Below are 57,671 nucleotides of genomic sequence, written 5' to 3' on the forward strand. Positions count from 1 at the left end.
GCAAATAATCTCTTGAGCATTCAGCTGGAAGAACAATTGGCTGAAAATCAAAGACTTCAAACACGAGTGGACGAGCTGGAAGCTCTGCTTGATGAACAAACTAAACCAGCAGAAAAAGGAGAATAGACATGGCAATCAATGGTTATAATTTATCAACAAGACCGTACTTAAGAATTTCTGGGTCCAATGTTGAGACGGTGGTAGAAATTCAACTATCAGAAGGCAACCGCTACAGCACTAACTCACGATCATTCCCCGGAGACCGTACAAATGAATCAGAAGATGTCTTGATTCAAGCAGTGCTGGATGTTCTCAAGTCTGAATTGGACCCAAGCTCTGCGATTGTGCAGGCGCAGAATAAGCTTGAACAAGCTGAGCAGAAGATTGCGCAAAACGAGAGTGAACAGAACAAGCTTGCAGCTCTTATTAAGAAGACTGAAGAGAATTCGAAGGTGAATCAGAAGGTCATTCATGTTCTTGTCTTGAACTCTGTCATGAGCAAGAATATTGAGTACGGCACGACTTATAAAAAATTAGTTGAGTTGATTCCACTAGCTGAAGTTGGTAAGACCTACTTACCACACGACCTGATTACCATTGAAGATCCTGAGCACGTTGAAGTAAATGGTGAAGGCAAGCGCATCTTGGTTCAGCTTAATAAGGAATTTACCTACAACGGTGAGCCTGTCAGCGCATTTGTGACAAATGGCTCCCTGGAGCAAAACGGAACTGGTGTTGCTTGGAAATTTGAAGGGAAAGAGTAGAGGTGTGTATGCAAGATTTAGTATTACAAGATTTATTCGAGCACCTTAAAAATCTATCGTATAGTCCGTACATTCATTTCTTTTTTTGGTTAATGGTTTTGGATATCATCACTGGCTATATCAAAGCATTTAAAACAAAGCGATTTGATAGCAAAATTGGCACAATGGGATTGATTCGTCATTTCATTGTGTTCGCTGTTATCTTACTTGTCGCGATGTACTCTCGTTCTCTTGGCGTACGTAGCTTCGGTATAGCGTGGACAATGTTCTTCTCGTTCAATTATCTATTCTCAGTAATCGAGAATTGGGAGATGATTGGGTTAGCATTTCCAGAGTTTTTGAAACCATACATCAACCAAATTAAGAAAGATAATGCTAGAAAACTTGGTCAATTACTAGTTAATGTTGACCAGAAAGATAAAATCGAAATCGAAGTTAAGGAGAAAGACGATGCAACAAATTAACGAAATCATCATCAATGCAGCAATTAGCATTCTTGTCATTTTGACTGGTATTGCAGTCAAAACTGTTAAAGAATACCTCGTTCAAAAAGGAGGAGAAAAGACAATCAAGATTGTTGAAATCCTTGCTAAAAATGCAGTCAATGCAGTTGAGCAGGTATCTGCTGAAACTGGCTACAAGGGCGAGGAGAAGCTGGAGCAAGCACGAACTAAAATCCGTTCAGAACTCAACAAGTACAATATCAGCATGACTGACCGCGACCTTGATACATTCGTTGAGTCAGCAGTGAAGCAGATGAATGATGCGTGGAGAGGGGAATAGTAATGGATATTGATACAAGTAGGTACAGAGAAGGGCTTCCTCAGATTGGTTATGCCCCTTATCGTCAAATTCACGCTCATTCTACTGGAAATAAAAACTCAACTGCCCAAAATGAAGCAGACTACCATATGCGCCGACCTGTCAAATCTGGCTTCTTCTCACATGTTGTCGGCAATGGGCGAGTGATGCAGGTAGGACCAGTAAATAATGGTGCCTACGATGTGGGCGGTGGCTGGAATTATGAAACGTATGCAGCAGTCGAACTGATCGAAAGTCATTCTACCAAAGAAGAGTTTATGGAAGATTACCGTCTGTACATCGAATTGTTACGAAATCTAGCAGATGAAGCAGGTCTTCCTAAAACGTTGGATTCGGACGCATTGGAAGGTATTAAGTCGCATGAATACTGTACCAACAATCAACCTAACAATTATAGTGACCACGTTGATCCATATCCTTATTTAGCAAGCTGGGGCATCAGTCGTAGTCAGTTCAAGCATGATATTGAAAACGGTCTTGATGTAGAAGCAGGTTGGAAACAAAATACAACAGGCTACTGGTACGTTCGAGAAGATGGCTCTTATCCGAAAGAACGATTTGAAAAAATCAACGGTACGTGGTATTACTTTGACGGTTCTGGTTATATGCTCTCGGATAAGTGGAAGAAGCATTCAGACGGCAAATGGTACTATTTAGACCCTTCAGGAGCCATGGCCACTGGCTGGAAGAAAATCGATGGTAAATGGTATTACTTCGATACAGAAGGAGCCATGAAGACTGGCTGGGTTAAATATAAGGGCGTATGGTACTATCTCGATGCCAAAGATGGGGACATGGTGTCCAATGCTTTCGTCCAATCAGCAGACGGCAAAGGTTGGTATTACCTTAAATCAGACGGAACAATGGCAGATAAGCCAGAGTTTACTGTTGAGCCTAACGGGCTCGTTACTACAAAATAAATTTAAAAACAGAAAGAATAAAAAATTATTACACTAACCGCAGGCAGTAGCTTGCGGTTTTTTTGTTTGGCCTGAAAAGGTTGGATTTAAAATCCAAGCTATTTCTCTGAAAGTAGAAAAAACAGTGATTTTTCACTGCTTTTTTATTTTTTCTACGAATATATAAGTAGGAGGAATAAAAATGAAGATTTTAAATATTGAACTAGCAAATGTAGAACAGACAGATTCAGGCTTTGAGCATTGGGTTGATGTGACTTATAGTGTACCGATTTTGAAAAACAAATACACGGTCAGATTGTTGCTGCTCTTTGATTTTGAAATTGAAGATGACAAAGTGATTGAATATCTGGTCACTGATTGGAAGTACCGTGAGCTAGTCCTGCATTCTGTGAGGATGTATGAGATGGAAAAGAGCAAGAGTTTTAGTATCCTTGATTGAAATGCTAGTTGTATTGCTCATCATTAGCGTCCTACTCTTACTGTTTGTGCCAAACCTAACTAAGCAAAAGGATGCAGTGAATGATAAGGGGAAAGCAGCAGTCGTCAAGGTGGTAGAAAGCCAAGCTGAACTCTATACTCTAGATAAAAATGAGGATGCTAGTCTAAGTAAACTAGAGGCAGATGGACGCATCACTGCTGAGCAAGCAAAAGCCTATAAGGAATACCATGCAAAACAAAAGACAAGTCAAACAGTTGCGGATTAGGGCTTTTACCATGCTAGAAAGTTTATTAGTCTTAGGAATAGCTAGTATGTTAGCCTTGGGCTTGTCAAGTTCAGTTCAATCAACTTTTGCAGCTGTGGAAGAACAGATTTTCTTTATGGAGTTTGAGGAACTTTATCGAGAAACCCAGAAGCGAAGTCTGGCTAGTCAGCAGAAGATCAACTTGATTTTGGAAGAGAGAAGTATTGGAAATGGCTATCAGAAATTAGCCATTCCAAAAGGAATTCAATTGCAGTCTAATCAATCAATTTCCTTTGACAAGGCTGGAGGAAATTCGTCTCTTGCAAGTGTGAGATTTCAAACAAGGAAAGAAGTAGTTCGCTACCAACTATATCTAGGAAATGGAAAGATTAAACGTATTCAAGAAGCAAAAAATTAAGGCGGTTATTTTACTGGAGGCAGTGATTTCACTAGCTATTTTTGCCAGTATTGCAACCCTCTTGCTGGGGCAGATTCAAGAAAGTAGACGACAGGAAGCAAGACTCTTAGAACAGGAAGAAGTTTTGCGAGTGGCTCGTATGGCTTTGCAGACTGGACAAAAGCAGTTGACGGTCAATGGGCTTACAGTTCATGTTGTATCGAATGAGCGAGGTTTGGAGGTGTATCATGGAACTGAAAAATTACTGGCGATTCAAGATAAGTAGAGTCAGAGCTTTTACACTTTTAGAATCCCTGGTTGCTCTTATTGTGATTAGTGGGAGTTTGCTCCTCTTTCAAGCTATGAGCCAACTATTGGTTTCAGAAGTTCGCTACCAGCAGAAAAGTGAGCAAAAAGAATGGCTCTTATTTGTGGATCAGCTGGAAGCAGAGCTGAATCGAGCCCAATTTGAAAAAGTAGAGAATGATAGACTTTACCTCAAACAGGATGGGAACCCCATTTCCATGGGGAAATCAAAGTCAAATGATTTTCGAAAAACAGATGCCAGTGGACGTGGCTACCAGCCGATGGTTTACGGTCTGAAATCAGCTCATATTTACCAAAACGGGCAAAATGTCCATTTTAATTTTCAGTTTGAAAAGGGACTAGAGAGGGAGTTCATCTATCGTGTGGAAAAAGAAAAAAGTTAGAGCTGGAGTTCTCCTTTACGCGATTACTATTGCTGGAATTTTTAGTCTCTTGTTACAGTTTTATCTGAATCGACAAGTGGCTCATCATCAGGATTATGCACTGAATAAAGAAAAACTTCTTGCATTTGCAATGGCTAAGAGGACCTATGAAAAAGCTAGTTCTGAGAGTGGTCAGCAGTCATTTGATGCAGGAAAGGCAACTTATCGTAATGACCAAAAAGGATTTACAGCGATTGTTGACACCGGAAAAAAACAGTTTGATTTTCACTTTTCTCCTTTGAAAAAGACTGACGACAAGACGAAGAAAACAGAAAAAAAGTCAAAAGAAGAAAGCGAGAAGAAAAAAGAAGAACAGGTAAAAAATGAGACCACCGAGACATCTGAAGTTGCATCATCTAAGAATGACAAGACATAGATTATCAGATTTGTAGAATCTAGTTTAAGTGGTGATGTTGGACTCAGTGGGTTAGGACGAGGTTTTTGTCTGAAATCATGCTATAATAGATACATATGGAGGACGGAATATGTCAAGTGTAAAATTGTATCTAGTACGTCATGGGAAAACAATGTTTAATACAATCGGTCGTGCTCAAGGTTGGAGTGATACTCCCCTAACAGCTGAGGGAGAACGAGGTATTCATGAATTGGGGATTGGTTTGCGGGAATCAGGTTTAACCTTTGAACGTGCTTATTCAAGCGATTCTGGGCGGACCATTCAGACAATGGGAATTATCCTTGAAGAACTTGGTTTGACTGGGCAAATTCCTTATCGCATGGATAAGCGAATTCGTGAATGGTGCTTTGGTAGTTTTGATGGTGCTTATGATGGAGACCTTTTTATGGGTATCATCCCTCGAATCTTTAATGTAGATCATGTGCATCGTTTGTCCTATGCAGAGTTAGCTGAAGGTTTGGTAGAAGTGGACACAGCAGGTTGGGCTGAAGGTTGGGAAAAACTAAGTGGTCGTATCTGGGAAGGTTTTGAAGCCATTGCCAAGGAAATGGAAGCTAATGGGGGAGGGAATGCTCTCGTAGTCAGCCATGGAATGACTATTGGAACCATTGTTTATTTAATCAACGGCATGCATCCGCATGGCCTTGATAATGGAAGTGTAACGATTCTCGAGTACCAAGATGGTCAGTTCTCGGTCAAAATTGTTGGCGACCGTAGCTACCGTGAAATTGGACGAGTTAAGCTAGACGAGCAAGCTAGTTCAGAACAATAAAATTCAGCACTAAATTTAGAAGAATTTTTAAAGGATTGATAGAATGCTAATGTCGTGCTTGCACAAGCTTCTGAGAGCTGAGTGCTTTGACAATAGCATTCTTTTTTGTTAGAATAGCATCAACATGAAAGCATAAGAAGGGACTGACAGAGTTGTCGTTCCCTTTTGTCTATCTTAGAAGGGGGAAATATGCTGTTTCAGAAAATAAAAGCCTATAAATGGCAGGCTCTAGCTTCCTTAATTATGACAGGTCTAATGGTAACGAGTTCACTCTTGCAACCACGTTATTTGCAGAAAGTTTTAGAGGCACTGCTAACAGGTGATAATGAAGCTATTTATCATATTGGTTTTTGGTTAATCCTTGTTGCCTTGATTGGTTTGATTGCAGGTGGCATCAATGTTGTGTTAGCCGCCTACATTGCTCAAGGAGTCTCGTCAGACTTACGGGAAGATGCCTTTCGTAAGATTCAAACTTTTTCATACGCCAATATTGAGGAATTTAACGCAGGGAACCTTGTTGTTCGTATGACCAATGACATCAACCAGATTCAAAACGTAGTCATGATGACCTTCCAAATTCTCTTTCGACTACCACTTTTGTTTATCGGTTCCTTTATTCTAGCAGTTGTCACCCTACCTTCTCTATGGTGGGTGCTAGTTCTCATGGTCGTTCTGATTGTTGTCATAATGGGTTTTATGATGGGAGTGGTGGGACCACGCTTTGCAAAATTCCAGACCTTATTGGAGCGTATCAATGCCATTGCTAAAGAAAATTTGCGTGGTGTGCGCGTGGTTAAGTCTTTTGTCCGAGAAAAAGATCAGTTTGATAAATTTACGCAGGTGTCAGATGAATTATTGGGAGAAAACCTTTATATCGGTTATGCCTTTTCTGTTATGCAACCTGCAATGATGTTGATTTCTTACGGGGCTGTTTTTCTCTCAATCTGGCTTGTAGCAGGTATGGCAGAGTCAGATCCATCAGTCGTTGGTTCCATTGCTTCCTTCGTGAATTATCTGAGTCAGATTATCTTTACTATCGTTATGGTCGGATTTTTGGGGAATTCAGTTACTCGTGCCATGATTTCCCTTCGTCGTATTCGTGAAATCCTGGATACAGAACCGGCTATGACTTTCAAGGATGTGGAAGATGAAGAATTGGAAGGAAGTCTCAGTTTTGAAAATGTAACCTTCACCTATCCAAATGATGAAGAACCTATCCTAAAAGATGTATCTTTCGATATTGCAGCTGGTGAGATGGTTGGGGTTGTCGGAGCAACTGGTGCAGGTAAATCAACCTTGGCTCAGTTGATTCCACGACTGTTTGATCCTCAGCAAGGTTCGATCAAAATTGGTGGAAAGGACATTCGTACAGTTAGTGAAGGGACACTTCGCAAGACAGTCTCTATCGTTCTACAAAGAGCCATTCTCTTTAGTGGAACCATCGCAGATAATCTCAGACAAGGAAAGGGAGATGCGACAGTTTCAGAAATGGAACGCGCAGCTCGTATCGCCCAGGCAAGTGAATTTATTAGTCGTATGGACTTGGCCTTTGAAAGTCCGGTTGAGGAACGTGGGACTAACTTTTCCGGTGGACAAAAACAGAGAATGTCTATTGCGCGTGGGATTGTCAGCAATCCTAAGATATTGATTTTCGATGATTCAACCTCCGCCCTTGATGCCAAATCAGAACGTTTGGTCCAAGAAGCCCTCAACAAGGATTTGAAGGGAACGACTACGATTATCATCGCACAAAAGATTAGCTCTGTTGTTCATGCTGATAAAATTTTAGTGCTTGATCAAGGTCGCTTGATTGGTCAAGGTAAGAATGCTGACTTGGTTGCAACAAACCCAGTTTATCGAGAAATTTACGAAACGCAAAAAGGAAAGGAGGAGTAGGATGAAAACATTTCGATTTTTTTGGAACTATTTTAAAGTTTATAAGATATCCTTTGTCGTTGTTATCACTATGATTATCATTGCAACGGTAGCACAAGCCCTCTTTCCAGTTTTTGCAGGTCAAACAGTAACGGAACTAGCTAATTTGGTTATAGCCTATCAAAATGGAAATTCAGATATGGTTTGGCAAAGTCTATACGGACTCCTTATAAATCTTGCCTATGTTTTGATTGCGCTCGTGATATCGAGTCTCATCTATATGGTCTTGATGAGCCGTATTATTGCCGAATCGACAAATGAGATGCGTAAGGGCCTTTTTGGCAAGCTTTCTCGCCTGACAGTTTCCTTCTTTGATCGTCATCAAGATGGGGATATTCTGTCTCGCTTTACCAGTGATTTGGATAATATTCTCCAAGCTTTTAACGAAAGTCTAGTGTCTGTTATGACCAACATTGCTCTTTATATTGGTTTGTTGATTGTCATGTTCGCAAAAAATGTGACCTTGGCTTTGATTACGATTGCTAGCACTCCGATAGCTGTCATCATGTTGATTGTCATTTTAAAATTGGCAAGAAAATACACCAACCTCCAACAAAAGGAAGTTGGGAAGCTCAATGCTTATATGGATGAGAGTATTTCGGGTCAGAAAGCCGTTATTGTTCAAGGCATTCAAGAAGATGTAATCGCTGGTTTTGTCGAGCAAAACGAGCGTGTTCGAAAAGCCACTTTCAAGGGAAGAATGTTCTCAGGAATTCTTTTCCCTGTTATGAACGGAATGAGTTTGGTCAATACAGCAGTCGTTATTTTTGTAGGTTCAGCTGTATTACTGAATGATAAGAACATCGAGACAGCAACAGCACTTGGTTTGATTGTCATGTTTACTCAGTTTTCGCAACAGTATTACCAACCCATTATCCAATTGGCAGCGAGCTGGGGAAGTTTGCAACTGGCCTTTACAGGTGCAGAACGTATCCAAGAAATGTTTGATGCAGAAGAAGAAATTCGTCCTCAAGATGCTCCAGTCGTTAACGAATTAAAAGAAGGTGTGGAGATTCGTAACGTGGACTTCTCCTACCTGCCAGGAAAACCCATTTTGAAAGATGTTAGCATTTCAGCTCAAAAAGGGAAAATGATTGCGGTTGTTGGTCCAACAGGGTCAGGAAAAACGACCATCATGAACTTAATCAATCGTTTTTATGATGTGGATGCAGGTAGTATCAGCTTTGATGGCAGAGATATCCGAGAATTTGATTTGGATAGTTTGCGAAGCAAGGTGGGAATTGTTCTACAGGATTCTGTTTTGTTTAGCGGAACTATTCGTGACAATATTCGCTTTGGTGTCCCTGATGCTAGTCAAGAGATGGTAGAAGCAGCTGCTAAGGCTACACACATCCATGAATATATCGAAAGTCTACCAGATAAGTACGATACTCTGATTAATGATGACCAGAGCGTCTTCTCAACCGGTCAGAAGCAGTTGATTTCCATCGCTCGAACCTTAATGACGGATCCCCAGGTCTTAATCTTGGATGAGGCAACATCAAACGTTGATACTGTAACAGAGAGCAAGATTCAAAATGCTATGGAGGCAATTGTGGCAGGAAGAACGAGCTTTGTGATTGCCCATCGCTTGAAAACTATTCTCAATGCCGATCAGATTATTGTCCTTAAGGATGGTGAGGTTATCGAACAAGGAAATCATCACGAATTACTCAAGCTTGGAGGCTTTTACTCCGAACTGTACCATAATCAATTTGTCTTTGAATAAGCAAAAAAGTTGTCCTAATTTTGGGCAACTTTTTCTGATAAAAAAATTTTATCACGGACTTAAAAAATACATATTAGACAGGAGTGGGTAAGGGTGATAAGATAAGATTATCAATGGAGAACGAAAGGAAGTCAGTAATGGTAAGAACAGTTGTTGGAGTAGCGGCAAACCTATGTCCTGTAGACGCAGAAGGAAAAAACATCCACTCATCTGTATCCTGTAAATTTGCTGAAAGTATTCGTCAGGTTGGCGGACTTCCTTTGGTCATTCCGGTTGGTGATGAGACACTTGTCCATGACTATGTAGAAATGATTGATAAGCTCATCTTGACTGGGGGACAAAATGTTCATCCTCAGTTTTATGGTGAGGAAAAAACAATTGATAGCGACGACTATAACCTAGCTCGCGACGAGTTTGAGCTAGCTCTTCTACAAGAAGCCTTGCGTCAGAACAAACCAATCTTAGCCATTTGCCGTGGCGTTCAGCTTGTCAACGTTGCTTTTGGTGGGACACTCAATCAGGATATTGAAGGTCATTGGCAAGGTCTACCTTTTGGGACTTCACATTCTATTGAGACAGTGGATGGCAGTGTAGTGTCTAAATTATTTGGTAAAGAAAGTCAGGTTAACTCAGTACATCGTCAGAGTATTAAAGACTTGGCACCCAATTTCCGCGTGACGGCTGTGGATCCACGTGATCAAACTGTTGAAGCAATCGAATCTATTGATGAGCACCGTATTATTGGTCTCCAGTGGCATCCAGAATTCTTGGTCAATGAAGAAGATGGCAACTTAGAATTATTTGAGTATTTATTGAATGAATTATAACGACTGGAAACCTAGTCGTTTTTTTGTCTTATTTCGTTCAAATTTTAATATTGTAACATTTTTTACGCAAATGTTTAAATTATGATAAAATTTGGAAAAATTCAGTATAAAAACTTGAAAAAATCTAAGGTAAGGGTTATGATAGAAGAGAAGAAATTTTGGAGGAATACTATGTCACATATTAAATTTGATTATTCAAAAGTATTAGATAAATTTGTAGCACCACATGAACTAGATTATATGCAGCCTCAAGTGACTGCTGCAGATTCTGCTCTGCGAAATGGTACAGGTCCTGGGGCAGAAATGACTGGCTGGTTGAACTTGCCTGAAGAATATGACAAAGATGAATTTGCTCGTATTCAAAAGGCTGCTGCTAAAATCCAATCTGATAGTGAGGTATTGATCGTAATCGGTATTGGTGGTTCCTATTTAGGAGCTCGTGCAGCTATTGATTTCTTGAATAATTCTTTTGTAAATCTACAAAGCAAGGAAGAACGCAAGGCACCTCAAATCCTCTATGCTGGAAATTCTATTTCTTCAAGCTATTTGGCTGATTTGGTAGACTATGTATCAGACAAAGATTTCTCTGTCAACGTTATTTCTAAGTCAGGAACGACTACAGAGCCTGCTATTGCTTTCCGTGTCTTCAAAGAACTCTTGGTTAAGAAGTATGGTCAGGAAGAAGCAAATAAACGGATTTATGCAACTACAGACCGCGCTAAAGGTGCAGTTAAGGTTGAAGCAGATGCTAATGGCTGGGATACTTTTGTAGTGCCTGATAGTGTAGGTGGTCGTTTTACAGTATTGACAGCAGTGGGACTCTTGCCAATCGCAGCTGCAGGGGCTGATATCAGCAAGTTAATGGAAGGAGCAAATGCTGCTCGCAAGGCTTATGCTTCTGATAAGTTGGCTGAAAATGAAGCATATCAATATGCAGTTGTACGCAATATCTTGTACCGTAAAGGTTATCTGACAGAAGTTCTAGCTAACTATGAACCATCTCTACAATACTTCTCTGAGTGGTGGAAGCAACTGGCTGGTGAGTCAGAAGGGAAAGACCAAAAAGGGATTTACCCAACTTCAGCCAACTTCTCAACAGACTTGCACTCTCTGGGACAATTTATCCAGGAAGGTACCCGTATCCTCTTTGAAACAGTTGTACGTGTAGATAAACCTCGCAAAAATGTGCTGATTCCTGAATTGGCAGAAGACTTGGACGGTCTTGGCTACTTGCAAGGAAAAGATGTTGACTTTGTCAATAAAAAAGCTACAGATGGAGTGCTGTTAGCACACACTGATGGTGGAGTTCCAAATATGTTTGTGACACTGCCTGAGCAAGATGAGTTCACTTTGGGCTACACTATTTACTTCTTTGAGTTGGCTATTGCTCTTTCTGGCTACCTGAATGGTATCAATCCATTTGACCAGCCTGGAGTTGAGGCTTATAAGAAAAACATGTTTGCCCTTCTTGGAAAACCAGGCTTTGAAGAGCTGGGTGCTGAGCTGAATGCACGCCTTTGATTCTTATATGCCTTGAGTTCATTTAGAGTATAAAAAGAGATCCACAAGTTCATTTCTTGTGGATTTTTTAGTACAAGCCTCATAATTAGTTTATTATTTTTTTGAACAGTATAAAAAAGAGTGTCTTAATTCTTTTATGAAAGCGCTGTATAATTGCCTTGTAAATAAAATTTGAGAGGTATCAAAATGAATGATTGGTTAAACATAAAAGGCAAAACAGTTCTTGTGACTGGCGCGTCATCTGGGATCGGTAAGGCAATCGTTGAAGAATTGCTGGAATTAGGTGTCAATGTAGCGAATTTCGATCTTAGCGACAACGATTTGCGTCATCCAAATCTATTATTTGTAAAAGTTGATGTAACTTCTCGCTCTGAAGTAGAAGAGGGTGTTGCCAAAATAGTTGAAAGATTTGGCAATATTGATGCAGTGGTCAATAATGCAGGGATTAATATCCCTAGATTATTAATCGATGCAGAAAATCCTAAAGGTCCTTACGAATTGGACGATGAGACGTTCGAAAAAGTAACGATGATTAATCAAAAAGGTTTGTATCTGGTTAGTCAGGCAGTGGGACGTATTTTAGTGAAAAATGGAAAAGGTGTAATTGTGAACATGGCTTCAGAAGCAGGCTTGGAAGGTTCTGAAGGACAAAGTGCCTATGCTGCCACAAAAGCAGCAGTCTATAGTTACACTCGTTCATGGGCAAAAGAGCTGGGTAAGCATGGTGTACGTGTGGTTGGAATTGCTCCAGGAATTATGGAAGCTACGGGACTTCGAACTCTTTCTTATGAGGAAGCTCTTGCTTATACCCGTGGAAAGACGGTAGAAGATATTCGAGCTGGTTATGCTTCAACTTCAACAACTCCTTTGGGACGAAGTGGTAAACTACGGGAAGTAGCTGACCTTGTAGCATTCTATATTTCAGACCGTTCTAGCTATATAACTGGAGTCACTACAAATATTGCCGGGGGGAAAACTCGCGGTTAAAAAAATGAAGGTGAGGAAGAGAGTTGACCATAGTAAATCGATGGTATAACATTTTAGAAAAAATGGTCTCACAGCCAACTTATTCCTTGGTAGATATGCGCTCAGAGCTGGATATTAGTATGCAAACCTTGCAAAAGAGTATCCAACAATTAAATGATGTTTTGGCTCCGAGTATCCAGATTATCTCACAAGATGATAAGTTAATGTTAGAGGTGTATGACTATACTGAGTTGGAAAGGATTTTATCTGGTAGTTTAAAACGGGAGAGTGACTTCAATTCTTCCAGTAAAAGAATTGCCTATTTACTAAAACGTTTAATTAAGTCAACCTCCCCTCTTCTTATTGACGACTTGGCTGAGGAGGCAGGTGTTAGTAGAAGTACCCTTAATAAGGATTTAAAACAAGTAAAATCTTTGGCAGAGAGTTACTCTATCACTATTTCAGGAAAGCCCAACCGTGGGCTGGAGGTCTTGGGGTCCGAGCTGAATTTGCGCTTGCTCTATATTCACCAAGTGGCCCCTTACTTTGAAGGAAAGACACTCACCGAGGCAACATCTTCTTTTCTGGAGACGCTACTCCAGGAGTATAAAATCCCGAAAGAAACAAAGGAACTCCTTCGAAAGACAATTTCAATTATGGTGGAGCGTATTTATGCATCTAGGGTGTTGAGTTGCCCTATTCCTTACTATAGGAATGATTTAACAGAGACACCTTTGGTTGAAAAATTAATCTATCATATTGAGATGACTTATAAGATTTCCCTCAGTCAGTTTGAAATAGACTTTTTGTGTTTTCCGTTTAATATCCGTTTTATTGACACTTTAAGCAAGCCGTCTTATCAATCTGAACAGCTTGCAAACATTTTTCAAGGGATTGTCAAGAAAGTCAAAGAAACAATGTTGGTTAACTTTGATGATGAAGAATTATTTGAAGAAATCAAGTCTCATCTAGGCCCCTTAATCAATCGACTGATTTTCCATGTGCAAGCTAATGATATATTCCATGGCGAGGTTCAAACTCAATATCCTTTTGCTTTTGAAATGGCGAAAATTGCTGGAGAAGAACTGTCTGCAATTTTTGGTTCTGAATTGGAATTATCTGAAATCGGATATCTGGCTTTGTATTTTGAAATGATTTTAAGAAAGCAAAACTCTGTTGTAAATGGTTCTCGCAAGCAGATAGCAGTAGTTTGCACAACAGGAAGAGGAACTGCTGCGATGATTATTCAGCAACTCAGACGAATCCTTGGAAATGATGTAGACATTACTCAGTATTCTGAAGAGGATTTTAATCTGGATTTGAATCAGGACTATTTCGCGATTTTTACGACAGTTCCTCTAAAATATAAAGATTCTAAATCTCCAGTCATTCAAGTTAATCATCTTTTTGATGATCAATGGCTGCGGGAAGAATGGCAGAGGGCCAATGCTTTTCATCAAAAAAATCTAGAAACAGTCAGCTTACGTTTTCTTCGGTTGAGTCCCCAAAAAACCTATCAGCAATACTTGCTAAATATGGTTGCAGAGTTAGAGAAACTTCAGATGATTGATGAAGGTTTTAGAAATCGGATAATTGATAGGGAGAAAAAACAATCAACCATTTTTGGTGGAGGAATTGCCTTCCCCCATACAATTAACCAGGGTTATGCAAAGACTATTTTAATGTTTGGAAAGCTAGAAGAGCCTTATCAAAAAGGAGATGATTGGATTGAATTTATCTTTCTAGTCGCCATTCCCTCAGAAATTGAAAGCAAAATGGAGAGTGAATTGCTGGAATTGTATGACGACATTTTTCGAATTGCAGGAGAGCCTTCTCTAAAAGAAGCTTTGAGGGCTGTAGAAACAGAGACAGAGTTTCTATCATTTTCTAAGAGCAAAGGAGTATTTTAATGAATTCGCTAATAATTTTCGCTGTATTTGTCATGGCAGCTTATATATTTCAAATGTTCCTCGGCTGGCAGCAACTCAAAGACTTCAATAAGACCTATACGATGCTCCGAAGACTGGGGCGCGTAGCGATTGGCAGGAAGTCCGGAAGAATCAAATCCGGTACGATTGTCATGTTCGCGGTTGATGAAAACGGTCGGGTTCTTAAAGCTAGCAAAATGCAAGGAGTCACAATCTTAGCACGTTTTCAAAATATGGACGATTATGTTGGAGAAGACATCCATTATTTTGACAAGTATAATCCTCTTGTGAGAAAAGAAAATAAGTTGATGCAATCAGCCATAGAAGATGCTAGAAAAGTCTATCTTTGGCATGAGGCAGGTATTGAGAAAGAGACAAGTTCATCTGATTCTTTTCTGGGATTCGGCTTTTATGCGAATTACTTACAATTATCTATTAAACAGTTATTTAAAAAAAATAAGAAAGGGAGTTCCTTATGAATCACATTACAAATTTTGCAGAGAGTTTTATGAAACTCTTCCAATTAGGTGGAGAAACCTTTATTAGCTGGATGACAAATATTGTACCTCTTGTCTTGATGCTATTGATTGCAATGAATACCCTTATCGCTTTCTTGGGAGAAGAGAAGGTCAATTCCTTGGCTAAGATTTCTGCCAAAAATCCTGTTAGCCGGTATATGATTTTACCTTTCATTTCAGCTTTTATGCTGGGAAATCCGATGGCAATCAGTATGGGACGTTTCTTACCAGAATATTATAAACCTAGTTTTGTAGCAGCTCAGATGCAGTTTTGCCATACTTCAAATGGTGTATTTCCACATATCAATCCTGGGGAATTATTTGTATGGATGGGAATTGCGACAGGAATTCAAACTTTAGGTTTAAGTCAAATGGACTTAGCCATTCGTTACATGCTTGTTGGGCTTGTCATGAACTTTGTAGGTGGTTGGGTAACCGATTTTACAACTGCTTATGTAGCAAAACAGCAAGGTGTTACCTTGAGTAAAACATTTGATTTATAGAAAGAGTGAAATTATGTCATATAAGAGTATAAAAGTTGTTAAAGGAAATGGCGGTTTCGGAGGACCTTTGGTCATTACACCTAGTGAAGCTAAGCATAAATTCATCTATATTACTGGCGGCGGAGAAAAGCCAGATATTGTAGATAAAATTGCTGATTTGACCGGTATGGAAGCTGTTAATGGGTTTAAAACTTCTATCCCAGATGAGGAAATTGCTTTAGCAATCGTGGATTGTGGCGGTACTCTTCGCTGTGGTATTTATCCTAAAAAGGGAATCCCTACAATAAATATTGTCGCTACAGGGAAAAGTGGGCCTCTAGCTCAATATATAACCGAGGAAATCTATGTGTCAGCAGTTGGCCTTAATCAAATTTCTGCTGCTAATGAAGACGAAAAAGCGACAACTGTGGTAACTGAAAAGCCAACTTACGATACTAGTAAAAAAATTACAGAGCAAAAAGCTGAAACAAGTATTGTAGCACGAATTGGGATGGGGGCTGGTAAGGTCGTTGCAACTTTCAACCAGGCTGCTCGTGAAGCCATCCAAACAATGCTCAATACAATAATTCCTTTCATGGCCTTTGTTTCCTTGCTGATTGGGGTTATTCAAGGATCTGGTGTTGGAAATTGGCTGGCAAAATTAATGGTTCCCCTAGCGGGGAACATCTGGGGACTCGTTTTAATTGGCTTTATCTGTTCCTTACCATTCCTATCTCCTTTGTTAGGTCCCGGAGCTGTTATTAGTCAGATTATTGGAACTTTAATTGGAGTCGAAATCGGAAAAGGGACTATTCCGCCCCAAATGGCTCTGCCAGCTTTATTTGCTATCAACACTCAAAACGGTTGTGATTTCATTCCTGTAGCACTCGGCCTATCTGAAGCCAAGGCTGAAACAGTTGAGGTTGGTGTCCCTTCGGTACTTTATTCACGCTTTCTCAATGGTGTTCCGCGAGTGCTAGTTGCTTGGATAGCTAGTATTGGTCTTTATCAGTAGACCTTTGATAGATGCCTGAAAACAGAGAACTATTATGTTAAACTTATCTATAAGCCTAAGTTTATGACAAATTAGAGAAAGTATGAATAGAAATCAGATGAAGAAAATTTTTGAAACTAAAGTAATTCAAGTAGGGTCTGAAGCTCAGAATATGATTCAAGATGCCAATATGCTCATTTTATTTGGAGAAGAAGCACCAGAAGATTTATCAGAGTATTGTTTTAAGATTGATAACAAAAATCTGCTAGGTTCAATACTAGAAGGTGGCAAGCTGGTGGTAGATAATCAGGAATATTCGATTAGTTCCGTAGGAAATGTAGTAGAAAAAAATTTAACTGGACTGGGACATATCACGATTTCTTTTGATGGTTCAAAAGAGGGGAGCCTTCCTGGTACACTCCATGTTGTAGCAGAGCAAGCGGTAGTAATTGAGAAAGGTTCTACTATTCAGATTTTTGAAACTGCTTGACCATAATAAAATTTCAAATCAAGCAACTTAGAAAAATAAAAGTCTAAAAAATTGATTCAGAGCCTGGACAAAAAGTCCAGGCTTCTCGGTCTAAATTAGAAAAAATAGATGACGCAGTGGTTGATTGGCAAGTCAATCAAACTAGCCAGTCAGTGTAAGGGAATTTCCAGCAGATGCATCCACAAGGGGTGCTTGAACAGAAGGGAAAGACCAAAAAGGTATCTACCCAACTTCAGCTAACTTCTCAACAGACTTGCACTCATTGGGTCAATTTATCCAAGAAGGAACTCGTATCATGTTTGAAACAGTTGTCCGCGTTGACAAACCTCGTAAGAACGTGATCATCCCTACTTTGGAAGAAGATCTTGATGGACTTGGTTACCTTCAAGGAAAAGACGTTGACTTTGTAAACAAAAAAGCTACTGATGGTGTTCTTCTTGCCCACACAGATGGTGACGTGCCAAACATGTACGTGACTCTTCCTGAGCAAGATGCCTTCACTCTTGGTTACACGATCTACTTCTTCGAATTGGCAATTGCCCTTTCAGGTTACTTGAATGCCATCAACCCATTTGACCAACCAGGTGTTGAAGCCTACAAACGTAACATGTTTGCCCTTCTTGGTAAACCAGGATTTGAAGAATTGAGCAAAGAACTCAACGCTCGTCTATAATAGAATAAAAAAGAGTGGTTTTCCACTCTTTTTACTTTTTCTCGAAAAGAGAAATTGGACTCTGGCAAGACTTGTGATATAATATAGAGAGCAAAAAGGCAGACGCCTAGAGACTTTATAGGAGAAGATATGTCAAAAGATATTCGTGTGCGTTATGCACCAAGTCCAACAGGACTATTACACATCGGTAATGCCCGTACAGCATTGTTTAACTATTTGTATGCACGCCACCATGGTGGAACTTTTATTATCCGTATCGAAGATACTGACCGCAAACGTCATGTCGAAGACGGAGAACGTTCACAGCTTGAAAACCTTCGTTGGTTAGGCATGGACTGGGATGAAAGTCCAGAAACTCATGAAAACTACCGCCAGTCTGAGCGTTTGGACTTGTATCAAAAATATATCGACCAACTCTTAGCTGAAGGAAAAGCCTACAAATCTTACGTTACAGAAGAAGAGTTGGGAGCAGAACGTGAACGCCAAGAAGCAGCAGGTGAAACACCTCGCTACATCAACGAATACCTTGGTATGAGCGAAGAAGAAAAAGCAGCTTATATCGCAGAACGTGAAGCGGCAGGCATCATCCCAACGGTTCGTTTGGCTGTCAATGAGTCTGGTATTTACAAGTGGCATGACATGGTCAAAGGTGATATCGAATTTGAAGGTGGCAATATCGGTGGGGACTGGGTTATCCAAAAGAAAGATGGTTACCCAACTTACAATTTTGCCGTTGTCATTGATGACCACGACATGCAAATTTCTCACGTTATCCGTGGAGATGACCACATTGCCAATACACCAAAACAGCTCATGGTCTATGAAGCGCTTGGATGGGAAGCACCTGAGTTTGGTCACATGACCTTGATTATCAACTCTGAAACTGGTAAGAAGTTATCTAAACGTGATACTAACACCCTTCAATTTATCGAAGATTACCGCAAGAAAGGCTACCTTCCAGAAGCAGTCTTTAACTTCATCGCCCTTCTTGGCTGGAACCCTGGCGGGGAAGACGAAATCTTCTCTCGTCAAGAACTCATCAAGCTCTTTGATGAAAACCGTCTCAGCAAGTCTCCAGCAGCCTTCGATCAGAAGAAAATGGACTGGATGAGCAATGAGTACATTAAGAATGCGGATCTTGAGACTATCTTTGAAATGGCCAAACCATTCCTCGAAGCAGCGGGACGTTTGACAGACAAGGCTGAGAAATTGGTGGAGCTCTACAAACCACAAATGAAGTCAGTGGACGAAATTGTTCCATTGACAGACCTTTTCTTCTCAGACTTCCCAGAATTGACCGAAGCTGAGCGAGAAGTCATGGCTGGTGAAACCGTTCCGACTGTACTTGAGGCTTTCAAAGCGAAACTCGAAGCCATGTCAGACGATGAGTTTGTGGTAGAAAATATCTTCCCACAAATTAAAGCAGTTCAAAAGGAAACTGGTATCAAGGGGAAAAATCTCTTCATGCCAATCCGTATCGCTGTTTCAGGTGAGATGCATGGGCCAGAATTACCAGAAACCATCTACTTGCTTGGTCGCGAAAAATCAATCCAACATATCGAAAAAATGTTGGCAGAGATTGCAAAATAAGCTAAGTTCCGACTACTTTTGGCTATAGTAATTGTAGGACTTAGTTCAGAGAGAATCACAAGGTTCTCTCTTTTTTATTGTCAAAGTAGAATCATATTCAATTAAATGTTTAGGTGGCGCTTTAAAAAGAGTTATTTTTATATGTACTTATTTGAAAATGCAAAAGTTTTAGTGTATAATACTAAGTGACAGGGCAGGGAAAGAAGTCAGTGATATGGTAAAATTCTTTACAAACAGACTCGAATTAGCCCAGACATCGTCTATGTTGTTTGTTGAGTCGACTTATTTTTTCTTTGCGCTTTGCTGGACACAGGAAGAAATTCATGAGTTCATGCAACTATCATCCATAACGATGCCTTCGTTTTCGATTCGAAGTTTATGTGCGAGACTTTAGATTTAGATGTATATCTTGCTAGAGGTGCATATTTTTCTCTTTCTTCTCCCAAAAATAGAAAGAAATCGACCTTGCTCTGTTTACCTTGCGTTAAGCAAGGTTTTTTTGTGGAATAGTACTGGGCGATTTACGATTTTTCTATCAAGTGGTATAATATTAACTATTCTGATGAATTGAGGAAATCAAATGAAAGAATTTAACAAATCAATCAAATTAGAGCATGTGGCTTACGACATCCGTGGTCCAGTCCTTGAGGAAGCCATGCGTATGCGAGCAAATGGGGAAAAAATCCTTCGCTTGAATACAGGAAACCCAGCTGAGTTTGGCTTTACAGCACCAGATGAGGTCATCCATGATTTGATTATGAATGCGCGTGATAGTGAAGGTTATTCGGACTCAAAAGGTATCTTTTCAGCCCGTAAAGCAATTATGCAATATTGCCAATTGAAAAAATTCCCTAATGTAGGCATCGATGATATCTACCTTGGAAATGGTGTGAGTGAGTTGATTGTCATGTCCATGCAAGGTCTCTTGGACAATGGCGATGAAGTCTTGGTTCCAATGCCTGACTATCCTCTCTGGACAGCTGCAGTTAGCTTGGCTGGAGGAAATGCCGTTCACTACGTCTGTGATGAAGAAGCTGAATGGTATCCAGACCTAGATGACATTAAGTCTAAGATTAGTTCAAATACTAAGGCTATCGTTTTAATCAATCCAAATAATCCAACGGGAGCCCTCTATCCTAAAGAACTCTTACTAGATATCATTGAGATTGCTCGTCAAAATGACTTGATTATCTTTGCGGATGAAATTTACGACCGTATGGTTATGGACGGCAATGTCCACACACCAGTAGCAAGTCTAGCACCAGACCTTTTCTGTGTCAGCATGAATGGTCTGTCTAAATCTCACCGTATCGCTGGTTTCCGTGTAGGTTGGATGGTCTTGTCTGGGCCTAAACATCATGTAAAGGGCTATATTGAAGGTCTCAACATGCTTTCAAACATGCGCCTTTGTTCCAACGTCTTGGCTCAACAGGTTGTTCAAACTTCACTCGGTGGTCACCAATCGGTGGACGAATTACTCTTGCCGGGTGGTCGTATCTATGAACAAAGAAACTTTATTTATAATGCCATTCAAGATATTCCAGGTTTGTCCGCGGTTAAACCTAAAGCGGGTCTTTATATCTTCCCTAAAATTGACCGCAATATGTACCGTATCGATGATGATGAGCAGTTTGTCCTTGATTTCTTGAAGCAAGAAAAGGTGCTTTTGGTTCATGGACGAGGATTTAACTGGAGAGAACCAGATCACTTCCGTATCGTTTATCTGCCACGTGTAGATGAGTTAGCCCAAATCCAAGAAAAGATGACCCGTTTCTTGAAACAGTATCGTAGATAAGGCTTTCATAGCAAAAAAGCTGGAAACATTTGTCAGAGCTATTGACAAATGCAAAAGAATCAGATAGAATAGTAAAGTATGTTTAGTAACTGATCACTTTATAGCCGGCTAAACGAATACAAAATCTATGAGGAGGTATTCATCGTGAAACGTACTTATCAACCAAGTAAACTACGTCGTGCGCGTAAACACGGATTCCGTAACCGTATGTCAACTAAAAACGGTCGTCGCGTCTTGGCAGCTCGTCGTCGTAAAGGACGCAAAGTTTTGGCTGCATAATCCAAACGAATTCAACAAAGAAGTCAGTAGGAACTCGAGTCTACTGGCTTTTCTGTTTATCTAAAAGAGAGAAACTTCTATGGCAATTGATGTAATCTGAAAACTGTAGAAGATGCATTGGAAAGACGATCAATAGAAAAAGCTCAAAATCAGGAGGTGATTTCTCTGATTTTGAGCTTTTCTTTATTCTTTCAAATGATAAGAGTAGCTGGCAACGACGACATCTTCGTGCCATCTGAGAGCATATTTTAATTTGAGACTCATTTGATTGTGGAGGATATTTTGCCAAGGTTTGTTAGGGATAAATTGGGGTACTAGAACTGTGACTGTGTAGTTCTTTTTCTTGGCTTCTTGAGAGATTTTTCGAACATATCGAACTGTAGGTGTGATGATATCGCGATAGCTGGTAGTAATGTTTTTTAAAGTGATATTTGGAAAGTAGCCAGCAAATTCTTGGAGGATTTCTTGGTCTTTTTCTTCGGTTTCCTTGGTGGAAATGTGCATGGCCAAAACTTCATCTCCAATACTTTGAGCATAGTTAATAGCTCCGACGCTTACTCGAGTAACATTTCCCACTAAGACAAGGACGACATTGCCATCGTAGGTTTTCTTTTGAATTCCTTCATAGAGTCGAAGCTGTTTAGCTACCTTTTGGTAATGACTGTGGATGGACAAAAAGAGGAAGGTTAGGACCAGGATGATTGGGAAGAAGGGCCAAATATCTCCAAGTCTAAAGAAGAGTAGGATAAGAACGATAGCATAACAAATGATAGCGCCAAGGATATTTGCGAAGGCAGATTTTAAGAAATGAGAGCCTTTTTCTTTTTTCCAGTGGCGAATCATTCCTGTTTGAGAAAGGGCAAAAGGAACAAAAACTCCGATAGTATAAAGAGGAATTAAGCGTTCCGTATTTCCGTTAAAAATGAGCAGAAGGATCATAGCACCGAAGGCCAAGGTCAAAATACCGTTTGAATAACCAAGGCGGTCTCCCTTTTCCATAAAGAGATGGGGCATGTACTTGTTCTTGGCCATATTGTAAGCTAACATCGGAAAGGCAGAAAAACCAGTATTTGCAGCAACGGCTAGGATTAGGGCTGTTGAGAATTGGAAGAGATAATAAACAATCTGACCGAGAGCTGAATTTCCTAGAATTCCTTTCGCCATTTGTGAAAGGATTGTTTCTCCGTGTTGAGGAGTAATTCCCATCCAGTAGTTTAAGAAGGTAATCCCTGCAAATAGAAATCCAAGGATCAGAGACATGATGGTTAGTGTCTGGGCAGCGTTCTTCTCTTTGGGAGTTTTGAAAAACGGAACAGCGTTTGAGATAGCTTCAACTCCAGTTAGTGAAGCCGAACCGCTGGTGAAGGCTCTTAAAATGAGAATAATTGAGAGACTTGGGACGGTTTGACCAATTGCAGAAGTTGCATGATAGCTGAGAGAACCTGTCAATAGTTGGAAGATACCAAACAATAAGAGGAAGACGGTACTAAAGATAAAGAGATAGACAGGGATCATCAGAGAACTGGCAGATTCCTTCAAGCCTCGCAGATTCAAAAGCATGAGCAAACATACTAGAAAAATGGAGATGTGGAGGTTGTAAGGGTGGAGAGCAGGGAGGGCAGCTGTGATCGCATCAGCACCTGCAGCTACGGATACGGCAACTGTTAGCATGTAGTCAACAAGCAGACTTCCCCCAGCAATCAAACCTAGCTCAGGGGAGAGGTTTTCTCGAGTAACCATATAGGCACCCCCACCTTGAGGGTAGGCGTGAATGATTTGCCGATAAGATATCGTCAGGCTAGCTAATAGTAAGAGGACAAAAATGCCGATAGGAAGACTCCACCAAATAGCGAGGGGAGAAAGACTAGCCAAGACAAGAACGACCTGCTCAGGTCCATAAGCGATAGAAGATAGAGCATCGCTTGAGAGCATTGCGAGTGCTTGTGTTTTTCCAAGAAGTCCTCCTTCACCTTCTGTTAAGGATTTAAGGGGACGACCGATAAAAGTATATTTTAGTTTTGTAAACATTCTCTTTCCTTTTCTAAAAAATTCAACAAGAGTTATTATACTGCTATGAAAAAAGGCCGTCAAGGGAAAATGATTGATTTCAAAATATTTTTTCCTATAAGAATGAGACTAGTTTTTTGGTATAATAGAAGGTAGAAAAAACGAGGGAATATAAATGATTTTTGATACGCATACCCACTTGAATGTGGAAGAATTTTCAGGAAGAGAAGCAGAAGAAATAGCCTTAGCAGCTGAAATGGGTGTGACTCGGATGAATATTGTTGGTTTTGACAAACCAACCATTGAACGTGCCTTGGAATTGGTGGAAGAATATGACCAACTTTATGCGACGATTGGTTGGCATCCAACGGAAGCAGGAACCTATACAACGGAAGTTGAGAATTACTTGCTAGAAAAACTAAAACATCCAAAAGTTGTTGCCTTGGGGGAGATTGGTTTGGACTATCACTGGATGACGGCACCTAAAGAAGTGCAGGAGCAAGTTTTCCGTCGTCAGATTCAGCTGTCTAAGGAACTGGACTTACCTTTTGTGGTTCACACACGTGATGCGCTCGAAGATACCTATGAAATTATTAAGAGTGAGGGAGTTGGTCCGCGTGGCGGCATCATGCATTCCTTCTCAGGTTCTTTGGATTGGGCTGAGAAGTTTGTGGAGCTTGGCATGACCATTTCCTTTTCTGGGGTCGTTACCTTCAAGAAGGCGACAGATATTCAGGAAGCAGCCAAAGAGTTACCTTTGGATAAGATTTTGGTAGAAACGGATGCGCCTTATTTAGCCCCAGTACCCAAGCGTGGTCGTGAAAACAAGACAGCTTACACGCGCTATGTAGTAGACTTTATTGCGGACTTGCGTGGCATGACGACAGAAGAATTGGCAACAGTGACAAGTGCCAATGCAGAACGAATCTTTGGATTGGAAAGTAAATCATGAAAGAGAAAATATCACAAGTCATCGTAGTCGAAGGGCGTGACGACACAGCCAATCTAAAATGCTACTTTGACGTGGAGACCTATGAGACTCGTGGATCAGCTATCAATGAGCGGGATCTTGAGCGTATCCAACGTCTACATGAACGTCATGGGGTGATTGTCTTTACAGATCCTGACTTTAATGGGGAACGCATCCGTCGGATGATTATGACCGCCATCCCAACAGTTCAACACGCTTTTCTCAAACGTGATGAAGCTGTTCCCAAGTCCAAGACCAAGGGACGTTCCCTAGGAATCGAACATGCCAGTTATGAAGACTTGAAAACAGCACTGGCTCAAGTAACAGAGCAATTTGAAGTAGAAAGTGACTTTGATATTAGCCGTAGTGACTTGATTCGCCTTGGTTTTCTAGCTGGAGCAGACAGCCGAAAACGCAGAGAATATCTAGGAGAGAATCTTCGTATCGGTTATTCCAATGGTAAACAACTTCTCAAGCGTTTAGAATTATTTGGAATCAGTCTAGCTGAAGTTGAAGATGCCATGAAATCGTATGAGAATTGAGAAACCGTCCCAAAATGTAGGGGGAATATGATACAATAGAAGTAATCATATACGGTTTAATCAGGCTTGATAGCAAGCATTAGAAAAGTGCTCCACGGGATTAGCCTTGTGTGGAGTTAATGAGGAAAAGTTATGGGAATCTTTGATTTTTTAAAAAAGACGGAAACTGCAGAGGCAACTGAAATAACTGAAGCACAGAATGAAAGAGAAGAATCTAAAAACAATGCATGTATTGGAGTTTTAGATTTGTTCCCAATGAAGGAAACGAACCAATTATTGATCGTTGGGAGTTTAGAAGGGACTCTCAAGGTTGGAGATCAGTTGCAGTTTTGCAATCCCGACCAAGGAATGGAAAGTCTTGGTACTGTAGAGGTTAAAAAACTTAGCAGTCAAAACAAAGATGCCGATAGTCTTACTGATGAAGTTCTCGCGCATCTAGTGGTTGATAGGCTTCCTTCTTTGGATAAATTGAAAAAAGGAAGTGTGCTCTTTAGTTCAGGTGTTGAGGAAGAACAAAAATTATCGAGCTACTCAGATGCTCTTTATCGTGCTTTTGTAGCCATCCAAGAGGGTCAGTTAACAAATGAAGACTATTTGGCAGCTAGCCTTGATGACAGCGTAGAGATTTTGCGTCTCTTTTTATGGAAATGCCGTCAAAATCAGGATACTGAAAGTGAAGAAAGCTATCAAGCCAACACTCGTAAGTTGGAAGGTCTAGCGGAAATCGTTAAAGACAAGCTCTTAGAAGCAGATGCAGTATATGCAGTTTATTCAGAAAAAACAGGCGAACCCTATCTTTTCTCAACGACATATGACAGAGGAGAAGAGGGCTATCTGTGTACAGATCCCATGATCATGCTTTTGACGCCATCTTGGTATCGCCAATTCAAGGAAACCATTGACAGCCGACCAAACTCAGTCGTAAAACTGATTGAAAATACGGAAGATAAAAAAGGGATTGAGAATTTCCTTGGGACAGCCTTTTACTTAAATGGTGCCCTAGGGGCAATCTTTAATTCCAAGGAAGTTAGTATCAGTGCCTCAGCCTTGGTTCAAAAACCAGATTATTCTAATTTGCCAGAAATACAAGTGCCTGTCATGAATCCTGACCTGGTAAGATGGATGCTCTTGATGGGGCAGATGGACCAACCGACTACAGAAGAGCAAGAACTAGTTTATGGACTTTACTACAAGTTCTTCTCTATGGCTATGCCTAAAGCAAAATTCTTGCTTCCATTAGATGCAGCATCAGGATTCCCAGAGGATAATTCAGAAGGAAATTCCTTTGTTTTGGAAAAAGATGCAAACTTTAATATTCCAACCAGAGAAGGAAAAGATGGACGAAATTCAATTCCAGTATTTACTGATTGGAAACGTCTGCGAATGGTCTTTGATGAAAAGTGGAATGGCATGATTGAAGAAGCAGGAGGCATGATTGAAGTTTTTGATTATGCCATTAATCCAACGGAATACTATGAAGCGGGTGCTTATGTTAGTCTAACAGCTTTTAAAGACATGCAAAAGCTTAGTGAGGAACTAGAAGACAGAGCTAACGGTTAAACAAAGAATGAAAATACGAGTTGATAGAGATTCTGTCTGTATGGGGGATGATGTCCTGTCTCATGAGATGGAATTTGATGTTCCTGAAGATATGACGGTGAAAGACTTTTTTGATTTTTTAGAAAAGGAACGTTATTTGCCGTTTATCCAAGGAAATAATGTGGCCTGGGAACTTCGAAATCGAAATGGGGAACAAGGTGTTTATTTCACTAAAACAGGAGAGATTATCCATCAAGATGAAGTATTAAAAGAAATGTTAGAAGGAATTACTGAGACTCCCTTATTTGTTTTGCTCTATCATTACACCCCGGAAGCATACTACATTAGTAAAGAGAATAAATGAGAATTGCAGATGATGACCTGACCAAGGTTAAACTGGTTATGTAGTGTTATCGCCCCTTGGTGCTTTTATGAAACATCTTTTTCAATGAAGTCTAGGTTTTCGATTGAGCATGAAAAATTGGAAACTTTATAGTTTTATCTACATCCTACTTGAACCACTAACCTTTTTCAAAGATTTTGAAAGGAAATGATATGGCAAATAGAAGTTATATTTACTTAAAAAACGGAGATGAAGCCCGTATTTTAACAGAGGGAATTTACACGATACCATATTTTTGGCAATTGTTTTGGGATGAAGAAGATTTAAAAGCTCCTATTGCTCTCTGGGAAACAGCAGAAAAACTCGAAGAAGATGAAGAACAGGCAGAAAGATTTTACCAAGAGCAAAATGTGGATATCCTACTTTCTATTGCAAAATTTCAGCAAAACGCCCTCCAAAATCGGTCTTTTTTAGAAGAGAATGTCCCGCAAGCTTTGCAACTCTATGATGCCTTTGTTCGTTATATTCTTGTAAACGTAAAAGATGGTGATGTGCTTGGATTTGATGTTTTGGATGTAGTTTTTATGGATCAAGTGTCTGTAGTCGCTGATAAACTGTTAAAAAATATCCGAGCTGTTCAGGAAAACCAGCCAAAAGATTTGGATTTTTCTCTAACGGATAAGAACTTAATAGGCCTTGCTATGGGCTTTCCTGATTATTATGCTTCAGAATTATTGCCAGAAGACAATATTCTAGATTCGGATGCCTATCAGGATGAACTGAAGAAAATGAATCCCCAAGAAGATAAGAAAGTGCTTGATATGACTGGATCTGATTCAAAAGGGAACAAGCCTCGTGTTCTTTTAGTGTTTTGTATTTTGTTGGCACTAGGAATGATGTGGGTTTTATATATTATTTTTAGCTAATAAATAGAAAAGAGAATAAATGAGAATTGCAGATTATAGCGTGACCAAGGCAGTGCTGGAGCGTCACGGTTTTACCTTTAAAAAGTCCTTTGGGCAAAATTTTTTGACGGATACCAATATCCTTCAAAAAATTGTGGATACGGCTGAAATTGATGATCAGGTCAATGTCATTGAGATTGGGCCAGGTATTGGTGCCTTGACTGAATTTTTGGCTGAGCGTGCAGCTGAAGTCATGGCCTTTGAGATTGACCACCGTTTGGTGCCAATCCTAGCAGATACCCTGCGTGATTTTGACAATGTGACCGTAGTCAATGAGGACATTCTAAAAGTTGATCTAGCGAAATATATCCAGAATTTCAAAAATCCTAATTTACCAATCAAGGTAGTAGCAAACTTGCCTTACTATATCACAACCCCTATTCTCATGCACTTAATCGAGAGTGGCATTCCTTTTAGTGAGTTTGTGGTTATGATGCAAAAAGAAGTGGCGGATCGTATCTCTGCTCAACCAAATACCAAGGCTTACGGTAGCTTGTCCATTGCAGTTCAGTATTACATGACAGCTAAGGTTGCCTTTATCGTGCCTCGTACGGTCTTTGTGCCAGCGCCCAACGTGGACTCAGCTATCCTGAAAATGGTGCGTCGTCCAGAACCGGCGGTTGCGGTCGAAGATGAGAACTTCTTCTTTAAGGTTTCCAAGGCTAGTTTCACTCATCGTCGCAAGACCTTGTGGAACAACTTGACTGGTTACTTTGGGAAAACTGAGGAAATCAAGGACAAGCTGACCAAGGCTTTGGACCAGGCAGGCTTGTCACCAAGTGTACGTGGTGAAGCTCTTGGCTTAGAAGAATTTGCTAGTCTAGCAGATGCGCTTAAAGGACAAGGACTCTAAGATGCAGGGACAAATCATTAAAGCATTGGCCGGCTTCTACTATGTGGAAAGTGATGGTCAAGTCTATCAGACACGCGCGCGTGGGAATTTTCGTAAAAAAGGCCATACACCCTATGTTGGAGATTGGGTAGAATTTTCTGCAGAGGAGAACTCAGAAGGCTATATATTGGAAATTCATGAACGAAAAAATAGTCTGGTTCGTCCACCCATTGTCAATATTGACCAAGCCGTTGTCATTATGTCCGTTAAAGAACCTGACTTTAATAGCAACTTGCTGGATCGCTTCTTGGTTCTTTTAGAGCACAAGGGCATTCATCCTATCGTCTATATTTCCAAGATGGACTTACTAGAGGATAGTGAAGAACTGGATTTTTACGAGAAAACCTATCGTGCTATTGGTTACGACTTTGTGACTAGTAAGGAAGAACTCTTGCCCTTGTTGACAGATAAAGTGACAGTCTTCATGGGACAGACAGGTGTTGGGAAGTCAACCCTCCTCAATAAAATCGCACCTGACCTCAATCTCGAAACAGGAGAAATCTCAGACAGTCTGGGTCGTGGTCGCCATACTACTAGAGCTGTTAGTTTTTACAATCTCAATGGTGGGAAAATCGCAGACACGCCAGGATTTTCATCACTGGATTATGAAGTGACAACAGCAGAAGACCTTAATCAGGCATTTCCAGAAATTGCTTCTATTAGCCGAGACTGCAAGTTCCGTACTTGTACTCATACCCATGAGCCATCTTGCGCAGTCAAACCAGCAGTAGAAGAGGGGATTATTGCAAACTTCCGTTTTGACAACTATTTGCAATTCCTCAGTGAGATTGAAAATCGTAGAGAAACCTATAAAAAAGTCAGCAAAAAAATACCAAAATAAGGAGAAACCTATGTCTCAATACAAGATTGCTCCGTCAATTCTGGCAGCAGATTATGCCAACTTTGAACGTGAAATTAAACGCCTAGAAGCAACTGGGGCAGAATACGCCCATATCGATATCATGGATGGTCACTTTGTACCTCAGATTAGCTTTGGTGCAGGTGTGGTCGAAAGCCTTCGCCCCCATAGCAAGATGGTTTTTGATTGCCACTTGATGGTCTCTAATCCTGAACACCATCTAGAAGATTTTGCGCGTGCAGGGGCAGATATCATCAGCATTCACGTAGAGGCAACACCTCATATCCATGGCGCTCTTCAAAAGATTCGTTCTCTAGGTGTCAAACCATCGGTTGTTATCAATCCTGGAACACCTGTTGAAGCGATTAAGCATGTCCTTCATCTAGTTGATCAAGTTTTGGTCATGACAGTTAATCCTGGATTTGGTGGACAAGCCTTTCTGCCAGAAACCATGGATAAGATTCGTGAGTTGGTGGCCCTTCGCGAGGAAAAAGGTTTGAACTTTGAAATTGAAGTCGATGGCGGAATTGATGATCAAACCATTGCTCAAGCCAAGGAAGCTGGTGCAACAGTTTTTGTAGCAGGGTCTTATGTCTTTAAGGGAGATGTCAATGAACGAGTGCAAGCTCTCAGAAATCAACTGGACTAAAGTTGCAGTTTTTGCAGGGGGAGACCGCGGTCACTACCGGACAGATTTTGACTGTTTTGTCGGTGTGGATCGAGGCTCACTCTGGGTACTGGAGGAAAAACTTCCTCTTGCTCTTGCAGTTGGGGATTTTGATTCTGTGACTGTAGAAGAACGTCAGTTGATTCAAGAACGTGCCCAGCACTTTGTCCAAGCTCAGCCAGAGAAGGATGATACCGATCTGGAACTAGCACTTTTAACGATTTTTGAAAAAAATCCTCAGGCTCAGGTGACCATTTTTGGTGCCCTAGGTGGTCGTATTGACCATATGCTGGCCAATGTCTTTCTACCCAGCAATCCCAAATTGGCACCCTATATGCGCCAAATAGAGATTGAGGATGGGCAAAACTTGATTAGCTATTGCCCAGAAGGGACCAGTCAACTTGAACCACGTTCGGACTATGATTATCTGGCCTTTATGCCGGTTCGGGATAGTCAGTTGACCATTATCGGTGCTAAGTATGAGTTGACAGAGAAAAATTTTTTCTTTAAGAAAGTTTATGCTTCTAACGAATATATAGATAGGGAAGTTTTGGTGACTTGCCCAGATGGCTATGTGGTCGTGCTGCATAGCAAAGACAGGAGGTAGGATGGAAAGTTTACTTGTTGTTTTATTAGTTGCTAATCTAGCCGGCCTCTTTCTTATTTGGCAAAGGCAGGACAAGCAGGAGAAATATCTGACCAAGAGTTTAGAAGACCAGGCAGATAACCTTTCAGACCAGTTAGATTATCGATTTGAACAAGCCAGACAGTCTAGTCAGCTGGACCAAAAAAATCTAGAAGTGGCTGTTAGCGACCGTTTGCAGGAGGTGCGAATTGAGTTGCACCAAGGCTTGACTCAACTTAGGCAGGAGATGAATGAGAATCTTCTCCAAACAAGAGATAAGACTGACCAACGCCTTCAGGCCTTGCAGGAATCGAATGAGCAACGCTTGGAACAGATGCGCCAAACGGTTGAGGAAAAGCTAGAAAAGACCTTGCAGACGCGTTTACAAGCCTCCTTTGAGACAGTTTCTAAGCAACTGGAATCTGTCAATCGTGGTCTAGGTGAAATGCAGACGGTCGCCCGTGATGTCGGTGCCCTTAATAAGGTCTTATCTGGTACAAAAACTCGAGGAATTCTAGGCGAATTACAACTGGGACAGATCATTGAAGATATCATGACACCTGCCCAGTATGAACGAGAATTTGCAACAGTTGAAAACTCTAGTGAACGTGTGGAATACGCCATCAAGTTACCTGGACAAGGTGACCAGGAATATGTCTATCTACCGATTGATTCTAAGTTTCCACTGGCAGATTATTACCGTCTGGAAGAAGCCTATGAAGCAGGTGACAAGGACGAGATTGAGCGCTGTCGTAAGTCTCTCCTAGCAAGCGTCAAGCGTTTTGCTAAGGATATTAAGAGTAAGTACCTGGCGCCACCTCGGACAACCAATTTTGGAGTCTTGTTTGTTCCGACAGAAGGACTCTATTCGGAAATTGTTCGAAATCCGATTTTCTTTGATGATTTGAGACGGGAGGAGCAAATTATCGTTGCAGGTCCAAGTACCTTGTCGGCTCTTCTTAACTCCCTATCGGTTGGTTTCAAGACTCTAAACATTCAAAAAAGTGCCGACCATATTAGTAAAACCCTAGCTAGTGTCAAAACCGAATTTGGCAAGTTTGGAGGTATTCTGGTCAAGGCACAAAAACATCTCCAACATGCCTCTGGCAATATTGATGATTTATTAAACCGTCGTACTACAGCTATCGAGCGAACGCTTCGTCACATTGAGTTATCAGAAGGTGAGCCTGCGCTTGATTTGCTCCAATTCCAAGAAGATGAGGAAGAATATGAAGATTAGTCACATGAAGAAAGATGAGCTTTTTGAAGGCTTTTACCTGATCAAGTCAGCTGACCTGAGACAGACACGTGCTGGGAAAAACTACCTAGCCTTCACCTTCCAAGATGATAGTGGAGAAATCGAAGGGAAGCTCTGGGATGCTCAACCCCACAATGTTGAAACCTTTACAGCAGGGAAAGTAGTCCACATGCAGGGACGCCGAGAAGTTTATAATAACACCCCTCAGGTTAATCAAATCACCCTTCGCTTACCTCAGGCTGGGGAACCCAATGACCCAGCGGACTTCAAGGTTAAATCTCCAGTAGATGCCAAAGAGATTCGTGAGTATATGGCGCAGATGATTTTTAAAATTGAAAATCCAATTTGGCAGCGAATTGTTCGGAATCTCTACACCAAATATGACAAGGAATTCTACTCCTATCCAGCTGCTAAGACCAACCATCATGCTTTTGAGACAGGTCTTGCTTACCATACTGCTACTATGGTTCGTTTGGCAGAAGCGATAGCAGATATTTACCCTCAGCTCAATAAGAGCTTGCTCTACGCGGGGATTATGTTGCACGACCTGGCCAAGGTTATTGAGTTGACAGGTCCCGACCAGACAGAGTACACAGTAAGAGGAAACCTTATTGGCCATATTGCTTTGATTGATAGTGAAATTACCAAAGCGGTAATGGATCTTGGCATTGATGATACTAGAGAAGAGGTTGTACTTCTTCGCCATGTCATTCTCAGTCACCATGGTCTCCTTGAGTATGGTAGTCCAGTTCGTCCTCGAGTGATGGAAGCAGAAATCATTCATATGATTGATAATTTGGATGCCAGCATGATGATGATGACAACAGCTCTGGCCCTTGTTGATGAGGGAGAAATGACCAATAAAGTCTTTGCTATGGACAATCGTTCCTTCTACAAGCCGAAATTAGACTAGAAACTAAAAAATGAACTTTATTTAGGCAATAAAGTTCGTTTTTTTGCTTTTGTGTGATATAATGAGAAAAAGACTAATACTCTTCTAAAATCAAATTCAAACCACGTCAGCTTTGCCTTGCCGTACTCAAGTACAGTCTGCGGCTCGCTTCCTAGTTTGCTCTTTGATTTTCATTGAGTATAAATAAAAAAGAATGGTAAAAATATAATGAAATTAAGAAGAAGTGATCGGATGGTTGTCATTTCCAATTACTTGATTAACAATCCATACAAATTAACCAGTCTCAACACTTTTGCGGAAAAGTATGAATCTGCTAAATCGTCTATTTCTGAAGACATCGTCATCATTAAACGGGCCTTCGAAGAAATTGAAATCGGGCATATTCAAACGGTGACAGGTGCTGGTGGTGGTGTTATTTTTACACCATCGATCTCTCCCCTTGAGTCTAAAATGATTATCGAAGAGCTTCGTGATAAACTTTCAGAGAGTGACCGCATTCTTCCAGGTGGCTACATTTATTTGTCTGACCTATTGAGCACTCCAGCTATTTTGAAAAATATCGGTCGCATTATTGCTAAGAGCTTTATAGATCAGAAGATTGATGCCGTTATGACTGTTGCGACCAAAGGGGTTCCGCTTGCGAATGCGGTAGCAAATGTCCTCAACGTACCATTTGTCATTGTCCGTCGCGACTTGAAAATCACTGAAGGTTCAACTGTTAGTGTCAACTATGTTTCAGGTTCTAGTGACCGTATCGAAAAGATGTTCCTTTCAAAACGTAGCCTCAAAGCAGGAAGCCGTGTCTTGATCGTCGATGACTTCTTGAAGGGTGGAGGAACCATTAACGGGATGATTAGCCTCTTGTCTGAGTTTGATTCAGAGTTGGCTGGAGTAGCCGTCTTTGCTGATAATGCACAGGAAGACCGTGAACAACAGTTCGACTACAAGTCACTCTTGAGAGTCACGAACATTGATGTGAAGAACCAACAAATTGCTGTTGAAGTTGGAAATATCTTCGATACAGAAAAATAAGAATTGACTTGAAATACAAAGGTTGGAACTTTCGTCCCAGCCTTTCTTTGATAATGAATATGAAGGAGTCCTATGAAAACACCATTTATTAAACGTGAAGCCTTAGAAAAGATTGTTGGGGAGTTTCCAACCCCTTTTCACCTCTACGATGAAAAAGGGATTCGCGAGAAAGCACGAGCAGTAAACAAAGCCTTTTCTTGGAATAAGGGCTTTAAAGAATACTTCGCAGTTAAGGCAACGCCAACTCCAGCCATCTTGAAAATCTTACAAGAAGAAGGATGTGGAGTGGATTGTTCCAGTTATGTTGAACTTTTGATGAGTCATAAACTGGGATTTACCGGTTCTGATATGATGTTCTCATCTAACAATACCCCAGATAGAGAATATACCTATGCTCGTGAATTAGGTGCGACGATTAATTTAGATGCCTTTGAAGATATCGAGCATTTGGAACGTGCAGCAGGTATTCCCGAAATCATCTCTTGCCGTTACAATCCTGGTGGAGTATTTGAACTAGGTACGGATATTATGGATAATCCTGGTGAAGCTAAGTTCGGGATGACTAAGGAACAGCTTTTTGAAGCCTTTGCCATCTTGAAAGAAAAGGGAGCTAAAACCTTTGGGATTCATTCCTTCCTAGCTTCCAATACAGTGACCCATCTCTACTATCCAGAATTAGCACGTCAGCTTTTTGAATTGGCAGTAGAAATCAAGGAAAAGTTAGGTATTTCACTGGACTTTATCAATCTTTCTGGAGGTATCGGAGTTAACTACCGCCCAGATCAAGAGCCTAATGATATCGCTTTGATTGGTGAGGGAGTTCGTCAGGTTTATGAAGAAGTCCTCACACCAGCAGGACTTGGTCAGGTTAAGATCTTTACAGAACTAGGGCGCTTTATGTTGGCACCTCATGGAATTTTAGTCACAAAAGTAACTCATAAAAAGAAAACCTACCGTACATATCTAGGAGTAGATGCCTCAGCTGTTAATCTTATGAGACCAGCTATGTATGGTGCTTATCACCACATTACTAATATGATGCATCCTGATGGTCAGACTGAAGTAGTTGATGTTGTAGGCTCTCTCTGTGAAAACAATGACAAGTTTGCAGTTAATCGTGAGCTACCTCAAACAGAAATTGGTGATTTGTTAGTCATTCATGATACAGGTGCGCATGGCTTCTCTATGGGTTACCAGTACAATGCCAAGCTTCGTTCGGCAGAAATTCTATATACAGAGGATGGTGGAGCACGCTTGATCCGCCGAGCAGAGCGACCAGAGGACTATTTTGCGACTCTCTATGGCTTTGATTTTGACAAGGATTAATAAATATTTTGAAAATCATGAAAGTTGAAAGTGAAAAACAGATTGTTTTCTAAAAAATAGGCAAAATCTGTGGTTTTTCTTTTCAGTCATGGTATAATAAAAACTATAAAACGTTTTCAAGGAAGGTAACGATATGTCTGAGGAAATAATTGACTATGGACAAGTGACAGGAATGGTGCATTCGACAGAGAGTTTTGGGGCGGTAGATGGCCCTGGGATTCGTTTTATTGTCTTTTTGCAAGGCTGTCAGATGCGTTGCCAATACTGCCATAACCCTGATACTTGGGCTATGGAAACCAATAAATCTCGTGTACGAACAGTAGATGATGTTCTAGAAGAAGCGCTTCGTTATCGTGGTTTCTGGGGAGACAAGGGAGGTATCACAGTCAGCGGAGGAGAAGCCCTCTTGCAGATTGATTTCTTGATTGCCCTCTTTACCAAGGCAAAAGAAAAGGGTATCCACTGTACCTTGGATACTTGTGCCCTTCCATTCCGTAACAAACCACGCTATCTAGAAAAGTTCAACAAGTTAATGGCCGTGACAGACTTGGTTCTTCTTGATATTAAAGAAATTAATGATGCTCAGCATAGGATTGTAACCAGTCAAAGTAATAAAACTATTCTAGCTTGCGCCCAGTATCTTTCAGATATCGGAAAACCAGTCTGGATTCGTCACGTTCTTGTACCTGGTTTGACAGACCGAGATGAAGATTTGATTGAACTTGGTAAGTTTGTAAAAACTCTCAAAAATGTTGATAAGTTTGAAATCTTGCCTTATCACACTATGGGTGAGTTCAAATGGCGTGAGCTTGGGATTCCGTATTCACTTGAAGGAGTTAAACCTCCAACAGCAGATCGTGTCAAGAATGCTAAAAAACTAATGGATACAGAAAGCTATCAAGATTACATGAAACGTGTACATGGATAAAAAAGAAGCCTGATGGGAACATCGGGCTTTTGTGATATAGAAAAGGCTCAGCATTTAAGCTAAGCCTTTTAGTTTTTATCTCGAATGTTGTTTTCCAGCATTGCGTTTTTTGCTTTTCTTCTTGTTAGAAGTTGTGATAGCTGTTGCTGGTTCAGGGGTTACATCTTTACGAGTGCTTGAAGTTTTGCTTGCTTTTGGTGGGTTCTTAGCAAATTCTTCGCGTACTTTTTTGCGAAGTTTTGGACGAATGATGTAGTTGACGATGAATTGTTGAAGAATCATCATGAAACCACCGACAACCCAGTAAAGTGTAACGCTGGCTGGTGAGAAGACAGAGAACACGACAATCATGAGAGGGCTCATATAGAGCATCTTCTTGATTTGTTCTCTTTGAGTTTCATCCTCAACTCCATGTAAAGAAAGGAGTGATTGAAGATAGTAAAGGATACCAGCAAAGGCAACCAAAATCATACTTGGTGAGCCTAGAGGAATTCCTAGGTAGCTTGCTTGGGCAACTCCTTCAGTATGTTGGGCAGCAAAGTAGATAGCAGAGAAGAAAGGCATTTGAATGAGGATAGGGAAACATCCCACGCCGCCAAACATGCTGATGCCGTGCTCTTTTTGAGCAGCAAAGAGAGCTTGTTGAGCTTCTAGTTTTTCTTCTTGAGTCGTTGCTTCTTTCAGACGAGTTTGATGTGGCTCAAGGACATCTTTGAGGGCGTTCATCTTCTCAGAGTGAAGGGTTGCCTTCCATGATTGGTAGATACCAAGTGGAAGGATAAGCAAGCGCACGATAATGGTTACGATGATAATACCAACACCGAAGCCGAGACCTTGATTATTAGCGAAGTATTTGATAGCTTCAGCCATAGGCGCTCCGATGGTATTCCAGATAAATCCGGTTGGCTGACCTGTTGCTTTGTCAACCTGAACGCAACCTGTTAAGACTAATAGCATAGCCACTCCCATGACTGAGAAGGCGATTCGTTTAATTGATTTCACTGTTTTTATTCCTTCTTTTAAAATTATACCTTTCTATTCTACTGTTTTTTTGGAAAATATACAATAGTTCTAGAGACCTAATTTGCGACTTTGAAGTCGGAATAGGAAGGAAAGTTGCTCAATTGGACGTCGAGATAGGTCACTTTTGAGAAAGGAGTTGGTCCTTTTCGGATCTCTTGGATAAATTTAGCCATGATGGCTGAAGATTCTGCTTGGGCAAGGATTTCAACGGTGCCGTCATCGTTGTTCCAGACCCGACCGGTGATTCCGCCTAGTTCGAGAGCAAGGGTATAAACACCCCAGCGAAAGCCAACACCTTGGACGCGTCCCTGTGCAATCATTTTGACCTTTTGCATACCAAACCTCCTTGATTGTGTTATAATATTTCTATGACTATTATAACCTCTAAAGCCAATTCTGTGGTGAAAAATGCCAAGAAATTGCATCAAAAAAAATATCGGAAAACCTCTTACTTGATTGAGGGATGGCATCTGTTTGAAGAAGCTATTCAGGCAGGTGCAAAGATTGAGAAAATTTTTGCTCTCGCAGAGTATGGTGAAAAATTAGTAGACTATCCTCAGACTGTCCTTGTGACAGAAGAAATCTTGCTCGATTTAGCAGATTCTCAAACGCCTCAGGGCATTGTTGCCATTGTTCAAAAGGAGGAGGAGCATTTACCAGATTTGAGTCGGGGGAAATATCTTTTCTTAGAAGATGTGCAGGATCCTGGAAATGTGGGGACCATGATTCGGACGGCAGATGCGGCAGGTTTTTCTGGAGTCATCGTTTCCAGCAAGTCAGCAGATATCTATAGCCTTAAAACGCTTCGCTCCATGCAAGGAAGTCATTTCCATTTGCCGATTTATCGCATGTCTGTTGAAATATTCGTTGAAGAGGCTAAAAAGAATCACCTGCCCATTTTAGCAACCACCTTGTCTCAAAATTCTAAAGATTATCGTGAACTGGCTCGGTTAGAAGATTTTACCTTAGTCATGGGAAATGAAGGTCAAGGGATTAGTCCATTCATGACAGACCAGGCAGACCAATTGGTTCACATCAGCATGAAAGGGCAGGCAGAAAGCCTCAATGTCGCCATTGCTGCAGGCATACTCATGTTTTATTTGAGTTAAATGATTTAATTTTTGTTATAATCAGTAAAAAGATTTCATAAGGAGAAAAAGATATGAATCAAACAATTATTCAAGAACGTTCCGGTTTGAATCAATTTTATGCAAAAGTCTATGCTTTTGTAGGAATTGGAATTGCCTTATCTGCACTTGTTTCAGCCTTGATGTTAACAACCTTCCAAGACCTTCTTGTTCAGTTGATGTTTAATGCCCGCATATGGCTAATCGTGACAGGAGTAGTTGAAGTTGCTATTGTAATTGCAGCCAGTAATATGGCTTATAAAAATAGCCCAGCAGCTCTTCCGATGTTTCTCATCTATTCAGTAGTGAACGGTTTTTCACTGAGTTTCATCGTATCGCTCTATCTACCAGGAACGGTTCTAACGGCTTTTATTTCCAGTGCAGCCCTTTTCTTTGTCATGGCAATTGTCGGAGTTGTGATTAAAAAGGACTTGAGTGGTATCGGGCGTGCTTTGATTGCAGCCTTGGTAGGTCTCATTTTAGCTATGATTGTCAATGTATTTTTAAACAGTGGTTTCTTCGACTACATTATCAGTATTGTCATGATTCTTGTATTTGCAGGTTTGATTGCTTGGGATAACCAAAAGATTCGCTATGTTTATGAAGAATCAAATGGTCAAGTCGCAACAGGTTGGGCAATTTCATTGGCACTTAGTCTCTACCTCGACTTTATTAACATTTTCCTTAGCTTCTTGCGTATTTTTGGAAGTGACGATTAATACTTTTAGAGCTCAAATGGGCTCTTTTTTTAAACTTTTACTTTTATTTTTACTGGTAAAAGGGTATAATCATCTTATTATTCGAAAGGAGAGATGTATGAAGAAAAGTTTTATCCATCAACAGGAAGAAATTTCCTTTGTAAAAAATACCTTTACCCAGTATTTGAAAGATAAATTAGAAGTTATAGAAGTGCAGGGACCAATCTTGAGTAAGGTTGGGGATGGGATGCAGGATAACCTTTCAGGGATTGAACATCCAGTTTCTGTTAAGGTTTTGCAAATCCCAGATGAAACCTATGAAGTGGTACATTCCCTTGCTAAGTGGAAACGCCATACCTTAGCACGTTTTGGTTTTGGTGAAGGAGAAGGCCTCTTTGTTCACATGAAGGCCCTTCGCCCAGACGAAGATTCCCTAGATGCGACTCACTCAGTCTATGTAGACCAGTGGGATTGGGAAAAAGTTATTCCAAACGGACAGCGCAATCTTGCCTATCTTAAAGAAACGGTAGAAAAGATATATAAGGCTATTCGTTTGACAGAGTTAGCAGTGGAAGCACGCTATGATATTGAGTCAATCTTGCCTAAGCAAATTACCTTTATCCATACTGAAGAGTTGGTTGAACGCTATCCAGACTTGACACCTAAAGAACGTGAAAATGCTATTTGTAAGGAATTCGGTGCGGTCTTCCTAATTGGTATCGGAGGAGAATTGTCAGATGGAAAACCTCATGACGGACGTGCACCAGACTATGATGACTGGACAACTGAGTCTGAAAATGGCTATCATGGCTTGAATGGGGACATCCTTGTTTGGAATGATAATTTGGGTGCAGCCTTTGAATTGTCTTCAATGGGCATTCGTGTCGATGAAGACACTCTCCGTCGCCAAGTAGCTATCACAGGAGACGAAGACCGTTTAACTTTAGAATGGCATAAGGCTCTCCTAAATGGGCTTTTCCCATTGACAATTGGTGGAGGAATTGGACAATCTCGTATGGCTATGTTCCTGCTTCGTAAGAAGCATATCGGTGAAGTCCAAACCAGTGTTTGGCCGCAAGAAGTGAGAGATACTTACGAAAATATTCTTTAATCAATCGAGCCGTAAGGTTCGATTTTCTTTTTTTGATAAGAATTTGGTATAATAGACGTTATGAAAATCGTATCAGGAATCTACGGTGGGCGTCCTTTAAAGACGCTGGACGGTAAAACGACAAGGCCAACATCAGACAAGGTTAGGGGCGCTATTTTCAATATGATTGGTCCCTACTTTGAAGGAGGACGTGTGCTAGATCTCTATGCTGGTAGTGGGGGGTTATCCATTGAAGCAGTTTCAAGAGGGATGTCTAGCGCTGTCCTAGTTGAGAAGGATCGCCGAGCCCAGAATATAGTCGCAGAAAATATCCGAATGACTAAGGAAACCTCTAAGTTTCAATTGTTGAAAATAGAGTCCAGTCGTGCATTGGAGCAGGTCGATGGTGTCTTTGATCTTGTTTTTTTGGACCCTCCCTATGCAAAAGAACAGATCGTGTCCGATATTGAAAAAATGGCAGAGAGAAATCTTTTTTCAGAGGATGTCATGGTGGTATGTGAGACCGATAAATCAGTAGAACTTCCAGAAGAAATTGCTTGTTTGGGTATCTGGAAGGAAAAAATATATGGGATTAGTAAGGTGACGGTTTATGTCAGATAAGATTGGGCTATTTACAGGTTCCTTTGATCCGATGACCAATGGACATTTGGATCTCATTGAGCGTGCAAGTAAGCTCTTTGATCAATTGTATGTAGGGATTTTTTATAATCCCCATAAAACGGGATTTTTACCGATAGAGAGCCGAAAGAAAACTGTTGAAAAAGCAGTAGCACATCTCAACAATGTCAAAGTCATAGCTTCTCACGATGAATTAGTCGTTGATGTTGCTAGAAGATTAGGTGCAGAGATCTTAGTGCGTGGTTTACGCAATGCTACAGATCTTCAGTATGAAGCTAGTTTTGATTTTTACAACCATAAATTAGCGGGAGAAATGGAGACAATCTATCTCCACAGTCGGCCGGAGCATGTTCACATCAGCTCTTCAGCTGTGAGAGAACTATTAAAATTTGGTCAAGATATCAGTGAGTATGTACCAAATGCTGTCCTAGAGGAGTTAAACAATGAAGAAAAAAACTAGATGGCCCTTATATCTCATTATTGGGCTCATTATCACTTTTATAGCTTTTACGGTGCCCCTGCCATATTATATCGAGGTGCCAGGAACTTCTGAAGATATTCGAAAGGTTTTACAAGTTAATAACCAACCTGACCAAGAGGAAGGTTCCTACCAATTTGTGACGGTTGGAGTTAAGCACGCCAGAATGGTTGACTTGTTTTATGCCTGGCTAACTCCTTTCACGGACATACATAGTGCCAAAGAGATGACGGGTGGTTCATCAGATGCGGAATTTATGCGAATCAACCAGTTTTACATGGAAACTTCGCAAAATATGGCCAAATATCAAGGTCTGAAGACGGCGGGTAAGGAAATTGAGCTCAAATATCTGGGTGTCTATGTTTTGACTGTAACAGATAACTCGACTTTCAAGGGAGTTCTTAATATTGCTGACACTGTAACCGCTGTGAATGACAAGACTTTTGAGAGCTCCAAGGAGATGGTTGACTACGTTAATTCTCAAACTCTAGGTGATCAGGTTAAGGTTACCTATGAGGAGGATGGAAAAGTCAAGACTGCCGAAGGAAAAATCATTACTCTGGAAAATGGGAAAAATGGTATCGGAATCGGCTTGATTGACCGCACAGAAGTATCTAGTGATGTGCCAATCAAGTTTTCAACTGCAGGCATTGGTGGTCCTAGTGCTGGGATGATGTTTAGTCTATCCATCTATACGCAAATTGCAGATCCCACTCTTCGAAATGGACGCATCATTGCTGGTACAGGAAGTATCGACAGAGATGGGAATGTTGGTGATATTGGTGGAATTGATAAAAAGGTTGTGGCCGCAGCTAAGAAAGGAGCAACTGTATTCTTTGCTCCTAACAATCCAGTAACTGAAGAAGCTAAAAAAGCAAATCCAAATGCCAAGAGTAACTATGACACAGCTCTAGAAGCAGCTCAAATGATTAAAACAGACATGAAAATCGTTCCAGTCAAAACGCTTCAAGATGCGATTGACTATTTGAAAAACAATCCCTAAACAGTAGGCGAATCCCTAAACTAGCTTAGAAAAAAAGAAGATGGTATAATAGGCAAATGATTCAATTGTTTTTTACCCTTAGTAGTCATATGTTTTTTGTCTACCTAGTCTTTCAGCTCTTGAAAGATTTGGTCAGATGGGATCAAATTTTGAAGGTGACAAAGGATAATGCGAAGAAGGTTCGACTCTTGGTAGTATTGTGTAGTATCGGTTTAGGATATCTGATTAGTTCCTTTTTCCTAAATCTCTACCAACTTTGGCAAGAAGCAGTTAGAACACTATTCTAAAATTGTAAGTGAAGGAAAATACTCTATGGAAAAAATTGTAGTTCAAGGTGGCGATAATCGTTTGGTTGGAAGTGTTACCATCGAGGGCGCAAAAAATGCAGTTTTGCCACTGCTTGCAGCAACTATTTTAGCAAGTGAAGGAAAAACAGTCTTAAAAAATGTTCCTATTTTATCTGATGTTTTTACCATGAATCAGGTGGTTCGTGGATTAAATGCGAAAGTAGACTTTGATCAAGAAGCACATATTGTTGAAGTTGATGCAACCGGTGATATCACAGAAGAAGCTCCCTATAAATATGTCAGCAAGATGCGTGCTTCTATTGTAGTATTGGGGCCAATCTTGGCTCGTGTAGGCCACGCAAAGGTTTCTATGCCAGGTGGCTGTACGATCGGTAGTCGTCCGATAGACCTCCACCTTAAAGGACTCGAAGCAATGGGGGCTGAGATCACCCAAACGGCAGGTTATATTGAAGCTAAGGCGGAACGCTTGCACGGTGCACATATCTACATGGACTTTCCAAGTGTAGGTGCTACTCAAAACTTGATGATGGCAGCAACTCTTGCTAACGGCGTAACTGTCATTGAAAATGCTGCGCGTGAACCTGAGATTGTCGACTTGGCTGTTCTCCTAAATAAAATGGGTGCCAAAGTCAAGGGGGCAGGAACAGAAACTATTACCATTACTGGTGTTGAACAACTACACGGTGCAACCCACAATGTTGTGCAAGACCGTATTGAAGCAGGGACCTTCATGGTAGCAGCTGCCATTACAGGTGGAGATGTCTTGATTCTGGATGCTATCTGGGAACACAATCGCCCCTTGATTGCTAAATTACAGGAAATGGGTGTTGAAGTCATCGATGAGGACGAAGGAATTCGTATTCGTTCTCAACGTGAAAAATTAAAGGCTGTTCATGTTAAGACACTTCCACATCCAGGATTTCCGACAGATATGCAAGCGCAGTTCACTGCTCTAATGACCGTTGCTCAAGGTGAGTCAATTATGGTAGAAACTGTATTTGAGAATCGTTTTCAACATTTAGAGGAAATGCGTCGTATGGGTTTGCACTCTGAAATCATCCGTGATACAGCCCGTATTATCGGCGGACAGCGACTCCAAGGTGCAGAAGTTCTATCGACAGACTTACGTGCCAGTGCAGCCTTGATTTTGACAGGCTTGGTAGCTGAAGGCGAAACAGTTGTAGGAAAGCTTGTCCATTTAGATAGAGGTTACTACCGTTTTCATGAAAAATTAGCCCAGTTAGGAGCTAAGATTGAACGGGTAAGTGTGGAAGCTGATGAAGATGAATAAACAATCCAAATATGTCTTACGTCGCTTTATCCTAGTAATTGTAGTATTACTACTAGGATTCTTAGCTCTTGCTATTGGTTTGATGATTGGCTATGGTATTCTAGGAAAAGGTCAAGATCCTTGGGCTATTTTAGCACCAGCAAAATGGCAAGAACTCATCGCAAAATTTACAGGAAAATAGGCTGGGAAACCAGTCTTTTTCTAGGAAGTGAAATGAAGGAGAAAGTATGAACAAAAAAACAAGGCAGGCTCTAATTGGCCTCTTGCTCTTTTTGCTCTTGTCAGCAGGAAGCTACTATATTAAACAAATGCAGTCTTCCAACACTGCACCACAAACACAAGTAAAACAAAAATCACAGTCGTCTGATACTCCAAGTCAAGAACTGGCTGAAAGTGTATTGACCGATTCAGTTAAAAAACAAATTAAGGGTACTCTAGAGTGGAATAGCGCAGGAGCCTTTATCGTCAATAACAATAAAACCAATCTAGACGCCAAGGTTTCAAGTAAACCCTATGCGGATAATAAAACAAAGACTGTAGGAGGAGAGACGGTTCCCACAGTAGCGAATGCAATCATGTCAAAAGCGACCAGACAGTACAAGGACCGTGAAGAAACTGGCAATGGTTCAACATCTTGGACGCCTGCGGGTTGGCATCAGGTTAAGAATCTAAAGGGAAGTTACAACCATGCGGTAGATAGAGGGCATTTGTTGGGCTATGCCTTAATCGGTGGTTTAGATGGCTTTGATGCTTCTACTAGCAATCCTAAAAACATTGCCGTACAGACAGCTTGGGCCAACCAAGCGCGTGCAGAAGATTCTACAGGCCAAAACTATTATGAAAGTCTGGTTCGAAAAGCTCTAGATCAAAACAAACGAGTGCGTTACCGTGTGACGTTGCTCTATGCGTCTGAGGAAGATTTGGTGCCGTCCGCATCGCAGATTGAAGCCAAGTCCTCTGATGGGGAGTTGGAGTTTAATGTCGTTATTCCAAATGTCCAAAAGGGAATTCAGTTAGATTACCGAACAGGTGAGGTCACAGTCACAAAAAAATAGCTAATTGATCAAGAGGTTGAGGAAAAATCCCAACCTCGTTTTTTATTAGTCATGAACTGTAGAAACGATTGCTTGTTTTTTTGCTCTTCTGATTTTAAAGAGCCTTTTTGAAGATTCACAAGGCTTGAACTAGAGCGTCGAGACTTGGATTGCAGCTCTCTATTCAGCGCCCCTTTATCATAGAAATTGAAAATTAATGTGTAAAAATTGGAAAATATGGTATAATGGTTTCAATTATACTTTTTAGGAGAAGGAAAATGGAAGACCCGAGCAGTCAGGATTTGTTACTGCAATTTGTTTTATTAGTTGTTTTGACCTTTTTAAATGCCTTTTTCTCTGCAACAGAAATGGCCATGGTTTCACTTAGTCGTTCACGTGTTGAGCAAAAAGCTGAAGAGGGAGATAAACGCTATATCCGTTTACTAAAGGTACTTGAAAACCCCAATCACTTTTTATCAACCATTCAAGTTGGTATCACCTTAATTACGATCTTGTCAGGGGCTAAACTAGCAGATTCACTTGGAGAGTTGATCGCCTCTTGGATGGGAAATAGCGAAACTGCCTATGCGGTAGCTAGCTTCTTATCACTAGCTTTCTTGACCTATATTTCTATTGTTTTTGGTGAGCTTTATCCTAAGCGAATTGCTCTAAATCTTAAGGATGCCTTAGCTATCAGAACAGTACCGTTTATTATTGCTCTTGGTAAGATTGTGAGTCCCTTCGTTTGGATGCTCTCAGCATCAACTAATCTCTTGAGTCAATTGACACCGATGACATTTGACGATGCAGATGAAAAAATGACTCGTGATGAGATTGAGTACATGTTGTCTAAGAGTGAAGAAACCTTGGATGCTGATGAAATTGAAATGTTACAAGGGATTTTCTCGCTAGACGAGCTCATGGCACGTGAAGTCATGGTTCCTCGAACAGACGCCTTCATGGTTGACATTCAAGATGATACTCAGACGATTATTGAAAGCATCTTAAAACAAAACTTTTCTCGTATTCCTGTCTATGATGATGACAAGGATAACGTGATTGGTTTGATTCATACCAAGAGTTTGCTAAAAGCAGGGTTTACCGATGGTTTTGACAATATCGTGTTGAGAAAGATATTACAGGAACCCCTCTTTGTACCTGAAACCATTTTTGTGGACGATTTGTTGAAAGAATTGAGAAATTCACAAAGACAGATGGCTATTCTTCTTGATGAATACGGAGGAATGGCAGGGCTAGTTACTCTTGAGGACTTGCTTGAGGAGATTGTCGGTGAAATTGATGATGAAACCGACCGTGCTGAAGTTTACGTGCATACCATTGCTGAGAACACTTATATTGTCCAAGGAACAATGACCCTAAATGACTTCAATGACTATTTCGATGTTGAACTTGAAAGTGATGATGTAGATACAATCGCTGGTTACTATTTGACCGGTGTGGGAACTATTCCAACATCAGAAAAACTTAGCTATGAGTTAGAAAGTAGCAATAAGCATATCACCCTAACTAATGATAAGGTCAAAAATGGACGTGTAACCAAGCTTAAGGTTCAAATTCAAGAACTTGAATCAGAAGAAGAAACAGAATAAAACAAAAGCTTTATCAGAGCAGAACTGATAAAGCTTTTCTAGTAGTTAAGTAGTTAAAAAGAAAAGACTCTTGTAGGAGTCTTTGATAATATAGAGGCGGTAGACGGATTTGAACCGACGATCAAGCTTTTGCAGAGCCGTGCCTTACCACTTGGCTATACCGCCTTAACTTTTATTATTATACCTTTTAAATTAAATCTCGTCAATAGTTTCTTTTCTGAAAATGTAAGTTTTCCTGCTTTCAAAAGGCATGCGACAAAATATTCTGAAAATTCGTTTACTTTTGAAAGGGAGTGTGGTATAATTAATAGTATCTCATTAATTTTATATAGAGGAGTTAACTAAACATGAAAAAAAGTCGGATTCTTGCGGTAGCAGGGGTTGCCCTACTCGCAACAGGCGTTCTCGCAGCTTGTGGTTCTTCAAAATCATCAAATGCTGAAGCACCAAAAGCCTATGGCTATACTTATACTGCTGACCCAGAAACATTGGACTACCTTATCTCTGGGAAACAAAGTACAAAAGTTGCTACTTCAAATGGTATCGATGGACTCTTTACAAATGATAAGTATGGTAACCTTACTCCTGCAGTCGCTGAAGACTGGTCAGTGTCTCAAGATGGATTAACATACACTTATAAGATTCGTAAAGGTGTAAAATGGCTCACATCTGATGGTGAAGAATATGCAGAAGTAACTGCAAATGACTTTGTTACAGGTTTGAAACACGCAGCCGACAATAAATCAGCCGCTCTTTACCTAGCACAAAATTCTGTTAAAGGATTGGCTGACTATGTATCAGGGAACAATACAGACTTCTCTGCTGTAGGTGTAAAAGCTGTTGATGATTACACTCTTCAATACACTTTGAACCAACCAGAACCATACTGGAACTCTAAATTGTCTTACGCAATCTTCTGGCCTTTGAACGCAGAGTTTGAAAAATCAAAAGGTAAAGACTTTGGTAAGGCGACAGATCCAACATCATTGCTTTACAATGGTCCATTCTTGCTTAAGGGATTGACAGCTAAGTCTTCTATCGAATTTGCAAAGAATGATCAGTATTGGGATAAGGACAATGTTCACATCGATACTGTAACACTTTCTTACTATGATGGTTCAGACCAAGAGTCACTTGAGCGTAACTTTACAAATGGTGCATACAGTTATGCCCGTCTCTTCCCTACTAGCTCAAACTATTCTAAGGTAGCAGAAACATATAAAGATAATATCTACTATACTCCACAAGGAGCTGGTATTGCTGGTTTGGGTGTTAATATTGACCGTCAAAGCTATAAGTACACATCAAAAACAACTGACGAAGAAAAAACATCTACTAAGAAAGCCCTTCTTAATAAAGATTTCCGTCAAGCTTTGAACTTTGCTTTTGATCGTACTGCTTATTCAGCTCAGCTAAATGGTAAGGATGGAGCAGCCCTTGCTGTCCGTAACCTCTTCGTAAAACCAGAATTTGTTTCAGCAGGTGAAAAAACATTTGGTGACTTGGTCACTGAGAAAGTTGTTTCTTATGGTGATGAGTGGAAAGATGTAAACTTTGCGGATGGCCAAGATGGTCTTTACAATGCTGATAAAGCTAAAGCAGAACTAGCTAAAGCTAAAAAAGACCTTGAAGCAGATGGTGTGAAATTCCCAATCCACTTGGATATTCCAGTTGACCAAACATCTAAAAACTATATCGCTCGTATCCAATCATTCAAACAATCTGTTGAAACCGCTTTGGGTACAGATAATGTAGTTATCGATATCCAACAAATCACTACGGATGAATTACACAATATCACGTACTACGCTGCTAGTGCGGCAGCAGAAGATTGGGACCTTTCAGGTGCTGTTGGATGGAATCCAGACTATGATGATCCATCGACTTACCTTGATATCTTGAAATCAACTAATAGTGAAACAACTAAGACCTACATGGGCTATGACAATCCATCAAACCCAGCGGTTGCTCAAGTTGGTTTGAAAGATTACGACAAATTAGTTGATGATGCAGCTAGTGAAACAAGTGACCTTAACAAACGTTATGAGAAATATGCAGCAGCTCAAGCTTGGTTGACAGATAGCTCACTCTTCCTTCCAGCTATGTCATCTTCAGGAGCAGCACCAGTTATTTCTCGTGTAGTACCATTCTCAGCCTCTTACACTCAATCTGGTGATAAAGGTTCAGATGTATACTTCAAGTACCTTAAATTGCAAGCTAACACTGTAACAACAAAAGAGTACAAGGAAGCTCGTGAAAAATGGCTCAAAGAAAAAGCTGAATCAAACGAAAAAGCTCAAAAAGAGTTAGCGAGTCATGTGAAATAAATAATGCTCATCAGAACTTTCTCTCCTAAAGGAGAAGGTTCTTTTGGGATTTTAAAGGAAATAATATGAAAAAATATGTTTTTATGCGTATCTTGCGGTCGTTGGTTTCTATTTTCTTAGTAACGACCTTGATTTACACAATCATCTATACGATGGTTCCACGGAAGTTGATCTTCAAACAAGATACTAACTACAATAAAATTGCGACAACGGCTGATAAACGAGATAACTATGAAAATACTGTCTTTGAGCGTATGGGTTATATCGAATATTACGATACGAAAGAGTTGCAGGAAAAAGCTAGTAGCATTGACTCTTCTGTTACAGTAGATGCAAATGATACAAATAAAGCAATCTATGAAAAATATATCCAACAACTTGGGAATGGTTGGACTCTAGGTGAGTTTACAGAGAGTGGACAATTCTACGCTACACGTGAAATTCCTATTTTTGAGCGTGTGTTCAAATTCTATGCAAACTTGCTTGATATCGACCATACAAACAAGATTCAAGACCCAGAAAATCCAAACTTAGAGCGTTATTTGCGTTTTGAAAATGATCCCGCTATCGGTTGGTCTCTGGTAGGTTCAGGTACTAAACACAAATACCTCTTGTACTTCAATAGTCAGTTCCCATTTGTTCACCAAAACTTTGTCAACTTGAACCTGGGAGATTCTTATCCAACTTATGCCAATACTCCTGTTCTTCAAGTTATTACACAAGGACAAGGACAAACGAAGACTTCTGAAGTTCAATTCCCAACTGGTAAGAAAACATCATCAGTTAACATTTACTCAAGAACTTATAAATCTCCGAGTCAAGCTGATGCTCGTGAAGTAGCCAACTACGGTAAAGATGATCCATATACGGCTACTGAAAGCAACTATCAGTACCCATCTATGATTGCAAGTTCTGCTATTACTGGTTTGATTGGTCTTGCGATTTCATATGCGATTGCGATTCCTCTTGGTTCAGCAATGGCTCGTTTCAAAAACACTTGGATCGATAGTTTCGCAACAGGGACTCTAACGTTCTTGTTGGCTCTTCCAACGATTGCCCTAGTTTATATTATTCGTTTGATTGGTTCTTCAATCGGCTTCCCAGACTCATTCCCAATCTTGGGTGCTGGTGATTGGCGTTCTTATGTCCTTCCTGCAGTGATTCTGGGCTTGCTAGGAGCACCTACTATGGCGATTTGGATTCGCCGTTATATGATTGACTTGCAATCACAAGATTTCGTTCGTTTTGCTCGTGCTAAAGGTTTGTCTGAGAAAGAGATTTCTGATAAGCACATCTTTAAAAATGCTATGGTACCACTCGTTTCTGGTATCCCAGGTTCTATCATTGGTGTTATTGGTGGAGCAACTCTTACTGAAACAGTCTTCGCCTTCCCAGGTATGGGTAAAATGTTGATCGACTCTGTAAAGGCTTCAAACAATAATATGGTAGTTGGTCTCGTCTTTATCTTCACTTGTGTTTCAATCTTCTCAAACCTTATTGGAGATATTTGGATGACCATTATTGACCCACGTATTAAATTGACAGAGAAAGGAGGCAAATAATGTCTACAATTAGTAATGAAAAATTTCAGTTTGTAAAACGTGATGATTATGCCTCTGAAGCAATTGATGCTCCTGCCTACTCATACTGGGGTTCTGTCTTTAGACAGTTTTTGAAGAAGAAATCAACAGTAATCATGCTAGGTATCTTGATTGCAATTGTTTTGATGAGTTTCATTTACCCAATGTTCTCTGATTTTGACTTTAATGATGTAAGTAAGGTAAATGATTTTAGCGCTCGTTACATTAAACCAAATGCTGAGCATTGGTTTGGTACAGATAGTAATGGTAAATCTCTCTTTGATGGTGTCTGGTTTGGAGCTCGTAACTCTATCTTGATTTCTGTCATTGCGACCTTTGTCAACCTTTTTATCGGTGTTGTCATTGGTGGAATTTGGGGGATCTCAAAATCAGTTGACCGTATCATGATGGAAGTCTACAACGTTATCAACAATATCCCATCACTATTGATCGTTATTGTTTTGACTTACTCTATCGGTGCAGGTTTCTGGAATTTGATCTTTGCCATGAGTGTAACCACTTGGATTGGTGTCGCCCATTCAATTCGTATCCAAATGTTACGTTACCGTGATTTAGAGTACAACCTTGCTTCACGTACCTTGGGAACACCAAGCTACAAAATTATTATAAAAAACATTATGCCACAATTGGTATCTGTTATTGTTACGAGTACGTCGCAAATGCTTCCAGCCTTTATCTCATATGAAGCTTTCCTATCATTCTTTGGACTTGGATTGCCGATTACAGTTCCTAGCTTGGGGCGTTTGATTTCAGATTATTCTCAGAACGTAACAACCAATGCATACCTCTTCTGGATTCCATTGACAACTTTGGTTTTGGTATCCTTGTCCCTTTTCGTAGTAGGTCAAAACCTAGCGGATGCTAGTGATCCACGTACACATAGATAGGAGTAGACATGATAAAAGGAAAAAATGTAATTTTGACTGCTCAAGATATTGTCGTGGAATTTGATGTTCGTGACAAGATTTTGACAGCTATTCGAGGTGTCTCCATCGATTTGATTGAGGGAGAGGTCCTCGCCTTAGTTGGGGAGTCAGGCTCAGGTAAATCGGTTTTGACAAAAACATTCACAGGAATGTTGGAAGAAAATGGTCGTATTGCACAAGGTAGTATTAATTACCGTGGACAAGATTTGACAACCTTATCTTCTCATAAAGAATGGGAAAGTATTCGTGGTGCGAAGATTGCAACTATCTTCCAAGATCCGATGACCAGTCTAGACCCAATCAAGACAATCGGAAGTCAAATCACAGAAGTTATTGTTAAACACCAAGGTAAGACTGCTCAAGAAGCTAAAGAGATGGCTATTGACTATATGAATAAAGTTGGTATTCCAGATTCTGAGAAACGTTTTGACGAGTATCCTTTCCAATATTCTGGGGGAATGCGTCAACGTATTGTTATTGCGATTGCTCTTGCCTGTCGTCCAGACATTCTTATCTGTGATGAGCCAACAACAGCTCTTGACGTGACCATTCAGGCACAGATTATTGATTTGTTGAAGTCACTTCAACACGAATACCACTTTACAACAATCTTTATCACCCACGACCTAGGTGTAGTAGCAAGTATCGCTGATAAAGTTGCGGTTATGTATGCTGGTGAAATCGTCGAGTATGGTACTGTTGAAGAAATCTTCTACGACCCACGTCATCCATATACATGGAGCCTCTTGTCGAGCTTGCCTCAACTTGCGGATGACAAAGGTGAATTGTACTCAATCCCTGGAACACCTCCATCGCTTTATACTGAATTGAAGGGAGACGCTTTTGCTCTTCGTTCAGATTATGCTATGAAGATTGACTTTGAGGAAAAAGCACCTCAGTTTGCAGTATCTGATACTCATTGGGCTAAGACATGGTTGCTTCATGAACAAGCTCCAAAAGTTGAAAAACCATCGGTGATTGCAGATTTACACGACAAGATTCGTGAAAAGATGGGCTTTACACATCTTGAGGACTAGGAGGAAGGAAATGTCTGAAAAATTAGTAGAAATTAAAGACTTAGAAATTTCCTTCGGTGAAGGAAGCAAAAAGTTTGTCGCTGTTAAAAATGCGAACTTCTTTATCAACAAAGGAGAAACTTTCTCACTTGTTGGAGAGTCTGGTAGTGGTAAGACAACAATTGGTCGTGCTATTATCGGTCTTAATGATACTAGCAAAGGTGATATCATCTTTGAAGGTAAAAAAATTAATGGTAAAAAATCACGTGAACAAGCTTCGGAATTAATCCGTCGTATCCAAATGATTTTCCAGGACCCTGCTGCAAGTTTGAATGAACGTGCAACAGTTGATTATATCATTTCTGAAGGTCTTTATAACTACCATTTATTTAAAGATGAAGAAGAAAGAAAAGAAAAAGTTCAAAATATCATTCGTGAAGTGGGACTTTTGGCTGAACACTTGACACGTTACCCACATGAGTTTTCAGGTGGACAACGTCAACGTATCGGGATTGCCCGTGCCTTGGTTATGCAACCTGACTTCGTTATTGCGGATGAGCCAATTTCAGCCTTGGACGTTTCAGTACGTGCCCAAGTTTTGAACTTGCTCAAGAAATTCCAAAAAGAATTAGGATTGACTTATCTCTTTATCGCCCACGATTTGTCAGTAGTTCGTTTCATCTCTGATCGTATCGCGGTAATTTATAAGGGTGTTATTGTTGAAGTGGCTGAAACTGAAGAATTATTTAACAATCCAGTTCATCCATATACGCAAGCACTTCTATCAGCTGTTCCTATTCCAGACCCAATCTTGGAACGTAAAAAAGTTTTGAAAGTCTATGATCCAGATCAACATGACTATGAAACTGATAAACCTTCTATGGTAGAAATTCGTCAAGGTCACTATGTTTGGGCAAACCAAGCTGAGTTGGAACGCTATAAAAAAGATTTGAAATAAGAAAGAGTTTTGTAATCTTGATAGAACAATTCTATTAAGATTATGAAGCTTTTTTATTTTTGTAAAAAACTAGTTTAAAGATAGACAACTAAATACCCGAGAACATGCTAATACTCAATGAAAATCAAAGAGCAAACTAGGAAGCTAGCCGCAGGTTGCTCAAAGCACGGCTTTGAGGTTGCAGATAAAGCTGACGTAGTTTGAATTTGATTTTCGAAGAGTATAAGATTAGTCTTCAATGACAATTGGATGAGAGATCAAAGGAGCTGTTTTCTTTGAAAGAGTATTGAATCTATACAGAATGGAATGAATAAAACTACTTTCAGATAAGCTTTTATGAATCTTCAAAATTAAAATCACTTTCTATTTAAAAATCCATCTTGCAAAGCCTACCTATATGTGCTAGAGTTATGGTAACGGTTACAAAATTAAGGAGGGTTTTATGAGAAATCCAGCATTAGTAGAAGAAATGAAAACATACCAAGGAAGGGATGAAGTTCCTCATGATTTTGATGCTTTTTGGGATGGGGAGATTGATAAGGTTTCGGTCTTGCCAGATTATCAACTAGAGGAACGTGATTTTCATATTCCAAATGTGAAGTGTTATGAGTTAAGCTTTAAAGGTACCCGTGATGGCCTTGTATATGCGCGTATAGTCTTACCAAAATCAGAAAAGAAAGTACCTGTCATTTTCCACTTCCATGGCTATATGGGACGTTGCTGGGATTGGACAGATATGCTAGCCTTTACAGTAGCTGGTTATGGTGTCGTATCGATGGATGTTCGTGGACAATCTGGATACTCACAAGATGGCCTGCGCTCACCTCTCGGAAATACAGTTAAGGGCCAAATCATTCGTGGTGCAGTAGAAGGAAAAGAGCAACTCTTCTATAAAGATGTCTATCTAGATATCTATCAGTTGATTGAAATTGTCGCTAGTTTCCCACAAGTGGATGAGGGGCAATTAGCAAGCTATGGAGCTTCTCAAGGAGGGGCACTAGCTCTAGTGGCTGCGGGGTTAAATCCACGTATCAAACGTACAGTTGCTATTTATCCATTCTTATCAGACTTTAGACGAGTGCTAGAGATTGGAAATACCAGCGAAGCCTATGATGAGCTCTTTCGTTACTTTAAGTTCCATGATCCATTCCATGAGACAGAAGAGCAGATTATGGAGACGCTCGCTTATATCGATGTAAAAAATCTTGCCCATCGCATTAAGGGGGAAGTTCGAATGATTACTGGGCTTGATGATGATGTCTGCTATCCAATCACCCAGTTTGCTATTTACAACCGTCTGACTTGTGAAAAGAGTTATCGTATCATGCCTGAATACGCTCATGAGGCCATGAATGTTCATGTCAATGATCAAGTTTACAATTGGTTGTGTGGTAGTGAGATCCCCTTTACATATCTTGGTCACTAAAAATTGAAAAAAAGCTCTGTAGTTTCGAATGAACTACAGGCTTTTCTTTATGTGACCCAGATAATGAGAAAGTAGTTTCAGGCAGTTTGAAACTTCTAAATATCTTTGAAAGTAGAATCTATTATAGATTATAAAGTCTAAAATTTAGAATATTTATTATATAATATGATTAAGATAAAATTTGAAAGGAGTATAGCTAGTTGCGAATCTTTTAACTTGGAATTTATAAAAGAGCAACAGCATTTCATTTACAAAGAATGGCAATTTCATTCAATAATACAGTTTCTTATTTGCAGCTAGTCTGAAAGGCTAAAAATTTTAAGCAAAAAAGAAAGCGCTTTATTTTTAAAAAAATAACGGAAGGGAACACATGAAACAGAGAGATTTTGATAGAAAACAGAGATATGGAATTCGGAAATTTGCAGTTGGAGCGGCTTCAGTAGTGATTGGAGCGGTTGTTTTTGGTGCTGCCCCTGCTTTGGCTCAAGAGGCTCCATCAACGAATGGTGAAACAGCGGGGCAATCTTTGCCAGAATTGCCTAAGGAAGTAGAGACAGGAAATCTGACGAATCTCGATAAGGAACTTGCAGACAAATTGGCAACGGCAACAGATAAGGGCACAGAAGTGAGCCGTGAAGAGTTGCAAGCAAACCCAGGGTCTGAAAAACCAACAGAAACAGAAGCATCAAACGAAACTCCAGCTACAGAGAGTGAAGACGAGGAAGTTGGAAACATTCCCCGTGACTTTTATGCAAGAGAGTTGGAAAATGCCAATACTGTTATAGAGAAAGAAGATGTTGAAACCAATCCTTCAAACGGTCAAAGAGTTGACATGAAGGAGGAGCTCGACAAGCTTAAAAAACTTCAAAATGCGACCATTCATATGGAGTTTAAGCCAGATGCATCTGCTCCACGTTTTTACAACCTCTTCTCAGTTTCTAGTGATACCAAAGTAAATGAGTATTTCACTATGGCCATCCTTGATAACACAGCTATCGTTGAAGGTCGTGATGCAAATGGAAACCAATTCTATGGTGATTATAAAACTGCTCCTTTGAAGATTAAGCCAGGTGAGTGGAACTCTGTAACCTTTACAGTTGAAAGACCAAATGCAGACCAACCAAAAGGTCAAGTTCGTGTCTATGTGAATGGTGTCTTGTCGCGTACAAGTCCTCAGTCTGGTCGTTTCATTCAAGATATGCCAGATGTCAACCATGTACAAATCGGTACAACAAAACGCACAGGCAAAAACTTCTGGGGTGCCAATCTTAAAGTCCGTAATCTAACGGTTTATGACCGTGCTCTTTCTCAAGAAGAAGTTAAAAAACGTAGCCAACTTTTTGAAAGAGGAGAGTTGGAGAAGAAACTTCCTGAAGGAGCAGAAGTTACTGATAAACTGGATGTTTTTGAAGGTGGTGAGAACCGCAAGCCAAATAAAGATGGTATCGCAAGCTACCGCATTCCAGCCTTGCTGAAAACTGATAAGGGAACCTTAATTGCTGGTGCAGATGAGAGACGCTTGCATCACTCTGACTGGGGCGACATCGGTATGGTTGTTCGTCGTAGTGATGATAAGGGCAAAACATGGGGAGATAGAATTGTCATCTCAAATCCTCGTGATAATGAGAATGCCAGAAGAGCTCATGCGGGATCACCAGTCAACATTGACATGGCCCTAGTCCAAGATCCGAAAACTAAGCGAATCTTCTCTATTTTTGATATGTTCGTAGAAGGTGAAGCTGTCAGAGATTTACCAGGAAAAGCACCACAAGCCTATGAGCAAATTGGTGACAAGGTTTACCAAGTTCTGTACAAAAAAGGTGAAGCAGGACGTTATACAATCCGTGAAAAAGGTGAAGTCTTTGACCCTGAAAATAGAAAGACAGAATACCGTGTTGTAGTTGATCCTAAGAAACCAGCCTATAGTGATAAGGGTGATTTGTATAAAGGTGAAGAACTGATTGGTAATGTCTACTTCGATTATAGCGACAAGAATATCTTTAGAGTTTCAAACACCAACTATCTCTGGATGTCTTATAGTGATGACGATGGTAAAACTTGGTCTGCACCAAAAGATATTACATACGGTATTCGTAAGGACTGGATGCACTTCTTAGGTACTGGACCTGGTACAGGTATTGCCTTGCATTCAGGACCTCATAAAGGGCGTCTGGTTATCCCAGCCTACACAACAAACAACGTATCCTACCTAAGTGGATCCCAGTCTTCACGCGTTATTTATTCAGATGATCATGGTGAAACTTGGCACGCTGGTGAAGCTGTCAATGATAACCGCCCAGTAGGCAACCAAACAATTCACTCTTCAACTATGAATAATCCAGGTGCTCAAAATACTGAGTCCACTGTTGTTCAGTTGAATAATGGAGACCTCAAACTCTTCATGCGTGGATTGACAGGAGATTTGCAGGTTGCAACAAGTAAAGATGGCGGAGCGACTTGGGAAAAAGATGTAAAACGCTATTCAGATGTCAAAGATGTCTACGTTCAAATGTCTGCCATTCATACGGTACAAGATGGTAAGGAATATATCATCCTCAGTAATGCAGGTGGGCCAGGACGTTACAATGGTCTGGTGCACTTAGCGCGTGTGGAAGCCAATGGAGACCTAACTTGGCTCAAGCACAATCCAATTCAAAGTGGCAAATTTGCCTATAACTCATTGCAAGATCTTGGAAATGGTGAATTTGGCTTGCTTTATGAGCATGCAACTGCCACTCAAAATGAATACACCTTGTCTTATAAGAAATTCAACTGGGATTTCTTAAGCAAGGATAGAATTGCTCCAACAAAAGCAACTGTAAAAAATGCTGTGGAGATGAGCAAAAATGTCATTGCTCTAGAATTTGATTCTGAAGTATTGGTGAATCAACCACCAGTTCTTAAATTGGCAAATGGTAATTTTGCGACTTTCTTGACGCAATACGATACAAAAACATTGCTTTTCGCAGTTAACAAGGAAGATATTGGTCAAGAAATTACC

The 57,671-nt window shown here is 40.4% G+C and carries 59 protein-coding genes, 1 tRNA gene and 1 pseudogene (1 of these 61 running past the window's edge); 57 read left to right on the top strand and 4 right to left on the bottom strand.

The genetic code is table 11. From position 1 onward, the window contains the following. The first annotated feature begins 128 nt into the window (after positions 1-128). The 25 genes and pseudogenes from ADH90_RS01815 (at position 129) to rpmH (ending at position 21,249) form a co-directional block, all read left to right on the top strand. Entirely contained in the window at positions 129-764 is a 636-nt protein-coding gene (locus ADH90_RS01815) for a hypothetical protein (protein ID WP_049529711.1), read from the top strand. 8 nt (positions 765-772) lie between these two features. Next, positions 773-1,228 carry a phage holin family protein gene (locus ADH90_RS01820; protein WP_049529712.1) on the top strand — a complete coding sequence of 152 codons (456 nt, stop codon included), beginning with the start codon at positions 773-775 and terminating at the stop codon, positions 1,226-1,228. Further along, positions 1,215-1,547 carry a phage holin gene (locus tag ADH90_RS01825; RefSeq protein ID WP_049529713.1) on the top strand — a complete coding sequence of 111 codons (333 nt, stop codon included), beginning with the start codon at positions 1,215-1,217 and terminating at the stop codon, positions 1,545-1,547. The genes ADH90_RS01820 and ADH90_RS01825 overlap by 14 nt, the downstream gene beginning before the upstream one ends. Positions 1,548-1,549: 2 nt before the next feature. Next, positions 1,550-2,506, top strand: coding sequence for a peptidoglycan recognition protein family protein (locus tag ADH90_RS01830; protein WP_049529714.1), 957 nt, complete (start codon positions 1,550-1,552; stop codon positions 2,504-2,506). A 181-nt stretch (positions 2,507-2,687) separates the two neighbouring features. Beyond that, positions 2,688-2,945: a DUF7720 family protein gene (locus ADH90_RS01835; RefSeq protein ID WP_049529715.1), complete on the top strand. Its 258-nt coding sequence runs from the start codon at positions 2,688-2,690 to the stop codon at positions 2,943-2,945. Beyond that, the gene (gene comGC / locus ADH90_RS01840; RefSeq protein WP_049529716.1) at positions 2,905-3,210 is read left to right on the top strand and encodes a competence type IV pilus major pilin ComGC; all 306 of its coding nucleotides are present in this window, start codon (positions 2,905-2,907) and stop codon (positions 3,208-3,210) included. Before ADH90_RS01835 ends, comGC begins: the two co-directional genes overlap by 41 nt. Next, positions 3,173-3,607, top strand: a complete 435-nt coding sequence (gene comGD / locus ADH90_RS01845) for a competence type IV pilus minor pilin ComGD (RefSeq protein ID WP_049529717.1) — start codon at positions 3,173-3,175, stop codon at positions 3,605-3,607. Before comGC ends, comGD begins: the two co-directional genes overlap by 38 nt. Then, positions 3,570-3,872, top strand: a complete 303-nt coding sequence (comGE, locus tag ADH90_RS01850; RefSeq protein WP_049529718.1) for a competence type IV pilus minor pilin ComGE — start codon at positions 3,570-3,572, stop codon at positions 3,870-3,872. Before comGD ends, comGE begins: the two co-directional genes overlap by 38 nt. Continuing rightward, complete coding sequence (gene comGF, locus ADH90_RS01855) at positions 3,835-4,296, top strand: competence type IV pilus minor pilin ComGF (protein WP_049529719.1); 462 nt, start codon at positions 3,835-3,837, stop codon at positions 4,294-4,296. The genes comGE and comGF overlap by 38 nt, the downstream gene beginning before the upstream one ends. Then, positions 4,274-4,711 carry a competence type IV pilus minor pilin ComGG gene (gene comGG / locus ADH90_RS01860; protein ID WP_049529720.1) on the top strand — a complete coding sequence of 146 codons (438 nt, stop codon included), beginning with the start codon at positions 4,274-4,276 and terminating at the stop codon, positions 4,709-4,711. The genes comGF and comGG overlap by 23 nt, the downstream gene beginning before the upstream one ends. 109 nt (positions 4,712-4,820) lie before the next feature. Further along, positions 4,821-5,522: a histidine phosphatase family protein gene (locus ADH90_RS01865; RefSeq protein ID WP_049529721.1), complete on the top strand. Its 702-nt coding sequence runs from the start codon at positions 4,821-4,823 to the stop codon at positions 5,520-5,522. 189 nt (positions 5,523-5,711) lie between these two features. After that, on the top strand, positions 5,712-7,418 hold the full coding sequence (locus tag ADH90_RS01870; protein ID WP_049529722.1) for an ABC transporter ATP-binding protein: 1,707 nt from the start codon (positions 5,712-5,714) through the stop codon (positions 7,416-7,418). A gap of 1 nt (position 7,419) precedes the next feature. Further along, the gene (locus ADH90_RS01875; protein ID WP_049529723.1) at positions 7,420-9,186 is read left to right on the top strand and encodes an ABC transporter ATP-binding protein; all 1,767 of its coding nucleotides are present in this window, start codon (positions 7,420-7,422) and stop codon (positions 9,184-9,186) included. Positions 9,187-9,323: 137 nt separating this feature from the next. Then, positions 9,324-10,013 (top strand): gamma-glutamyl-gamma-aminobutyrate hydrolase family protein, encoded by a 690-nt coding sequence (locus ADH90_RS01880; RefSeq protein WP_049529724.1) that lies wholly within the window; start codon positions 9,324-9,326, stop codon positions 10,011-10,013. Between the two features lie 171 nt (positions 10,014-10,184). After that, positions 10,185-11,534, top strand: coding sequence for a glucose-6-phosphate isomerase (locus tag ADH90_RS01885; RefSeq protein WP_008808173.1), 1,350 nt, complete (start codon positions 10,185-10,187; stop codon positions 11,532-11,534). Positions 11,535-11,720: 186 nt separating this feature from the next. Continuing rightward, entirely contained in the window at positions 11,721-12,521 is an 801-nt protein-coding gene (locus tag ADH90_RS01890; protein ID WP_001000837.1) for an SDR family oxidoreductase, read from the top strand. Positions 12,522-12,583: 62 nt separating this feature from the next. Continuing rightward, entirely contained in the window at positions 12,584-14,410 is a 1,827-nt protein-coding gene (locus ADH90_RS01895; protein WP_080981318.1) for a BglG family transcription antiterminator, read from the top strand. After that, positions 14,410-14,907, top strand: coding sequence for a transcriptional regulator GutM (locus ADH90_RS01900; RefSeq protein WP_001086645.1), 498 nt, complete (start codon positions 14,410-14,412; stop codon positions 14,905-14,907). The genes ADH90_RS01895 and ADH90_RS01900 overlap by 1 nt, the downstream gene beginning before the upstream one ends. After that, positions 14,904-15,449, top strand: coding sequence for a PTS glucitol/sorbitol transporter subunit IIC (gene srlA, locus ADH90_RS01905; RefSeq protein WP_001015684.1), 546 nt, complete (start codon positions 14,904-14,906; stop codon positions 15,447-15,449). The genes ADH90_RS01900 and srlA overlap by 4 nt, the downstream gene beginning before the upstream one ends. 13 nt (positions 15,450-15,462) lie before the next feature. Continuing rightward, the gene (gene srlE / locus ADH90_RS01910) at positions 15,463-16,443 is read left to right on the top strand and encodes a PTS glucitol/sorbitol transporter subunit IIB (RefSeq protein ID WP_000120696.1); all 981 of its coding nucleotides are present in this window, start codon (positions 15,463-15,465) and stop codon (positions 16,441-16,443) included. A 97-nt stretch (positions 16,444-16,540) separates the two neighbouring features. Continuing rightward, positions 16,541-16,912 (top strand): PTS glucitol/sorbitol transporter subunit IIA, encoded by a 372-nt coding sequence (locus tag ADH90_RS01915; RefSeq protein ID WP_049478985.1) that lies wholly within the window; start codon positions 16,541-16,543, stop codon positions 16,910-16,912. A 196-nt stretch (positions 16,913-17,108) separates the two neighbouring features. After that, positions 17,109-17,585, top strand: a pseudogene (gene pgi / locus ADH90_RS01920) (glucose-6-phosphate isomerase); the annotation flags it as partial. 129 nt (positions 17,586-17,714) lie between these two features. Next, positions 17,715-19,175 (top strand): glutamate--tRNA ligase, encoded by a 1,461-nt coding sequence (gene gltX, locus ADH90_RS01925; RefSeq protein WP_049529725.1) that lies wholly within the window; start codon positions 17,715-17,717, stop codon positions 19,173-19,175. A gap of 580 nt (positions 19,176-19,755) precedes the next feature. After that, positions 19,756-20,970 (top strand): pyridoxal phosphate-dependent aminotransferase, encoded by a 1,215-nt coding sequence (locus ADH90_RS01930; RefSeq protein WP_049529726.1) that lies wholly within the window; start codon positions 19,756-19,758, stop codon positions 20,968-20,970. A gap of 144 nt (positions 20,971-21,114) precedes the next feature. Then, positions 21,115-21,249: a 50S ribosomal protein L34 gene (gene rpmH / locus ADH90_RS01935; RefSeq protein ID WP_000831905.1), complete on the top strand. Its 135-nt coding sequence runs from the start codon at positions 21,115-21,117 to the stop codon at positions 21,247-21,249. A gap of 183 nt (positions 21,250-21,432) precedes the next feature. Here the strand turns inward: rpmH and ADH90_RS01940 are convergent, their stop codons facing one another. Further along, entirely contained in the window at positions 21,433-23,277 is a 1,845-nt protein-coding gene (locus ADH90_RS01940) for an APC family permease (protein ID WP_049529727.1), read from the bottom strand. Between the two features lie 154 nt (positions 23,278-23,431). Between ADH90_RS01940 and ADH90_RS01945 the strand changes: the two genes are divergently transcribed. From ADH90_RS01945 to pflA, 14 genes are all read left to right on the top strand, one after another. Further along, on the top strand, positions 23,432-24,208 hold the full coding sequence (locus tag ADH90_RS01945; protein ID WP_049529728.1) for a TatD family hydrolase: 777 nt from the start codon (positions 23,432-23,434) through the stop codon (positions 24,206-24,208). Next, positions 24,205-24,768, top strand: coding sequence for a ribonuclease M5 (rnmV, locus tag ADH90_RS01950; protein WP_049529729.1), 564 nt, complete (start codon positions 24,205-24,207; stop codon positions 24,766-24,768). The genes ADH90_RS01945 and rnmV overlap by 4 nt, the downstream gene beginning before the upstream one ends. Positions 24,769-24,900: 132 nt before the next feature. Next, positions 24,901-26,328: an SseB family protein gene (locus tag ADH90_RS01955; protein ID WP_049529730.1), complete on the top strand. Its 1,428-nt coding sequence runs from the start codon at positions 24,901-24,903 to the stop codon at positions 26,326-26,328. A gap of 7 nt (positions 26,329-26,335) precedes the next feature. Next, positions 26,336-26,671, top strand: a complete 336-nt coding sequence (locus tag ADH90_RS01960) for a hypothetical protein (protein WP_049529731.1) — start codon at positions 26,336-26,338, stop codon at positions 26,669-26,671. A 191-nt stretch (positions 26,672-26,862) separates the two neighbouring features. Beyond that, positions 26,863-27,576, top strand: a complete 714-nt coding sequence (locus ADH90_RS01965; protein WP_049529732.1) for a hypothetical protein — start codon at positions 26,863-26,865, stop codon at positions 27,574-27,576. Between the two features lie 19 nt (positions 27,577-27,595). Continuing rightward, positions 27,596-28,468, top strand: a complete 873-nt coding sequence (gene rsmA / locus ADH90_RS01970; RefSeq protein ID WP_049529733.1) for a 16S rRNA (adenine(1518)-N(6)/adenine(1519)-N(6))-dimethyltransferase RsmA — start codon at positions 27,596-27,598, stop codon at positions 28,466-28,468. Position 28,469: 1 nt separating this feature from the next. Then, the gene (gene rsgA / locus ADH90_RS01975; RefSeq protein ID WP_049529781.1) at positions 28,470-29,348 is read left to right on the top strand and encodes a ribosome small subunit-dependent GTPase A; all 879 of its coding nucleotides are present in this window, start codon (positions 28,470-28,472) and stop codon (positions 29,346-29,348) included. Positions 29,349-29,358: 10 nt separating this feature from the next. After that, a complete protein-coding gene (gene rpe, locus ADH90_RS01980) occupies positions 29,359-30,015 on the top strand; it encodes a ribulose-phosphate 3-epimerase (RefSeq protein ID WP_049529734.1) in 657 nt (218 codons plus the stop codon). After that, a complete protein-coding gene (locus ADH90_RS01985; RefSeq protein ID WP_049529735.1) occupies positions 29,978-30,640 on the top strand; it encodes a thiamine diphosphokinase in 663 nt (220 codons plus the stop codon). The genes rpe and ADH90_RS01985 overlap by 38 nt, the downstream gene beginning before the upstream one ends. A gap of 1 nt (position 30,641) precedes the next feature. Next, a complete protein-coding gene (gene rmuC / locus ADH90_RS01990; RefSeq protein WP_049529736.1) occupies positions 30,642-31,898 on the top strand; it encodes a DNA recombination protein RmuC in 1,257 nt (418 codons plus the stop codon). Further along, on the top strand, positions 31,888-32,829 hold the full coding sequence (locus ADH90_RS01995) for a 3'-5' exoribonuclease YhaM family protein (RefSeq protein ID WP_049529737.1): 942 nt from the start codon (positions 31,888-31,890) through the stop codon (positions 32,827-32,829). The genes rmuC and ADH90_RS01995 overlap by 11 nt, the downstream gene beginning before the upstream one ends. Positions 32,830-33,036: 207 nt before the next feature. Continuing rightward, entirely contained in the window at positions 33,037-33,861 is an 825-nt protein-coding gene (gene purR / locus ADH90_RS02000) for a pur operon repressor (protein ID WP_049529738.1), read from the top strand. A gap of 72 nt (positions 33,862-33,933) precedes the next feature. Further along, the gene (locus tag ADH90_RS02005; RefSeq protein ID WP_049529739.1) at positions 33,934-35,187 is read left to right on the top strand and encodes a diaminopimelate decarboxylase; all 1,254 of its coding nucleotides are present in this window, start codon (positions 33,934-33,936) and stop codon (positions 35,185-35,187) included. A gap of 133 nt (positions 35,188-35,320) precedes the next feature. Further along, positions 35,321-36,115, top strand: coding sequence for a pyruvate formate-lyase-activating protein (gene pflA / locus ADH90_RS02010; protein ID WP_049529740.1), 795 nt, complete (start codon positions 35,321-35,323; stop codon positions 36,113-36,115). A 75-nt stretch (positions 36,116-36,190) separates the two neighbouring features. On the opposite strand, the gene yidC is transcribed toward pflA, so the two are convergent. Next, positions 36,191-37,117, bottom strand: a complete 927-nt coding sequence (gene yidC / locus ADH90_RS02015) for a membrane protein insertase YidC (protein ID WP_049529741.1) — start codon at positions 37,115-37,117, stop codon at positions 36,191-36,193. A gap of 77 nt (positions 37,118-37,194) precedes the next feature. Further along, the gene (locus tag ADH90_RS02020) at positions 37,195-37,473 is read right to left on the bottom strand and encodes an acylphosphatase (RefSeq protein WP_001174501.1); all 279 of its coding nucleotides are present in this window, start codon (positions 37,471-37,473) and stop codon (positions 37,195-37,197) included. 33 nt (positions 37,474-37,506) lie between these two features. Here ADH90_RS02020 and ADH90_RS02025 point away from each other — a divergent pair, with 33 nt between their 5' ends. From ADH90_RS02025 to ADH90_RS02075, 11 genes are all read left to right on the top strand, one after another. Beyond that, positions 37,507-38,247, top strand: coding sequence for a TrmH family RNA methyltransferase (locus ADH90_RS02025; RefSeq protein WP_049529742.1), 741 nt, complete (start codon positions 37,507-37,509; stop codon positions 38,245-38,247). 53 nt (positions 38,248-38,300) lie between these two features. Then, entirely contained in the window at positions 38,301-38,984 is a 684-nt protein-coding gene (locus ADH90_RS02030) for a Bax inhibitor-1/YccA family protein (RefSeq protein ID WP_049529743.1), read from the top strand. A gap of 97 nt (positions 38,985-39,081) precedes the next feature. Then, on the top strand, positions 39,082-40,074 hold the full coding sequence (gene asnA, locus ADH90_RS02035) for an aspartate--ammonia ligase (protein WP_049529744.1): 993 nt from the start codon (positions 39,082-39,084) through the stop codon (positions 40,072-40,074). Positions 40,075-40,134: 60 nt separating this feature from the next. Beyond that, positions 40,135-40,674 (top strand): 16S rRNA (guanine(966)-N(2))-methyltransferase RsmD, encoded by a 540-nt coding sequence (rsmD, locus tag ADH90_RS02040; protein ID WP_049529745.1) that lies wholly within the window; start codon positions 40,135-40,137, stop codon positions 40,672-40,674. Further along, a complete protein-coding gene (gene coaD / locus ADH90_RS02045) occupies positions 40,664-41,152 on the top strand; it encodes a pantetheine-phosphate adenylyltransferase (protein ID WP_049529746.1) in 489 nt (162 codons plus the stop codon). Before rsmD ends, coaD begins: the two co-directional genes overlap by 11 nt. Further along, positions 41,136-42,173: a SepM family pheromone-processing serine protease gene (locus tag ADH90_RS02050; protein ID WP_000730764.1), complete on the top strand. Its 1,038-nt coding sequence runs from the start codon at positions 41,136-41,138 to the stop codon at positions 42,171-42,173. Before coaD ends, ADH90_RS02050 begins: the two co-directional genes overlap by 17 nt. A 56-nt stretch (positions 42,174-42,229) precedes the next feature. After that, the gene (locus ADH90_RS02055) at positions 42,230-42,460 is read left to right on the top strand and encodes a DUF1146 family protein (RefSeq protein ID WP_000615324.1); all 231 of its coding nucleotides are present in this window, start codon (positions 42,230-42,232) and stop codon (positions 42,458-42,460) included. 25 nt (positions 42,461-42,485) lie between these two features. After that, positions 42,486-43,772 carry a UDP-N-acetylglucosamine 1-carboxyvinyltransferase gene (murA, locus tag ADH90_RS02060; protein WP_000411899.1) on the top strand — a complete coding sequence of 429 codons (1,287 nt, stop codon included), beginning with the start codon at positions 42,486-42,488 and terminating at the stop codon, positions 43,770-43,772. Further along, a complete protein-coding gene (locus ADH90_RS02065) occupies positions 43,759-43,953 on the top strand; it encodes a DNA-directed RNA polymerase subunit beta (RefSeq protein WP_080980079.1) in 195 nt (64 codons plus the stop codon). The genes murA and ADH90_RS02065 overlap by 14 nt, the downstream gene beginning before the upstream one ends. Positions 43,954-43,999: 46 nt before the next feature. Continuing rightward, on the top strand, positions 44,000-44,827 hold the full coding sequence (locus tag ADH90_RS02070) for a DNA/RNA non-specific endonuclease (protein ID WP_049529747.1): 828 nt from the start codon (positions 44,000-44,002) through the stop codon (positions 44,825-44,827). 257 nt (positions 44,828-45,084) lie between these two features. Next, complete coding sequence (locus tag ADH90_RS02075; RefSeq protein WP_049529748.1) at positions 45,085-46,416, top strand: hemolysin family protein; 1,332 nt, start codon at positions 45,085-45,087, stop codon at positions 46,414-46,416. Positions 46,417-46,510: 94 nt separating this feature from the next. Here ADH90_RS02075 and ADH90_RS02080 read toward each other — a convergent pair. Then, positions 46,511-46,581 (bottom strand) — tRNA-Cys (locus tag ADH90_RS02080). A 182-nt stretch (positions 46,582-46,763) separates the two neighbouring features. On the opposite strand from ADH90_RS02080, the gene ADH90_RS02085 reads away from it, so the two are divergent. The 7 genes from ADH90_RS02085 to ADH90_RS02115 form a co-directional block, all read left to right on the top strand. Next, on the top strand, positions 46,764-48,743 hold the full coding sequence (locus ADH90_RS02085) for a peptide ABC transporter substrate-binding protein (protein WP_049529749.1): 1,980 nt from the start codon (positions 46,764-46,766) through the stop codon (positions 48,741-48,743). Between the two features lie 65 nt (positions 48,744-48,808). Beyond that, positions 48,809-50,305 carry an ABC transporter permease gene (locus tag ADH90_RS02090; RefSeq protein ID WP_049502738.1) on the top strand — a complete coding sequence of 499 codons (1,497 nt, stop codon included), beginning with the start codon at positions 48,809-48,811 and terminating at the stop codon, positions 50,303-50,305. Next, positions 50,305-51,231, top strand: coding sequence for an oligopeptide ABC transporter permease OppC (oppC, locus tag ADH90_RS02095; RefSeq protein ID WP_049529750.1), 927 nt, complete (start codon positions 50,305-50,307; stop codon positions 51,229-51,231). Before ADH90_RS02090 ends, oppC begins: the two co-directional genes overlap by 1 nt. Before the next feature lie 8 nt (positions 51,232-51,239). Continuing rightward, positions 51,240-52,307 (top strand): ABC transporter ATP-binding protein, encoded by a 1,068-nt coding sequence (locus tag ADH90_RS02100; protein ID WP_049502740.1) that lies wholly within the window; start codon positions 51,240-51,242, stop codon positions 52,305-52,307. 10 nt (positions 52,308-52,317) lie between these two features. Next, on the top strand, positions 52,318-53,244 hold the full coding sequence (locus tag ADH90_RS02105; RefSeq protein WP_049529751.1) for an ATP-binding cassette domain-containing protein: 927 nt from the start codon (positions 52,318-52,320) through the stop codon (positions 53,242-53,244). Between the two features lie 442 nt (positions 53,245-53,686). Continuing rightward, on the top strand, positions 53,687-54,670 hold the full coding sequence (locus ADH90_RS02110) for an acetylxylan esterase (protein ID WP_049529752.1): 984 nt from the start codon (positions 53,687-53,689) through the stop codon (positions 54,668-54,670). A gap of 370 nt (positions 54,671-55,040) precedes the next feature. Continuing rightward, positions 55,041-57,671, top strand: the 5' portion of a protein-coding gene (locus tag ADH90_RS02115) for an SIALI-17 repeat-containing surface protein (RefSeq protein ID WP_049529753.1). The gene runs 1,215 nt beyond the window's last position; 2,631 of the gene's 3,846 nt are visible here — the first part of the coding sequence; its start codon is at positions 55,041-55,043; its stop codon lies beyond the right edge, outside the window.

Origin of the sequence: Streptococcus pseudopneumoniae (assembly GCF_001073085.1) — a bacterium.
In the GTDB taxonomy this organism is placed as follows: domain Bacteria; phylum Bacillota; class Bacilli; order Lactobacillales; family Streptococcaceae; genus Streptococcus; species Streptococcus pseudopneumoniae_M.

Coding starts and splice junctions, on each gene's coding strand:
- comGF (WP_049529719.1), top strand. CDS start 3,835: ATGGAACTGAAAAATTACTGGCGATTCAAGATAAGTAGAGTCAGAGCT.
- ADH90_RS01930 (WP_049529726.1), top strand. CDS start 19,756: ATGAAAGAATTTAACAAATCAATCAAATTAGAGCATGTGGCTTACGAC.
- ADH90_RS01875 (WP_049529723.1), top strand. CDS start 7,420: ATGAAAACATTTCGATTTTTTTGGAACTATTTTAAAGTTTATAAGATA.
- ADH90_RS02105 (WP_049529751.1), top strand. CDS start 52,318: ATGTCTGAAAAATTAGTAGAAATTAAAGACTTAGAAATTTCCTTCGGT.
- ADH90_RS01945 (WP_049529728.1), top strand. CDS start 23,432: ATGATTTTTGATACGCATACCCACTTGAATGTGGAAGAATTTTCAGGA.
- rmuC (WP_049529736.1), top strand. CDS start 30,642: ATGGAAAGTTTACTTGTTGTTTTATTAGTTGCTAATCTAGCCGGCCTC.
- ADH90_RS02030 (WP_049529743.1), top strand. CDS start 38,301: ATGAATCAAACAATTATTCAAGAACGTTCCGGTTTGAATCAATTTTAT.
- rsgA (WP_049529781.1), top strand. CDS start 28,470: ATGCAGGGACAAATCATTAAAGCATTGGCCGGCTTCTACTATGTGGAA.
- ADH90_RS01835 (WP_049529715.1), top strand. CDS start 2,688: ATGAAGATTTTAAATATTGAACTAGCAAATGTAGAACAGACAGATTCA.
- ADH90_RS01825 (WP_049529713.1), top strand. CDS start 1,215: ATGCAACAAATTAACGAAATCATCATCAATGCAGCAATTAGCATTCTT.
- rsmD (WP_049529745.1), top strand. CDS start 40,135: ATGAAAATCGTATCAGGAATCTACGGTGGGCGTCCTTTAAAGACGCTG.
- rpe (WP_049529734.1), top strand. CDS start 29,359: ATGTCTCAATACAAGATTGCTCCGTCAATTCTGGCAGCAGATTATGCC.
- rsmA (WP_049529733.1), top strand. CDS start 27,596: ATGAGAATTGCAGATTATAGCGTGACCAAGGCAGTGCTGGAGCGTCAC.
- ADH90_RS02065 (WP_080980079.1), top strand. CDS start 43,759: ATGAAGATGAATAAACAATCCAAATATGTCTTACGTCGCTTTATCCTA.
- ADH90_RS02100 (WP_049502740.1), top strand. CDS start 51,240: ATGATAAAAGGAAAAAATGTAATTTTGACTGCTCAAGATATTGTCGTG.
- comGE (WP_049529718.1), top strand. CDS start 3,570: ATGGAAAGATTAAACGTATTCAAGAAGCAAAAAATTAAGGCGGTTATT.
- ADH90_RS02020 (WP_001174501.1), bottom strand. CDS start 37,473: ATGCAAAAGGTCAAAATGATTGCACAGGGACGCGTCCAAGGTGTTGGC.
- gltX (WP_049529725.1), top strand. CDS start 17,715: ATGTCAAAAGATATTCGTGTGCGTTATGCACCAAGTCCAACAGGACTA.
- ADH90_RS01815 (WP_049529711.1), top strand. CDS start 129: ATGGCAATCAATGGTTATAATTTATCAACAAGACCGTACTTAAGAATT.
- ADH90_RS01865 (WP_049529721.1), top strand. CDS start 4,821: ATGTCAAGTGTAAAATTGTATCTAGTACGTCATGGGAAAACAATGTTT.
- ADH90_RS01830 (WP_049529714.1), top strand. CDS start 1,550: ATGGATATTGATACAAGTAGGTACAGAGAAGGGCTTCCTCAGATTGGT.
- ADH90_RS02070 (WP_049529747.1), top strand. CDS start 44,000: ATGAACAAAAAAACAAGGCAGGCTCTAATTGGCCTCTTGCTCTTTTTG.
- comGD (WP_049529717.1), top strand. CDS start 3,173: ATGCAAAACAAAAGACAAGTCAAACAGTTGCGGATTAGGGCTTTTACC.
- ADH90_RS01915 (WP_049478985.1), top strand. CDS start 16,541: ATGAAGAAAATTTTTGAAACTAAAGTAATTCAAGTAGGGTCTGAAGCT.
- ADH90_RS02025 (WP_049529742.1), top strand. CDS start 37,507: ATGACTATTATAACCTCTAAAGCCAATTCTGTGGTGAAAAATGCCAAG.
- srlE (WP_000120696.1), top strand. CDS start 15,463: ATGTCATATAAGAGTATAAAAGTTGTTAAAGGAAATGGCGGTTTCGGA.
- ADH90_RS02085 (WP_049529749.1), top strand. CDS start 46,764: ATGAAAAAAAGTCGGATTCTTGCGGTAGCAGGGGTTGCCCTACTCGCA.
- ADH90_RS01965 (WP_049529732.1), top strand. CDS start 26,863: ATGGCAAATAGAAGTTATATTTACTTAAAAAACGGAGATGAAGCCCGT.
- ADH90_RS01880 (WP_049529724.1), top strand. CDS start 9,324: ATGGTAAGAACAGTTGTTGGAGTAGCGGCAAACCTATGTCCTGTAGAC.
- asnA (WP_049529744.1), top strand. CDS start 39,082: ATGAAGAAAAGTTTTATCCATCAACAGGAAGAAATTTCCTTTGTAAAA.
- ADH90_RS01870 (WP_049529722.1), top strand. CDS start 5,712: ATGCTGTTTCAGAAAATAAAAGCCTATAAATGGCAGGCTCTAGCTTCC.
- ADH90_RS01955 (WP_049529730.1), top strand. CDS start 24,901: ATGGGAATCTTTGATTTTTTAAAAAAGACGGAAACTGCAGAGGCAACT.
- ADH90_RS01985 (WP_049529735.1), top strand. CDS start 29,978: ATGAACGAGTGCAAGCTCTCAGAAATCAACTGGACTAAAGTTGCAGTT.
- ADH90_RS01890 (WP_001000837.1), top strand. CDS start 11,721: ATGAATGATTGGTTAAACATAAAAGGCAAAACAGTTCTTGTGACTGGC.
- purR (WP_049529738.1), top strand. CDS start 33,037: ATGAAATTAAGAAGAAGTGATCGGATGGTTGTCATTTCCAATTACTTG.
- ADH90_RS01940 (WP_049529727.1), bottom strand. CDS start 23,277: ATGTTTACAAAACTAAAATATACTTTTATCGGTCGTCCCCTTAAATCC.
- ADH90_RS02090 (WP_049502738.1), top strand. CDS start 48,809: ATGAAAAAATATGTTTTTATGCGTATCTTGCGGTCGTTGGTTTCTATT.
- ADH90_RS01900 (WP_001086645.1), top strand. CDS start 14,410: ATGAATTCGCTAATAATTTTCGCTGTATTTGTCATGGCAGCTTATATA.
- pflA (WP_049529740.1), top strand. CDS start 35,321: ATGTCTGAGGAAATAATTGACTATGGACAAGTGACAGGAATGGTGCAT.
- ADH90_RS01895 (WP_080981318.1), top strand. CDS start 12,584: ATGGTCTCACAGCCAACTTATTCCTTGGTAGATATGCGCTCAGAGCTG.
- murA (WP_000411899.1), top strand. CDS start 42,486: ATGGAAAAAATTGTAGTTCAAGGTGGCGATAATCGTTTGGTTGGAAGT.
- ADH90_RS01885 (WP_008808173.1), top strand. CDS start 10,185: ATGTCACATATTAAATTTGATTATTCAAAAGTATTAGATAAATTTGTA.
- ADH90_RS02055 (WP_000615324.1), top strand. CDS start 42,230: ATGATTCAATTGTTTTTTACCCTTAGTAGTCATATGTTTTTTGTCTAC.
- ADH90_RS02005 (WP_049529739.1), top strand. CDS start 33,934: ATGAAAACACCATTTATTAAACGTGAAGCCTTAGAAAAGATTGTTGGG.
- ADH90_RS01820 (WP_049529712.1), top strand. CDS start 773: ATGCAAGATTTAGTATTACAAGATTTATTCGAGCACCTTAAAAATCTA.
- srlA (WP_001015684.1), top strand. CDS start 14,904: ATGAATCACATTACAAATTTTGCAGAGAGTTTTATGAAACTCTTCCAA.
- ADH90_RS01960 (WP_049529731.1), top strand. CDS start 26,336: ATGAAAATACGAGTTGATAGAGATTCTGTCTGTATGGGGGATGATGTC.
- ADH90_RS02075 (WP_049529748.1), top strand. CDS start 45,085: ATGGAAGACCCGAGCAGTCAGGATTTGTTACTGCAATTTGTTTTATTA.
- ADH90_RS02110 (WP_049529752.1), top strand. CDS start 53,687: ATGAGAAATCCAGCATTAGTAGAAGAAATGAAAACATACCAAGGAAGG.
- coaD (WP_049529746.1), top strand. CDS start 40,664: ATGTCAGATAAGATTGGGCTATTTACAGGTTCCTTTGATCCGATGACC.
- ADH90_RS01995 (WP_049529737.1), top strand. CDS start 31,888: ATGAAGATTAGTCACATGAAGAAAGATGAGCTTTTTGAAGGCTTTTAC.
- oppC (WP_049529750.1), top strand. CDS start 50,305: ATGTCTACAATTAGTAATGAAAAATTTCAGTTTGTAAAACGTGATGAT.
- ADH90_RS02050 (WP_000730764.1), top strand. CDS start 41,136: ATGAAGAAAAAAACTAGATGGCCCTTATATCTCATTATTGGGCTCATT.
- comGC (WP_049529716.1), top strand. CDS start 2,905: ATGAGATGGAAAAGAGCAAGAGTTTTAGTATCCTTGATTGAAATGCTA.
- rnmV (WP_049529729.1), top strand. CDS start 24,205: ATGAAAGAGAAAATATCACAAGTCATCGTAGTCGAAGGGCGTGACGAC.